A 57,477-nucleotide genomic window follows, 5' to 3' on the forward strand; every position below is an offset into this window, starting at 1 on the left:
CCGATGAACCCCTCCGGTGTCCAGTTGGCGAGGGCGATCAGACCACCCGGCTTGGTCACCCGCCAGAGTTCCGCGGCAGCGACGGCGGGTCGAGGAGTGAACATCACCCCGAACATGCTCACGGTGAGATCGAACGAATTGTCCGGATAGGGCAGTGCTTCGGCATCCCCTTCCTGGAAGTCGATGTTCAATCCCGCAGCGCGAGCACGATCGCGGGCCTGCTCCAGGAGGTTGGCCGCAATGTCAATGCCGCTAACCACGCAGCCGGACTGGGCGGCGAGCACCGCCAGATTCCCCGTGCCGCACGCGACGTCCAGCACGCGCATGCCGGGGCACAACGGTTGACGGGACATAAAGTGCTCGGCGAAGTTCTCGATGCTCCTGGCTACCTTGCCGAAGTCTCCGGCCTCCCAGGTGGACTTCTGCTTGGCCTTGATTTCCTTCAGTTGCGGAATCTCCGGCGTGGTTGACTGGGTGCCAGTCGTCGGGTGCTGCAGGCTCTTTTCGGTTGGATTCAGGATCGTGGTTTGCATGGGTGTATGGCGGTGTTTATCACCACGATCAGCTTACCCAATTCCCACGCGCGCTGCTTTGCTGCGCGGTCCAGCCTTTTGACTGTGCGGTTCAAGACTCGGCCACATCTGCCATCACCGGCCCATCCGCGCGATATGCGATGGGAGAAACTCCGAAGCGATCCTTGAACACTCGGCTGAAGTGCGAGACGTGCTCGAAGCCGCTCTCGAAGGCCACCTCGGTGACATTGAGAGTCGAGTTTCGCAGCAGCGTGGCTGCCAGATCCAGGCGCTTCATCAGCAACCACTTCCCCGGGGATTCCTGGAAAGCAGCCTGGAACTCCCGCTTGAAGGAAGACAAGCTGCGGTGACAGAGCTTCGCATACTCCTCCAGGGAGAGATTGTAGCGAAAGTTGATCTCCATGATCTCCGTCACCGACGGTGCCTCAGTAGCCCCCACCCGGCGGAAATACGCTGCCAGCGCCGTGTTGCTCCCGCTGGTGAGCACACTCATCACCAGCTCCTTGAGCTTTAGCCGCACCAGCGGCTCCGGGGGCTTCTCCACCCCCACCAAGTAGGTGCGCATGGACTGGAACAAGGCATCCAGCCCCACATCGTGCTGCACTCGGAGAGCGGTGGCAGGAGGGGGGCTGACTGCGCCCACCAGGCTCAGCGCCTCGATCACCTCCCGCACGGTGCTGCGCATGAGAGCGTCCGGAATGAAAACCATGAGCAGACAGACCTCTGAATCGAAAAACTGCTCCACCACGGTGGCCCCTTTCTTAATGAAGAGAGTCTCCCCGGGACTGGCCTTCCACTCCCCGTCACAGGTGTGCCACGTCTTGGTGCCCGTCACCACATGGACAAAGTAATCCTTCTCCGTCCAGTTGGGGAGCATCTTGATGTTCGCCCCGCAGGTGTACTCCGCGAACAGGAACTCCCCAATCTCGAGCTTGCTGTAGCTCGGATTGTTGCGAACGGCGTCGTAGAGATTGAGCATAGGCGCACCGGGTGGCCCCGTCACAGCGCATCATCCGCCAGAACTTTGCATGCAACAAGGCAGAAACGTCGCCCTCATCTGCGCGCTTGCAGGTACTTGGACTGAAATTCCGCAGCAACATCTTTGCCTGCAGCGATCCAGGCAACTTCATCATTCTTCACACCTTTATTGAGGTTCTCTCCTTTCAGCAGTGCACTGTCCAGCACCTTTTTCAGGTCCTTCTCCTCTCGTAAGTGGGATGCGCTGACCGCCCTGTACATCAGCGATTTCAGACGGACCTTCTCGTCGGCGTCGGTCACTTTTTCTAAAGCATGCAAATAGCACAATCCAGAAAGCTGGGAGGCATTTGCATCCATCTTGCCGTAGGACAGCAGATCCCCGAGGGCTTCCAGGAGGATCGGATTATCAAAGTCAGCAAAGTACATCATCCCCGTCACCCCGTTGATGGCGGCGTCCCGCTGCACTTCCGTAAATTTAATGAACTCGGGATCCTTCGACAGGGCACCCATCTCCTGTCGAGCAACAAATGCAGCAAAGCCGGTGGGCAATTCCCCACGGTCGTACCGATCCGCCTCTCTTCTCTCTTCCTCCTCGGTCTTCACAGTGCTGCGCCTTTCCCGCAACCACATGACCAGCCATCGCTGATACTTCTCGCGGCCAAAGTGAGCGTTCGGATTGATGGCCAATGCCTTCTCGATCCATTTTTGAGCAACACTCAATTCACCCGCATAGATGTAAAACGTGCCGAGATTCGAATAAGTCTCATACAAGCCCGGCAGCTTCTTCTCCTTGGTCTCCATGGTGGCGATCGCCGCCTTGTGATCGCCGAGCTTGTGCTGAGAAACCGCCAGATCGTCATAGTCAGATGCGACAGCTTTGCCAGACTCCACCAGAGGCTGCTTCTGCTGGATCCGCCAGGTGTGATACTCCTTCGAATGCCTTGGGAAAATGCCGGTCATGATCCCAGCCACATTGGGGAAACGGGCGCTTTCAGTGGCCAGGGTATCACTGTCCCAAAGACAGGCCTGGGTGATGCCGGGCACGGTGGCGCAGAAGATGAGGGCGGCTTTTTGGAGCGAGGTCACGCAGGAACTGTGAGGGAAATCCGGGGAATATTGCAACCCTATTTTTCGATACACCCTTCAGCCTCCCCTCCCTTGCAGGCCCGGAGGATCACTCCACCAGCGTGGCAACCAGCTTCAGCAACCGGCGGGCGCGCACTTGGGGCGTCGTGGCTCTCAGCACAGGCAAGACCAGGCTGTACCGGGCACTCTTGGAGAGCGCCTCGAAAGCCTTCGCTGCCGACGGGTTGCCAGCCAGTGCCGCAGCCACGTCGTCCGGGAGCGAAGCCTCCTTCTGCGACTCATACGCGACGGCCCAGCGCCCGTCAGCTTTCGCCAGTTCGATTTCCTTAAACCCACCCGCCTTCATCCTCCTCGCAGCGATCAAGGCCTCGGCCCGCTGCACATTCAGCTTCGACCACGGACTCTGCGATCGTCTTGGAGAATAGCGCTGTAGATAGTGAGTATCATCATACCCCTTGCGCTGACTGTCGATCCAGCCATGGCAAAGGGCCACGTCCAAGGCATCGCTAATGGCCAGGCCGGGGACACGGCACCCCTTCTTGACAATCAAGAGCCACACTCCTGCGGTTCCACCGTGATGCTTCCCGAGCCACCTCTCCCATTCGGAAGCGTCGGTGAAGTAATGAACATCGTCGGAGCTCTGAGACCTGGGTTTCATGGGGTGACAGGATCCTGCCGGAAATGCCAATCTGGGACAATCACAATCGCTCCTCCCCGATCGTGGGCTCCGACCTCCCGTCAGCAAGCCAGCCCTCGGGTGAATTCCGCATTGATCCCACAGATTTTTCTCGACTAAGGCCTACGTCAGACGTTCCCATTATTGTACCCCCGCAGGTTGTGTCTACATTGCGACTATGAAGGACGAGGAGCTGGATACCCATCACAAGGCCCTGAAGATCAATCTCGACCGCCGATGGTATGGCACGCTGGCAGAGATCGGCGCTGGCCAAGAGGTGGTGCGCTGGTTTTTCCGCGTGGGCGGAGCAGCAGGCACCGTGGCCAAAAGCATTTCCGCCTATGACATGGTGGTGAGCGATGCCATCTATGGCGATACAGAGCGTTACGTCTCGCGTTCCCGGCTGCAGTCCATGCTGGACCACGAGTTTGAGTTGAACGTGGAACGCCTCAGCGACAAGCGGGGTGACACTACGGCGTTCTTTGCCTTTGCCGACACGGTTGTGGCGCGAAGCTACAAGAGCGGCAACGAGTGCCATGGCTGGATGGGGGTGAAGTTCCAGTCGCGACCACGGGACGAGCCCAGCCAGATCCTCTTGCATGTGCGCATGCTGGACTCTGAGGCCGCTCTTCAACAAGAGGCCCTGGGAGTGGTGGGGGTGAACCTGCTCTACGGTGCCTTTTTCCTGCATCACGATCCCGACAAGCTTGTGGAGAGCCTGCTGGACAAGCTGACCACGGGCCGGATTGAGATCGATGCGATTGAATTCAAGGGCATCGAGTTCCGCGCCGTGGACAACCGGCTCATCAGTCTGAAACTGGTGCAACTGGGCCTGAGCGGTGCCGCCATGTTTGGACCGCGGGGCGAGGTTCTCCAGCCCTCTGATGTTCTTTACAAGAAGGCGGTCATGGTGGAACGCGGCAGCTTCCGCCCCCCCACGCATGTGAACCTAAACATGCTGGAGTCCGCCCTTGAGAAATTCCGGCAGGATCCCGCCGTCCGAGGCAAGGACGTGCTCCCTATCTTTGAGCTCACCATGCGGAACCTCATGGCGGGCGGCACTGAGGTGGATCGGCGTGACTTCCTGGCCCGGGCCGATGTACTGTCTGCCTGCGGTGTCACGGTACTCATCTCCGACTACTTCGAGTACTACCGCCTCGCCGCCTACCTTTCCTGGCGCACGAAGGAGCGCGTAGGCATTGTCATGGGCATACCGAGCCTGCTGGAGATCTTCGACGAGCGTTACTACACCCAGCTTCCAGGAGGCATCCTGGAGTCATTTGGCCGTCTCTTTAAGAACGATCTCAAGCTTTACGTGTATCCACTCCAGACGACCTCCCCCGCCGGGCTCACCACCGTGCACACCCTAGAAGTCGCTCCAGAACTGAAAAAGCTCTACGGCTATCTGGCGGACCGTGGCAGTTTCGTGGAGCTGGACAACTACAACCCAGCCTACCTCCCCTTCTTCTCACGCGATGCTCTGGCCAAGATCGCCGCTGGCGACGAATCCTGGAGGGAAATGGTGCCCCAGGCGGTGGCCGATGTCATCACTGAAAGACAGTTCTTTGGCTACAAGGGGTGAGGGTCGGCCTCGCGTGCCACCGGTCAACAGGTGGAGAAATCTGCCGACAGACCGCTTGCGAGAAGACGGGAGACACGGGAGTTTCCGAGTCTCCCGTCTGGCTCCCCTTCTTTCATGATTACCTGCGGCTGGTGCAACACTCACTACCAAACCTGGCGCTCCAAGTGTGATGCCTGCGGTGGCCCCATGCCGCCGCCCCCAGGTCAGGAACTCGGCCCACCACCACCGGAGGTGCCACGCGATTTGCCCTCTGGCTACGCCTTCCGCACGCGGTTCCTCAATTTGCCAGTGTTGCTGGGGATGGCTTTCACCGGTTTCTTTGGACTGTTCCTCGTTCAGGTCCTGAAAAATGGACAGTGGCTACTGGCCCTGTTGCCCGGCTTCTTCCTCCTCGGCGGGCTCTCGTGTCTCCGCTACGGGTGGACGAAAGCCAGCGGAATCCTTCGAGCCTTCCGCCGTGGGATCGCGATTCCAGGCAAGGTGGCGTCGGTGAGTCTGGACACCACCCAGTCACTCAATCAGAAACACCCCTGGAAGCTGACCTATCATTTCACGCTGGACGGGCGCCTCTACGAGGGCGTGATCACCTCGTTCGACAGTACGTTGGCCAAGCGGGCGGCAGGTCAGCCACTCTGGGTGCTCTATGTGGAGAAGGACCCCACGCAAAACACCCTTTACCCACCGCTCAAGTACTTTTGAGAGTGCGGCTTGTGGGCCTTTAGTACTGAATGGATCTATGGAAACTACGCAGTTTCCTAGATTTCCTCTACCAATTCCCCGCAAAACTGGCGGAGGAGAACCATTGTTGCGCCGCAAAAAATTGTCCGGACGAACATCCGCGTCGGCCTCTACTCCTATTTTCACCTCAGACTACCCGGTCGGCTAGTTGCCCGGTCTGAAAACTGCATCTATGAAACAATCTTATTTCATGGTGCCATGGCGATGATTCTCGCTCGCGGACTGTCTTCCGCAGCATGGGGATTTCACCTCATCGGACTGTGAAGTCAGCCCCCAGACCAGCCTGAACCCCCTTCTCATGACCCCGTCCCAGCTGCATCCCGACCACCTTCCGACGCCGCGATTCCTCTCTGCCGCACTTCGTCGGCTGGCGCTCATCACCGCACCTCTCGCCGTCGCAACCGCCACCTCCCTTCAGGCTGGGCCACTCGAAAAAAATCCGGTCAAGAACCCGAGCCTTGATCCGGTGCAGCAGGAGGCTCCCCCCTTGTACCTGGGCACCATCACCGGCGGAGTGAAGACCAGTGACGCGTACACCGAGGGCAACTTCTCCATCGTCGCTCCGGTTTACAGCACCCTGGGTGCAGACACCACCCTCTCAGGCGACGTTCTCTACCTCGAACCCTACACCTCCTGGGGCGAGGGCGGCGAGGTCGCTGCTTCCCTGGGCCTGGGCTGGCGTCACCTCTTTGGCTCCCAGCCCGTCTCGGCACTGACGCGCAAAGACACCCCTCAGGCTGGTTTCCTTGATGAAGGTTTCTTCGTCGGGGCGAACCTCTTCATCGACATGCTCGATACCGAGGCCAATAACCAGTTCTGGCAACTGGGCGTGGGTGTGGAGTTTGGCACCCGGTACCTTGAGGTACGCGGCAACTACTACATTCCCCTCTCTGACAAGCAGCTCGCAGAGCAGACCCGCACCCGCGAGGTCCTGCGCAACTCTTCCAGCCGCGATGCCACGTCCATCACGGGAGTGGATGATCCCTACGCCACGGGTCACAGCGTTTTGCAGGACGTCTCATACCGCACCCTGCGTACGACTACCACGACCACCACCACGATTGAACGACTCTTCAGCCGGTACGAGGAAGGTATGGAGGGCTGGGATGCCGAAGTCGCCCTGCTGGTCCCCGGCCTGGACAACTACTTCGACCTCCGCCTCATCGGTGGCTACTACAGCTTCGACAACCAGCCCTTTGGTCCCCAGACTGGCGGTACTGGCAATGTGGAGGGCTGGAAGGCCGGCGTAGAAGTCCGCCCGGTGCCCGCTGTGATCCTCACCGGCACCTGGTATGAGGACGCCCGCCTCACCGGCAGCGACTGGACCGCAGGAGTGCAGCTGCAACTTCCCTTTGAAGCCGGCGACCTGGGCGATGGCAAGGGCTTCTGGGGCCGTATCGGCGATGCCTTCAAACCCCGCCGTCGCCACCTGGCCGAGCGTCTGGCCGAGCCCGTGCGCCGTCAGAACGCCGCCATCAAGGTGGCCAACACCGTGGACGTAGACACCAAGGCCTCCACCAGCGTGAAGAAGGTGACCAAGGTGGTTTCCCAGGGCCCGGGCAAGGTGGTGCTGGCCGATGACATTGTGTTCGTCAACAATGGTGAAGCGGTGGGTAACGGCATTCAGGAGGGCAGCAGCTCCCAAGAAGGTGCCGATGGCACGGCCGAGAAGCCCTTCAACAACATCTCCGATGGGGCCACCCTTGCAGGTGACAAAAGCTCCTCCACCTCCAGTCTCTGGAGCGTGTACACTCAGGGCGGAACCGGCGCTTCCTACAGTGACCAAGTGTACGTCGGAGTGGGCAGCACCCGGTTTATCAGCTCATTCACCCCGATTCAAGGCCTGGCAGGCAAGCAGTTCGGCGGTGATACCGCGCGCCCCATCATGGAGGGCGGGATCAATGCCGCTAACGTCAACACGCTCGTGGTCACGGGTTACGAGATCCGTGACGGCTACGATCTTGGTGATGGCTATCATACAGGGGTCAATACCGAAGGCGTTCAGAACGTGACGATTACAGACAACGTATTTGCCGACATCTCAACATGGGGAGTCAGCGTCATGACTTTCCAAGAATTCAATAACGTTGTGATACAGGACAACCGCTTCACCGCCTCCGGTGGTGGGCTCTCCCTCGTCGCCTATGAGGGACAGACCGATGCCTTGCTCCTGAACAACCAAGTGGATCTGGATGACTCCGAGGCAACGGGCTTCCAGATTCGCGCCAACCATGAGGCGTTCACCAATGCCAGCACTCTGCTTAATGTTGAGATCGCTGGAAACACCTTCGAAGGCACCATGTACGATGGCATCTCCATTACCGCGTACAACCTTGGGACCTTGAATGCTGAAGTCAAAGGCAACACGCTGAGTGGCACCTTCGAGACAGGCATCCATGTCGAAGCCTTTAATTCGGAATCCGAGGGCCTCACCTCGATCAATGCTGACATCATTGGGAATACTTTCAGCGGCACATTCGGCCAAGGGGAACAAGAACACTACTCCAATGCCCTGCATCTGAATGCCCTGTACAACTCCCGCATCGACGCGGATATCGCTGGCAACCTCTTCAGCGGAAACTCATATTCAGGCATTGGCATGGCGGCAGCTGCGGGGGCCAGCATCTATGCAAATGTCACTGACAACACCTTCTCCGGTGACTTCACAGAGTCCGTCATCCACGTTACCAGCTACGACGAAGATGCCCTCATCGATACTAACATCACCGGCAACACGCTGCTCGGGAATGTCACCGACTACGACTTCCTGTGGCTGTTGGCCTACAGCACCAGCAACATCCGTGCGACCGTAGCGAGCAACACCATTGGAGCAGAAGCTTCACTGGGAGACGGCTTCGCCTACCTCTACGCACAGGACTCGGGCAACATCACCGTCGAAGGGTTTGACAACAACGCCCTCCTCGGCACCGCGGACTACTACCTGTGGCTGGACAACTCCGGCACCGGCTCCGTCCAGGTAGATGGCACGCTGAGCGCCCCGTTCAGCAATGCCGCTCCTGCCCTGAACACGTCGGACATCAACGTCTTCGGAACCGCCAGCGGCAAGATCTTCTTCAACGGGGCCGAGTTCGACTTCGCAAATCCATAAGTCGAACAGACCGCAATAGACCAATCACAGGCAAGGGCAGCGCTGAGAAACTCTCTCGCTGCCCTTGTTGCGTCTTTGGACATCAAAAACGCGTCTCACGACTCTGCTACGGACCCAATCTGTTAGCCGTGGTCCGGAATCTCGGGGTCCACCAGCTTCGCCAGCTGTTCCAGAGATTCCTGCCAGCCCATGTAGCAGGCTTCGGCCGGAATGACACTGGGGATCCCCTCCTGCACCGCCGTGATCTCTGTGCCGCAGAATACCTTCTTGAGGGTCACGGTCGTGATCATCTCTCCGGGAAGATTCGGATCATCAAACACATCGGTGTACCTGAGCAGCTCATTGGGCTTGAGCTCGAGATACTTGCCACCAAAGGAGTGGCTGGAGCCCGTGGAGAAGTTAGTGAAAGACATCTTGTATGACCCGCCCACCGTGGCATCCATGTGGTGAACCTTGCCAGTGAATCCGTAGGGAGGCAGCCATTTCACCATCGCATCCGGATCGATGAAGGCGCGATAGACACGCTCCGGCGTGGCGCGCAGCACACGGTGAAGACGGACGGTGTTGGTGGCAGGGGTGGTAGTATCGGTGGACATAGACAGTGTGGTTAAGGGTGCAGGATGACTGGTGTGATGAGAGCGGACGGTTTCATGCGCTCATCGTCATGACGAAGCACGAGGGCGGATCAGGACAAGAATCTTGTCTTTTTGGCAAATCCACCGGATCAACGAAATTGGAACATTCGGCGGCCGGGAAAAACCTACCCGACACACACTCGGGTGGTTCTCGCCTGCGACAGTCAGGGGCAGCTGGCATCTTCTTTCTCCGCCATGGCTAGTTGCCACGCTTGCGAAGCTGTGGTGAACCGCAGACTCCCCTCTTTGACCCGCCTCGCCAGCGAAAGCATGTTCTCAACAAAGCACGGCCAGTAGCCGGTGTCCGCGATGTTGGACCTCACGGCAAAGGCGAGATGGCTGGGCGCGGGCTTCTGCTGAATGATGAATTCGAGGGCCTCATCCACCCGGTGATTGGGAGCCCACAAGCATAGGCTCCCTCCCTGAAAAGGCGTTAGCGGAAGGATGCCCAGCCCATCGCTTTGACCAGGAGCTGGCACGCGAAAGTCCTCTACGCAGGGACGGTAGGCGTAGGCAGGTGCCCCACTGCAATCCGGCAGGCTTCCCGTGCCATGCTCAACCTCCACGAGCCGCTGCATGGTAGGCAGCAGTTCCAACGTCATATCCAGGGGAATGCCCTCCTCTCGCAGTACGCGCAGCACCGTGTCATCCAGATAATGGTCCCCACCCCGGTACACTGGCGGAGTCTTGCCGAAATGGGCACGGTACTCCCCGATGGCTGAGCGCAGGCAATGCTCCATCCATGCAGAGTCCCCGTGATCCTGGGACCATTGTCCAGTCTCCTCCTGCCAACGCCAGCCGTGCATATGTAGGCCGATCTCATCGCCAGCCGCTTGGGCAGCCTCCCAATGTTGGGTGTACCGCTGAAGCGCGAAGCCGGCCGAACCGTTGCTTTTCTCAATTTGTGGATCTGCACGGGGAAACCAAGTGAGCGGTACAGATGCCGCCCCCGATTTCTCTACCAGGGTGGCCATCAGGGCTGGCCACTTCTCCAGGAACACATCCGTTCCACGCCAAGAAGGGTCGGCGAGATCCACCTCCCTGGCGTCAGGCTCCACGTCCACACAGAGCACCACCGGTATGGGGGTGGTCGGTTTCTGGAACTGCCCCGCACGAGCCGCAGCCACGCGATCCAGGAGGGTAAATTGCAAAGGATCGGCATCAGCCTCGCGCTGGCGGAGCTCCGCCACCTCTGCTTTCAGCGATTCACACAGCTTGCTGAGGGCCCGGGTATGGTCCAATTCTCTACCCCGCGTCTCGGTCAAAACCTTCAGTTTTTCCGCAAGCTCAGCCTGCCGCAGCTTCGCCTTGGCGAGCCTCTCCTCCCACTCTGCCAATGCCGCAAGGTGCCGGGCTCTCCGAATGTAGGGCAGTTTCATGGGTCAATCGATGGTGCATCGCCAGAACAGGAAAGCCAAACGAATTCCCCGGTTTGATGCACCTCACGCCTCCGCGTTCGCCAGCGTTACGGACTCACTTCAAACTCAATCTCACCAGTCCGCTGATACTCGCTTCGCAACTGGCGCTTGATTTTGATCTTTTCAGATTTCGGCAGCGCGGCATTCAGCAGATAGACGCTCACGCCGGCTAGATGCTGGTTTTCAAGGCTCAACTTGTGAACCCCAGCAGCCAGGGGTTCGATAGGTGTGGAGTAGTCCAGCTCAATGCTGGCCGTCCCACTTCGCAGTCCAGGCGGTGCCGGGAACTTTGAATGCGTCAATTTCAACTCTAAATTCTGGCCATCCAGACGTGCCACGAGGTTCTGCAGTAGCGCTTCCGCGTAGTTTGCAGCCTCCTTTTCGGAGATTGCACCATTGCCATCCCGATCAATTTGCGCCAGCACATCGTTCGCCACTTCCACCCCAGGAGTCAGAGTGAGCTGCAGGCGGACCGCACTGGGTTCAATGACCACCAGGGTCGCTTGCAGATACTCATCGAGCCGGTGTGCGGATGCGGAGGCCGCCGCCAGCCAGACAACGAGGAGCAACAGACGACCGGACATGGCGTTCAAGGTTCCTTCGTCCACTTCACCCCATACTCGTTCGTGGGATCACGATAGATCGTGTGAATGTGTTTCTTTGTATCCCCTCCCAGGCGCTGGGGAGCATATTCAATCAGCACTGTGGGCCCCTGGATCCGGAAGTAGGCGGAACTGCCCTTCTCCGTGGGACCACTCCAGGCAAACCAGGTCTCCGCCAGGTGCTTCTTCATCTCCTCCAGCTTGGCCTTGGCTACGGCGTCATGCATGATGCCGGTCCACTCCGCTGCAAGTTCGAGGAGCAACTCACCCTGTTTTACAGTCAGTTCAGAGCCCTTCAGCCCTTCTGGCTGGATGATCTGGCCATCCCTGCCTGGTCCCAGCACCAGATCCCTCATTTCAAACCCCAGGACGGCCTGTTTTCTCTGCGACTCATCCAGAGAAGCCATCAACTCATGGGCCTTGTCCGTCTCCCCGCCCAGTGGTCGGATGGTTTTCCCCTCCAGTTCATAGATGGCCGGCTGCGCAGCCGTGTGGCTGGGGGCCAGCGTGGCGTTCTGCCCCGCCAGGGTGATGTTCAGCGCGAGATGATGCCCACCGAACTGGATCATCCAGGGCGCGGTGGCGGAAGGGGTGCCCAGGAAGGAAATGTAGTACTCGTCCCGGCCGAACATCTTCCTTTGCGATCCTTGGTTCAGCACCTCGTCTGCCTCCACGATCTGCACCACTTTCTCATATCCCTTCGGACTCAATGCCGTCGCCAGCAGGGCCATGGCCGCCTCCCGCTGCGCCGGGGTCAGATCACCCATGCGCAGCCCCCCGCGTTTCACGAACGAGGTGGGCAGATTGGACCAACGCTTGCGCTGCTCTTCGTCATTGAACGCATACACAGCCCCCTTGCGCCCGACCTCATCCAGAGTGCTGAGAAACTTGTCCGCCGCCCGCGCTATCCGGCTGGTGGCTTCTGCAATCGCCGGGCTTGTCGCTGCGATCGGCTCTGCCGCACGAGATGACAACGGCGGTGCACTGCCCACCAGCAGGGCGAAACAGAGGCCGGTACAGGATGTCTGGAAGATACCTTGCATAGCTAAAAGATTGGATGAAAGCCTCCGCCGCCCAGCTGAGCAGCAACACGAGTCTAACCCGCGGCGATGCAAACAGTCTCCAAAAACTTTTGCTTCGGTTTGCCAGTGAGCAGAAGAGCACCCACCTCCCCAACTTAGGCTCCCAGCTCCGCAAACACCACGCAAGACGGATTGCCGACAGGGACATATTGCCCCGTAAACTTCAGCAAGCCTGTCGCCTTGTCCACCCGGAAGACGGTGACGTTGTCTGCACGCTGGTTGCAGCAGTAGAGGTACTGTCCGCTGGGATCAAAGTTGAAGCTGCGAGGGTAGTTACCGCGAGTCCATTCCTCGGTCACGTAGGTGAGCGTGCCATCCTTGGCCACCGCGAAGATGCTGATGCTGTCGTGCAACCGGTTGCCGGCATAGATGTATCGCCCATCAGGGGAGACATGAATGCCAGAACAGAAATTGCTGCCCGCATACCCCGGCGGCAGACTGGAAAGGGTCTGCCGCGGCGTGAGTGTCCCTGACCCGCCGTCGTAGTCAAACAACACGACGGTGGAGCCCTCTTCCTGCAGGGAGTAGAGCCAACGCCCATCTGGGTGAAAGGCAAAATGGCGGGGTCCATCCCCCGGCGGAAGGGTAACATGCGGCGGATCGTTGGGCGTCAGAACGCCAGTGCTGGCATCGAACTTCCAGACATGAATCTGATCGAGCCCCAGATCCACATGGAGCACATACCTGCCCGAGGGATCGGCCGCGATCATGTGGCAATGCGTCTGATCATGTCCGCTGAACGCGAAGCTGCCTGCTGGCGCATTCGTAGCCTGACGCGGGCCGATGGTGCCCTCATCCTTCTTCACATCCGTGGCCTCACCCAAACGGCCATCTGGCAGCACCGGCAGCACTGCCACGGTGCCGCCAAAGTAGTTGGCCACAAAGAGGTGTCTGCCAGAGGGATGCAGACTGACATAGGTGGGCCCCTTGCCTCCCGAGTTCACAGAATTGAGCAGGGTCAGGCGACCGTCCTCAGGACTCACAGTGAAGCTGCTGACCGTGCCTGCTTCATTGTCCCCCACCCGGTCCGTTTCGTTCGCAGAGTACAAGTGGGTCCCCGCCCGGTTCAGAACCAGGCAGGATGGACTGGTGCCCATCTCATGAATCCCCGCCGCAGTGAAGGCTCCAGTGGAGCGATCCACTTGGAACAGGTGAATGCCTTTGCCATTCCCCGGCGGCAGGTCCACTTGAGTCGCCTTCATGTTCTGCAACGGCGAGCTGAACGTGCCTACATAGGCGATAAGCTTCCGCCCAGCAGAGCCACTTCCATCAACCGCTGGCAACTGGATCGGCAACAGGGCACCCGCCGCCGCAGTGGCGGTGGATTTCAGGAACAAACGACGGGAAGATGGCGCGGGCGTCATAGATGAAGAGATGGCTTCCATGGCTACGCCGCCACCCGCCGTGGTATTGCAGAGGGAGTCCCGCGACGCACCTCAGTCTTCAGCACCTGCCCCATGCAAGGCCCTGCGCGGGATGCGCATGGGTTCCGACGTCCGCTCTTCCCGGGAGGTGCTGCTGCCGGAAAGCACCGGCCAGATGTGAAAGCCGCCTGACCAGCTACCCGGAATTTTCCAAGTACCCCAGATGCCGGGCACCGGGCCTTCTCGGAAGCCCCGATACTGCACGAGGTGCCCGCTTGGATAGCTCTTCAGCCAATCGGCTTCGCGGCTGGCCTCGTTATAGCTCCCCTCGATCCGAAACACCCCCAGCTCATCCACGCCAGTGCCGGACATCCGCCCATCCTCAAAGGTGAGCACCAGATCCTGGGTTCCGCGCTGGCCCGTCCGATACTGGTAATAGCCCGTCCAGGGCCCGCTGGGGAATTCGTTGGTCATAAATGGAAGTTTCCAGCAGGGTAACGATGCAAAACCGGGCGACCTGTCAGCTTGCTTATTTCGCCAGTAACTCTCCGCCGCCCCCGACGCCGTGGCGGATCGCTTGGCTCTTGTGACCTGCCAATCCCTCTGCATCATGCGGCGCGCATGACTGACACCAAGCCCTCCTCCCCGGCTGCAAAGCTGCTGCCCGCCCTGCTGCTGGGATTGGGAGTGTTGATCTATCTCTTCTTTCCCCGAGACAGCTATCAGGCCCTGAAGGGGCTGCATGGCCCTTCAGAGGCCACGCCACCCCTCACATCTCCAGCCGAGTCAGTGTCGTCGTGGCGTCGCTTCAGCACAGGAGAGACCAGTCGCCTGGCAGTGCTCCTGACGGATCCGAACTCCGCCTGGATGGGTGTGCAGCAGGCGCTGGAGACCATGGGCATTCCCTACATCTTCACGGATGACGTCGCCCAGGCCACGCAGCATCGGGTGGTATTGGTTTACCCCATTATTTCGGGAAAGTTCCTGAAGCGCGACCAGCAAGAAGGGCTGAGGCAACACGTCAGCAAGGGAGGTTGTCTCCTCGCCACCCAGGTGCTCGGCGCCGACATGAAGGATCTCTTTGGCTTCGCTGAAGTGGAGGAGAGCCGGGAGCATTTTGAGATCAACTTCAACACTGAAAATGCCACCCTTCCCACCTGGCTCACGCACGAGCGGGAACGCACGGTACGCCTGGGCAACCCTCAGCGGCCCCACACCTGGATCGGCACCCAGCACTACCAGGGCCCTGAGCAGGTTCTAGCCACTTATCAGGACGGCAAAGCTGCCTGGATTGCCAAAGAACATCCCGGCGGCGGGAAGGCCATGGCTCTGGGCTTTGATCTGGGCTTCTTCATCCTCAAATGCCAGGCCGACCGTGATGACGAGGCGTCCCGCAGTTACGTCAATGACTACGAACCTTCCGTGGATGTCTGGCTGCGCCTGCTGCGTGATTTGTATCAAAAGCATGAGCCATTGGCTATCACCGTCGATACCGTGCCCGACGGACGGCGACTCGCTGCCGTGATGACATTCGACATCGACTACGTCAAGTCCATGCCCAACATGGTAGCTTATCGCGATCTTTTGAAGACCAATCAGGTGCCGGCCACCTTCTTCATCCAGGCCAAATACTACCGAGACTACAACGACAGTGGGTTCTTCAATGACGAGTCCGTCAGCCTGCTCCGCAGCATGCAGGAGAGTGGCATCGAGATCGCCAGCCATTCCGTGGCCCACAGCGATATGTTTGCCCGCCTGCCAGCTGGCACCGGCGCCGAGGTGTACCCCGACTATCAGCCCCGGGTTTACAACAAAGGTGATACCCGGAACGCGACCGTCATGGGTGAGCTGAGGGTGAGCAAGTACCTTCTGGACACCGTGGTGGGCACATCGGTGCGCTCCTTCCGGCCGGGCTATCTCGCCTGCCCTCCCACCCTGCCCCAGGCACTGGAGGCTGCCGGCTACCGCTACTCTTCCTCCGTCACTGGAGCCAGTGTGATGACCTATCTTCCCTATCGGAAGCTGTTCAATCGCGAGTACTCCGGCTCCACCGGAGTGTATGAGTTCCCTGTCACAGTGGAGGATGAACACAGGCCTCTCATGGACGAACGGGTGGATAGCGCGCTACGGCTCGCGGAAAAACTCGCCGAATACGGCGGCACCTTCAACGTGCTGAGTCACCCGAACGTGCTGGACTACAAGTACCGGTTCTTCGAACAGATCCTACCACGACTGAAGAACCTGGCTTGGATGGGCACGATCGGGCAACTGGGTGACTGGTGGAGCGCGCGCGAGCAACTGGAGATCGATGTCGCCCGTCGCGACCAGCGCATTCTCGTCGCCATCTCGGCCCCTCAACCGGTCAAAGGAATAACATTGCATCTGCCCGCATCATGGAAGCCGGCGGCCGCACTTCCGGAGGGCTCCAAGCTGGAGACCGGCCGCCTGTACCTTCCTCAGATCGAGAACTCCATTCTGCTCACCTTCTCAGAGAGGTGACCACGCATCACTTCACCTCGAATTCCGTGAGCACCGCAGCGTGGTCCCCAGGCCACAACACCTCCGCGTTTGTGTGTTCACCAATCGTCCTCGATCGTAAAGCCCGCACCCCATCACCCTTGTAGTAGATGAAGTCGATGCGGAAGTCACGGCACCACTTGTAGATGGCAGCCCAGGTGCCTCCCGGATGAGTCACCTCGTTTGGATTCACCTCACGATAGCTGTCCTTGAATCCCGCTGCGAGCATCTCCTTTGCGGTTGGAAAATCCACCACCCATCCACTATGCAACCCCGCTGCGGCGGCACGTTGGGTGAAGTCCAGGTGTGAGCAACTGTTGAAGTCACCGGCCACAATGAGCGGCATCTTGCCGTCATGCGTCGCCTTGATGTCTTTCTCCAGAATCTCACAAATGTCTGCAACCGGATACTTGCTGTCCCCCGCCAACCACTCTTCAACCGTCTCATAGTTACGAAGGTGCTGGGTGAGGACGTAGTTCCCGGGCCAGTACCTCAGCCATACACACCACACCAGCGCCTCCTTCCCATCCTCAAGTTTCACCTTGATCCCCGTGCTTTGAAAACTGCTCTTCTTTGACTTGTATGTCTCCACGATGGGATGCCGCGACAGGATCGAAAGGTTCGATCCTGGTCCTGTCTCGTGAAAATTAAATCCCAGTTGTTCAGCAATCCAGGGCCCGGATCCGTAGGTCTCAACCATCGTCACCACATCCGCGTCGCTCGCCTTGATGATCTCCACAATCTGCCTCGGGCCGACGTCCCGCCCTTTCTCGATTCCACCATGCCATATGTTCCAGTTCAGAACCTTAAGCTTCCCGGGATCCTTTTTGACTGGCAGCAATGTCCTGCCATCGTCACTGCCCACGTGCACTGGCTTCACCACCTGCCCGGAGAGTGACAGTGAGTCACACTCCACATGCAGTATCTGGCCAGGTTCTGCGGTTGCCTTGAGATCCGCAGTGACAGCCACGTAGTTGATCCCCGGGCGTAGAACCTCCGCGTTTTCATCTTTTAGCGTGATCTTCGTGGTTGGGACTATGTTACCGCTACTGTAGGGCTGCTTTATGTCGAGTTCGGCATTCGGCCCCAGCAGGTACACATGCAGATTCTCAATGCCCTCAAGACCACTGCACCTGGAAAGACTGAGGTTGAGGGCACTCAAGCGCAGCGGTTTCTCGTGGCCCTCGACATTGACCTTTATCTTGAGCAACTCGACTTCCTTGTCGCCGGGGCGCGCCCCCAGAGTCGTGCGCGCGGCACTACTGGAGACGAGACGCATCGGGCTGGCCCCGGAGACAAAATCCTGGTTGTCGTTCCGCACATAGGAAGGTCCGTTACCATCGCTCTTGCTCTTGTAGTGAATCTTGCGGTCCGCCTTGTTGTCTCCGCTGTAGTCCGTGGCATCTGTCGCCAGGTCGTCAAAGCGGTAGTAAGCGACGAGGTGGGAGCGAAGGGAGTGCGTAAGATCGACCGGTCGGTTCATCCAATGTTGAATCAGCGAATCTGGCAGAGCCTTGTCCCAGATCTGCACTTCATCCAGGAGCCCATTGTAAAACTCCTTGCCGTTGTCGGATCCCAGAAAGGCTGGACAAATCGGTCCGCCACCCTGCTTTTGCATGATGACCTTGCCATCAAGAAATAAGGTGGTGGTTTCCCCATCCCACCGGGAGGCCACATGATGCCATCCTGGCCCAGGAGTCTCCCTGGCAAATAAACCGGTGCGATACACGCCGAGACGCCCGTTGCTCACACAGAGCGGATAGTCCTCCCATCCTTTATTGGTGATCCAGCCGCTGCCAACAAGGACTTCATCTCCCACCCAGGGCCCTTCCTTTTTGATCCAGGCCGAGACCGTCCATTGCTTTGTCAGCGGTGCCATGAACAAATCCACCTGATCGTCACGACCATTGAAGGCGAGGGCATAGTTTTCCGGTGCCGCCGAATCGGCCCCGGACACCACCGCCCCCATGAACACGATGATCAATGGCAGTACCCGGAGAGACTTTGCCCGGAAAAGGCGGTGGGGGACGCCCATCCACCTTTCCCACACGGCCCCCACCCTGCTCGCCACACCACCGATGAAACGTGAAAACACTTCTGAGGCAAATCCGTTCATATGGTGACAACAACGCAGCTCACCCCAGGATTGCTTTAGAATCCCACTTCTCGAAATGCGCCACCAAGTTCGCAAAAGGCGCATACCTCACTTGGACCGCATCCGGTGCCGACGCGACGTTTCACGCAATGGCGATCACCGCGGTCTGCGCCGTGGGCAGCAAGGGATGAAGCTCCGCCCCATGAAAGCCGGCATCTGCCAGCATCTTCTGAAAGTCCCCAAAAGTGTAAGCATCCCCTTCTGGGGTAGTTCCCAGCATCACCAGGCTAAAGGATGCTGCAGGTGGCGGGGAGACGCGATCTTCGTTGGGCACAAACTCCACGATCACCACCCGTCCTCCGGGACGCAGCGCAGCCTTCACGCGCTGCAGAAACCGGGTGCAGTCTGCCGTGTTGAAATGGTGCAGGAAATTCGGGACTAAGACCACGTCGTAGTCCGTCCCCAATTCGACGGTAAAAGCGTTGCCTACAATTTTGCTAAACCGATCTCCCAATCCTGCAGAGATCGCATTTACCTCTGTGACAGCCAGCACGGCCTCCCAGTCCAAAGCGACGAGATGGACGCCCTCATGCTGCCGCGCAAATGCGATGCCAAACGCACCATGGCTGGCAGAGATGTCCAGCACCTTGGCCTGACGAGTACCATCCACCTGAACCGGCGGTACGACTGCTGCAACAGCGGCCGCAGGCCCCTGCATCATGGGTGCCATGGCCTTGGCAAACTCCACCCACACTGGATGGTCCGGTGCGGTGGTGCCGTCGTTGGAAGTGTGCACGCGACCGCTCCGCACCGTGGCTACCAGATCGCCAAAAGCCTCCGTGATGCTGGGAGCCAGCATAAACTGCAGGGTGCCCCCCAGATAGGCGGGAGAGTTCTGGTCCAGAAACAGCGCCGAGTCCTGGGTCAGCAAGTACCTGCCGTCCACCTTGTTTAGAAAGCCAAAGATGGCCAGCGAGTCACAGAGGATGCGAATGCCCCGCACGGGGCACTGACAGCTTTCTGCCACCCTCTCTGCGGTTGCCACGCCCGCCGCCAGGACGGTGAATACTCCAAGCTCCACCCCCGCCTTCAGCGCAGCTGTTCTTTGATACGCGTTGATCGTCTCAAAAAAGAGATTCGGCGAGGGAGCAGACGTTTCGGCGGAGGACATGCCCCAACGCAACCCACGAATAGAACCGAAGCAATTAATTATTTTTTCGGAACAGTCCCGTGGACAATGGCCTGGCGCTGGCTCACCATCGGTCCGTCTCGCGCAACGAATTCAGCAACAACCCCCTGGGGTTTTCCCGGCCTCGAATTTGTGAAACCAGTCTTTTTCTTCTTCCAGATAGCTACTGCAGCACTTGCGGGCTGTCTCGTCGCCCCAGTGCTCATGGCCAGTGAGCTGGATGCCAGCCGGATGCGGGCCATCACCCGTGCTTACGACGAACGAGAGTATCAACCCGGCCCGGACAACTCCACCGAAGCACACCGCAGCTGGGTTTCGTCGCCAAAAGCCAAGGAGGACATCGCCTACATGACGGCACACTACGAGGCCATCCCAAGCCTCACCCGCTCCAGCATGGTGACCGAGCTGGCGCGGACCGGCCTGCCTGAGATCGTTCCGTTCATCAACCGGGCCCTTGCAGATGATTCGGACGGAACGGACGCCTTGCCGGGCATTTTTTACGGATGTCACTTGGCCAATGCGACAGATTCATACAGGAAAGGATTGGCAGAAGGCGTCGCACGATGGTGCATCAAAGACAGTCACGAACAAGATGATGCCATCCGTCTCCTGCCGCATCTGGACAAGGAAGTCGCCAGACGCACCCTTCTCAGCGACAAGCTCCTTTCAGCAAGCAACCCGCACATCGTAGACATTCTGACGGGCTGCAACAGTGCCTGTCTGACCATCCCACTTGAGCAACTCGAGCCCCTGCTCGCAGCATGGCAGGCTACAGCCCACGATCCTAATTCCGCCTATCCCATCCGCCGCGGCTACACCGAGGCCGTACAGGCCCTGGCTGCCCATGCTCCCGCTCGCGCCATCGCGCTTGCAGAGGCAGGGGTCAAGGCAACGCCACAGGACAGCAGCAACTGGGCAGAAGTCCTTCTGGCAGCCGCGGGCCTGACCGGGCTCTACGACCGCCTGTGTGATTTTAATGAACCCACCTCTTTTGCCACGCTTCCTGAACCCGCCAAGATCTACTTTTCCATCAGCTATTTTGAGGGAGACAGCTCCAACGGTGGCGTTGGCCAGGCTCTGGGGAACCCCACAGGAGACTACCTGCCATGGGTGAAGAAAGGCTATGAAGCGATTGGGGACAAGCAGGCTGCGTCGTGGCTTGCAGCCATGTGCAAGCCTTTTGGTGAAGCAGGTCCCGCAGCTATGCAGGAAGAAAGACTGAAGCAGATGAAGGCCATGAAACCCAACTACTGGGAACAGGAAGACGCCTTGTTCGATGCATGGTCAAAATCACAACCGGACGATGGCCGTCCCGGCGTCGAGTGGATGCTGGCAGCTTATGTTGTTCGTCACGCGGATACGCTGCGCCCCCTGCTCCAGAAAAAGTGACCCACCTCACATCTCCCGGCGACGCTCTCTGCTGAGCCACCGTGGCCACAGGGTAGCCCCCATGTCTTTTTCTCGATGTCATCACACCTTGGATTTTCTTGACTCGATAGAATGAGCATCCGAGGTTCCCAACACGATCCTCGCAGACGACCTATGGGCTTTTTCAGCAACCTGTTCAAATCCTCCTCCCCGGCATCCAACACGGCTGCCAAGATCACGATCACACCTGAACAAGAATTTGATGAGGCGTGGGAGAGAAACAAAATCTATTTTGACGCCGTCATCGATACCGGACCTCTAACGATCCCCCTCAATCACCCAGAGACCCACGCGGTCATGAAAGCGCATCAAGGCCTTAACGGTACCTTTGAAGATTGGACTAAGGCAAAGTCGCCGTGGGAAAAGAGAGACATCATACTGGAATGCATCTTCGATTTATTGCAAGGCACGCTGAGTGGATGGCAAGTCGCCAACTATCTCACCGCAACCCGCCGACCGTCACAAGCATTGGACGTATTGGAGCGCACCTCCTGCAACGAGGATTGCGCCGAAGAAAAGGCGCGATATGCGGCGGCAGTAGCATGGGCGTATCTTGCGGAAGGCTACGAGGGTGGGCACTCACAGCACTATGCGCGCATCGCCGTGGAAAAGAGTCCGAACAATCACCGGTACCTGACACTTCTCGCGGACTGTCTCCACATTGAACCCACTGGGGACCGGGAGGAAAGTCACAAGATCTATGGCAAGCTCATGTCCCAGGTGGGAACCTCAAAAGAAGACGGCATTGAGGAGATGTTCACCAAGATCTATTCACGAGTGACGGGAGGCATGCCGTCCCCCGTCATGGCCATTCTGATTGCAAACTCTCTGGGTGACCCAGCTCAATCGAAACGATTCTGGCAATTGATCGAAACGGAATACTACGACAGCCCCTATTTTCGCGAACAACACGCCATCTTCCTTGCAGGCAACGGGGAGCTGGTCCGCGCCTATGCAAAATTGAGGTCGCTTGTGCAAGCAAATCCTCATTTCGAGTCTGCAAGCCTGCGCTTGCTTCGCGTGCTTGAGCACATTGACCCAGACGGCACCAAGTTTGAAATCGAGTATCGCAACCAACTCGTCGCTACGATTCAGAAGAACGGCTGGAAGTAACTCTGTAGTGATTCCGCCGCAGGTGTTCGACATTTCCCCTCTCACGCATTCCACAATGACATCCTCCCAAGTCCGAACCGGCACGTCCGGCTTCCAATACCCTGAATGGAAAGGCAAATTCTATCCTGCGGACTTGTCATTGGCCAAAATGCTGACCTACTACTCGTCCCAGTTCGGCTCCACGGAAATCAACTACACCTTCCGAAGCACCCCTTCCACCAAGACGATCCAGCGCTGGCACGATGAAACTCCCGATGCCTTTCGTTTTGCCCTGAAGGCTCCACAGAAGGTGACCCATTTTGCAAAGCTGAAGGACTGCTCGGACGTCATGGAGTCCTTCTTCGAGTCCGTGCAAGGACTTGGACCCAAGACCGGACCCGTATTGCTCCAGCTGCCGCCCACCTTCAAGACGGATCCCGCCCGCCTGCAATCCTTCTTGAAATCTCTGAACCCACCTAAAAAGTCCTCCAAAGCACAAGATGCCTCCAGTCCGCGAAGACTCGCGTTTGAGTTTCGCCACGAGTCCTGGTTTACCGACGACGTGTATGGCATCTTGTCAGAACACGGCGCGGCCCTCTGCCTCGCCGAGTCAGAGGACCTGGAAACACCCTGCGTGACCACCGCAGATTTTGGGTATCTGCGTCTCCGTCGGGAGGACTACAAGCCTGCCAACCTCAAACGGTGGGCGAAGTTTGTACATGATAAGAGAGACGCTTCAACGTGGTCTGAAGCCTTCATCTACTTCAAGCACGAGGAAACCGGCGTCGGCCCGGAATTTGCCAAAAGCTTCATGAAACTCCTTGGCTCGCCACTCTCCTGAGGAAAGCACGCCAAACGCTTGTTGGGCGCTCGCCCTGAGAGGAGCGAGCGGATTTGCCTCAACTGGCTTGGGAAACCTAGGCTTCAGCGCCTGGAGCGGGCTTTGAGCCTTCCGCGACTGCCTCGGATCTTTCCGTCTCAGTCGCCTCCACCTTCTTCTTCACCTTGGCCGCGGGTTTCGAGGTCGGATTGGGTGCCGGGATAAAGCCACCACCTTGACCACCGTTCCAGTGCCCCGACCCATTTCCTGGCTTAAAGGACCTTGGGGAGCGGTTTCTCTGTTTCTGACTTTTCATGAAGAGGGGGACGGTGGAGTGAAGCGAACTTGGCATTCTAACTCTGGAAAGTGCACCTATCAATGCCGCATCGCTCGATCGCGAGCCAGAAATCGCCGGAGAGAGCCATCCCCAAAAAGAGGTACGGAAAGCAATTCTCCAGCCCCCCTCCCAGTTCCCCGCTTGCCTGACGCAGCGTTTTTTGATACGCCATTGCAAATGCATCTCCCGACTTTTTCCACTGGTGCCTTTGCTTTCCTTGCTGTGGCCTGCCTGACGGCGATGGCACTGCCGACCCGGGCACAGACGCCGGGCGCATTCACGAGCAAAACGTACCCTGAGGTGGACGCCTTTGCCTCCAGCATCAAAGGTACCATCTGGGAACTCCGCGGGACGAACACCCTCAAGAGACTCCAGTTCACTGGAGAGAACATGGTCTCACTGAGTCCCAGCGGACGTGCCAGCGCTCCCTACGATAGCGCCTTTGTGGACGTGGGGGTGGTCAGGCTCAATTTTTCCGGCCCCAACACCGCCTGGTACTTCTTCAGTGATGACCTCAAATACGTCACGCCTACCACCGTGGTGGGTGAACTGGCTTACAAGCTGGCCAAGACCGGCACGCCCAAGCGCATCAAGAACTTCCCGGCCGACATCCAGAATCAGGTGTGGGACTTCGAAGACGATGGTCGCAATCTCAACCCCACCCGCGTCCGCTGGAACGGCACCCAACTGGAAGTCGGGGTGCTCCGGAATAATGCGTGGGATGTGAAGAAGCACGACGTGGTGGTGGCAGAACGGCGCGTCCTGGAAACCAAGTCAGAACCGGCCCGCATCCCCTCGTGGTACGTCTTCTCGTCAGATGGCACGGAAGCCTGGATGCTCCAGGTTCAGGATGTCTTCGGTGGGCAGCCCTCCAACGCCCCGGTCAAATCCAGCCGCACAGCTAGCGAAACAGGGCTCAAACTCCAGCACAATGATTTGGCCAACTATGGCGAAGACCTGACTGCAACCTCCGAACACGTCCGTCTGGACACCATCAGGCGCTACTTCCAACGATCACTGGCCAAGCAGCCCGACGTAGCCAAGTCCACCCATGTACGCCTGGGCGGGAAATGAGGCCTTCTGGGTGGAGCAAGCCTGACTCCCCCACTCACTGACCCTTCATCTCGAATCCCTCGCAGCCGCATGTCCTCCGTTGTACCCACCCGGGCAGGCGTCATTTACTTCTCGGTCATCGTGGCAGTAGCCGTAGGCCTCTACGCATGGAAGGGCGAGCGCACAGTATTGAGTTGTGAGAGGAAAGAGGGTCAGGTTCAAGCCCGGCTTCAGTCAACGCGTCTCTTTGGCACTCACACGATTGATCTGGCCCCTGGCTCCATTCTCAATGCAGATCTCGAGGAGAGTCAGCGGTATGAAGATGGGCAGATGATCACCCGAACCAAAGCCGTCCTGAAAACCAGTTCTGGCACGATCCCCCTCACCCGCTCCCCAGATGGATTCAACGTGAAGACTCCGAGGGAAGCAGTAAATGCCATCAATGCCTTTCTCAGCGATGCCGCCGCGTCAACACTGACAGTCGAGCAGGACATGAGGGGCCAGTGGGCCCTTTGGGCGGGGCTCATGATCCTACCGGGCCTCTGGCTCTTGTTTAAAGGCGGTCACTAGCGGTAAGGAGGCCAGCGTCTCGCAGAGCCCACCTCGGCCCTCTGGTCCGGCATTCGATGAAACATCGGCGGCAGTCTGACGTTCCAGAGCGCCTCCAGGCCTTCTGGAAGACTTCTCAGCCCCCTGCCCATGAATCGATCACGCCCCTTTCGCCCTTCGCTCCTTGTCCCCCTGCTGGCCTTGCTGGCCTTGCTGGCCCTATGGGCGCTCCAGCCACGAGCGTACGCGGCAGAGCCGCAGAAGCTCAATTTGCTCATCATCACGGCCGATGACATGAACGCCGACTCCCCGGGCTGGATGGGGAACACTGTCATCAAGACTCCGAATCTGGACGCCTTTGCGGCAACGGGACATCGCTTTATCAACCACCATGTCACCGCGCCCATCTGCCAGCCTTCGCGGTCAGCGCTCATGACCGGTCGCGTGCCTCACCGCAACGGTGCCCTGGGTTTCAATCCCGTTCGGGAGGATGTCCCCACCCTCGTGGAGATTCTTCAACAACAGGGCTACTTTGCCGCCTGCATCAACAAGGTCGTGCACATGGCACCGCGGACCAAGTTCCCATGGAACAGTGTGGCGGACGGTTCAGGAAAGAATCCCGACCAGATTGGCAAAGACCTGGCCACAGCCCTTCAGGAAGCCAGCAAGACCGGCAAACCCTTTTTCATCAACGCCAACATCACTGATCCCCACCGCCCTTTCTACGGCACCACCAAGGCTGGCGGAGGCAAGAAGCGTCAGGCAGCAAAGAATCCCAAAACTGCTGGCACCGATGCGGAGGGAGATACCGACAAGGATGAAGCCATCATCACTCCGATTCAGCCCGAGGCGGCACAGGTTCCCTCATTCCTGGAGGATGTTCCCGATGTGCGCAAAGAAGTGGCGCAGTATGACAGCAGCGTCCTCAGGCTGGACCAGAGCTTCAGCAGGATCCTCGCTGCACTGAAGGACTCAGGACAGGAGGACAGGACAGTGGTCGTCTTTCTTTCTGACCACGGCATGTCCTTCCCTTTCTCGAAGGCCACCGTTTACCGCAATGGCACCTGGTCCCCCGTCATTTTAAGGCTTCCATCGAATCACCCGCTCACCAAGCCAGCTGTCCACGAGGAGTTCGTCAGCAGCGTAGATCTTCTGCCCACCTTGCTGGAGCTTCTCTCAGTACCTCTTCCAGAAGGGCTCGATGGCCGTACTTGGACTCCTCTCTTGCGCGGTGAAAGCCAGCCCAACCGGGAGGCAGTCGTCACCCACGTCAACACCGTCTCCAGCGGCCAGAGCTTTCCCCAGCGGTGCATACGTACCAAAAGCCGTTCCCTGATCTTCTCGGCCTGGTCCGGAGGCCCGCGAGACTTCAAAGTCGAAGCCATGTCAGGCTTGAGCTTTCGCGCCCTGGCGGAAGCGGCCAAATCCGACCCCAAGATCGAAGCCAGGGTCACCCAGTTGTTGAAGGGCATCCCCCTGGCCCTGTACGACCTTGATAAGGATCCTAACGAACGCGTCAACGTCATTGCCGATCCGGCTTATCGCAATGATGCTGTCAAGCTTGTGGAACAACTGAAAGAACACATGACCAGGAGCACTGATCCACAGTTGGATGGATTCCTACACGCAGCTCAGCCCCTGCAGATCGCAGACAAATGATCATCTACCGCTGCGTTGGTTTGACGGAGGAGGATGGACGACCCTTTTCTCGGTCGAACTCCCTGGTGTATCCCAGCGCATCTATCTTCTGCTGCAGCATCTTCACAACCTCATCTGCAGGATAAGCATTGGGCGCATAGCTGAAGAGATAGACCCACGGGTAGCTCAGCCCTGCATCCACCTTATCACCATCCGCCGCCCACACCCTGACATAGGCCGTGCGGCCAGCTCCTTTGTGCAGTTTGGGCGTCACGTCATAGTCCACCATCACCGCTCTTACACGATCCGCGACCAGTTCACCTCGCTTCAATCCATCGCGCCACTGGAGCACTCCACCCCGGGCCGGGATGTTGACCTCCTGCCATTCCTCCCACAGGAGCGGAGCCATCATCAAGCTGGGAAACCCCATCACAAAGGCCGCAAAGAAGCTCCCCCACTCCATCGGAATCAAACAGCCCAATCCCAACAGGGAAAACCCCACAAACCCCACAGACATCAGAAGACTGGGACGATGCTTCAGCCGAAGGAAACTTCCCTTCGACTCTTCAAGTTGAAAGCCCTTTGAGAAAAGCCACACGATCTTAGACCACTGGCATGATCGCCCAAAATCCCCCAGAGGCAAGTCGCAGCGCCGGATCACGCCGCAACGGTACTATCCTCCAACATTTTCCACCGGGAGGATGCCTCACGATCGCCCTCGCCGGGCTGGCGGGATAACTCCGGACGTCCGGACGGTTTGCATCTTTCAGCGAGTTCACGCCCCCATGCGATACTCAGGGACCTATCACGGGAAGGCAGATATACGATATCAATAGGCATTTGGTCTCACATATCATCAGGAAAAAATTCAAATATGTCCATTGCGCATACCTTTAATTTGCCCATCATTGTCCGCTACTGGCGGACGGGTTCCGTCCTCCGGTGGAAACAACCAAACTGGAAACAACAACACCCAACGAAACATGAAAATCGTTCGCAACAGCCTCCTCGCCCTGGCCAGCCTGACCCTCGCGGCGTCCAGCTTCGCTGGTACTCCCGTCTCCCCTCCTCCCGCACCGCTCGAGCCCGCTCCCGCTGGCGGCCTGTACTTCTCGCTTAACGGCGGTGCCGTCTGGCTTGACGATGTCGGCGCATACGGAGCCAACCTCGAATTCGACACTGGATTCTCCATCCTCGGAGCAGTCGGCTACTCTTTCGGCAACGGCCTCGCCGTTGAGTTGGAATCCGGCTACATCGGCGTGGACGGTGCAGAAGGCTCCTACCGCGGCCTGCACGCAGACGTGGACGGTGAATTCCGTCAGGTTCCGATCTTCGCAAACGTGGTGTACACCATTGATCTCACCGACCGCCTCGGCGTCTACATCGGTGGGGGCGCTGGCCTCGTGTGGAGCGAAGCCGAGATCGACTCCGTGGGCGGTTTTAACACCGACTTCACCTCCAGCGACGAATGGAACTTCGCCGCTCAGGCCAAGGCCGGTCTGACCTTCAAGGTCACCGAAGCCGCCAGCCTGAACGTGGGTTACCGCTACTACTACGGCCAGGACGCCGTGGGCGGCCTTGATGACGCCCAGGGCTCCGTCCTGGAAGGTGGCATCACCATCCGCTTCTAGTCCATTCAGGCGTCGGCCTGCCGACGCTCTTTTGTGTCATTGCTAGTTCATTGTGTTTGGTGGGAGCGGCCTTCGGGCCGCTCCCTTTTTTGTGAAGCGAGTCCACTCAGCATAGTCCGCGAAATGCCTGTGCAAAGCTCGCCCTCTCCGCGTCGGTTACCGGATGAACACCCTCGGGGTCACTCGCAAGAGTGGCCGCAGATGACGGATGTGGAGTCTCCGCCCCCATCCATACCGCAAACTAAAGTTTGCCTAGTCCTGCCATCCCCCACCGAACAGCAAAGCATCTTAGCCAGGAAACGCGCCCTTGAGTGTCTCGTGCGCGCCCTTGGCCTGGGATGCCACTCCCGCCCTCTCACAAATCAAAAAGGCCTGTCACGGTGCTCCGTGACAGGCCTTTGATCAAAGCCGGGCTCGGCAGACTTACTTGAGTTCGTCGCCAGTCTTCGCGTTGGCGATCAGGAACTGCTCGCGGGTGTAGTTGGGATCCGTGCGGAAGGTCATGCGGGCCTGATACTTGCGCTCCAGTTCAACCAGGATTTGGTCGTCAGAGGTGCGCAGACGCTGCATCACATCCGGGTGGATGACCACGAGCACATCACGATCATGCTCAGGAAGACGGGACATCACAGAGGACAACCGGCGCTGAAGCTCCACGCTCATCGTAAGCGGCGTCTTGATCTGGCCGTGTCCTTTGCAGTGCGCGCACTCTTCGTACATGGCGTCGCTCAGGCTCTCGTGGAGACGCTGGCGGGTCATCTCCATAAGGCCAAACTGGGAGATCGGCAGGATCTGGGTCTTTGCCTTGTCCCGTTGGGTATGGTCGATCATCGCCTTGTACACCGCCTGCTGCTCCTTGCGGCCCTTCATGTCGATGAAGTCCACCACCACCAGACCGCCCATGTTGCGCAGCCGCAGCTGGCGCGCCACTTCAGCGGCCGCCTCCATGTTGGTGTCCAGGATGACCTTGTCCACGTTGTTTCCGGCACCCTTGTTGCGGCCCGTGTTCACGTCGATCGAGATGAGCGCCTCGGTCTGGTCGATGACAATGTAACCACCACACTTGAGCCAGACCTGACGGTAGAAAGCGGAGTCGATCTGACGCTGGATGTGGTACTTCTCAAACAAGGAACCCGGTCCTGGGAAATAATTGATCCGGCGCTGGGCACGGCGTGAGATCGGAGCCACCAGCTCCTTCATCCGCTGCACCACCGCCTGGTCGTCACACACGATCTCATCCAGGTCTTCTGTAAGGAAGTCGCGCACCGTACGCTCAAACACGTCCGGCTCCTCGAAACAACACACGGGGGCCTTCTGGGTATCCCGGCGCTCAGCAATGTCCTTCCACTGCTCCACGAGAATGCTCAAGTCCCGGATGATATGGCGGGCCCGCTTGCCGGAGGCTTCCGTGCGCAGGATGACGCCCATGCCTTCGGGAAGGCTCAGCTTTTCAATGATGCGGCGCAGGCGCAGGCGCTCTTTGGGATCATCAATCTTGCGGGAGATACCGCAGGAGTCGTTCAATGGCATGAGCACCAGAAGACGTCCCGCCAGAGAGATGTTCGTGGTCACTCGCGGCCCCTTGTTCCCGACCGGCCCCTTGGTCACCTGCACCAGGATCTCAGAGCCCACAGGATAGAGATCAGGGATGTCCTTGGCCGTGATGGCCTTCTTTTTCTTTCCGTTGCCGCCCCGGTTGATCTCCTCCATGCCGGCATCAAGGGCCGCCGGGATGGCATCCCAAAAGTGAAGGAAAGCATTTTTCTCGAGGCCGATGTCAATGAACATGGCCTTCAAGCCCTGCTCAATGTTCTTGATGCGCCCCTTGTAGATGCTGCCCACGAGGTGAGTCGTGCCCACCCGCTCCACGGAGTACTCCTCGAGCACTCCGCTCTCAAGCAGAGCCACCCGGTTCTCGAGCTTTTCACAGTTGATGACGATTCGCGTTCCGCTGTTCACATCCTTGTGTCCGGTGAAAAACTCCTTAATTCTTTGCACAAATCCCAAAGCCATAAAATTGATCGTAAATTGCTAAAGTTAAGCCCACAAGGCTAACCATCCCTCCCGAACAATCTCTTCAGGAAGTTGGCCCGGCGCGGTGGGGGCGCTTGATTCTTGTTTTGTTTCGTACCTTCGGCGTCGGCTTCGTCGCGAATGGTGGGACGCGCCTTCGGTGCATCCTCACGCTTCGCACTACGACGCGGTTCATCATCGTTGTCCACCACGGCCTCCTCTTCCTCCGTCCCTGGCTGGAACGCAGTGGGGAGCCCGTCATATGAGACAGTGTCCACAGGGTTGAAGTTACCTTGCACCTCATTCACCTTGGCGAGCTCGACCTCGTATCCCTTGTCGAGTGCCAGAGCCTGTTCCAAAATACGTTTGGCCACGGGAGCAGCTGTCACCCCGCCACCTTTGCCACCCTGCACGAGGATGCAGGCGGCAAACTTGGGGTTCTCGTACGGGGCGAAGGTGATGAAGAGCGTGTGGTTATCCTTCACGAACTCCTTGCCATTCTTGCGCCAGTTTTGGGCAGTGCCCGTTTTCCCGGCCACCTCTGTTCCTGCGATCTTGGCCGCCTTGGCCGTGCCGCCCTGGTCGTTGACCACACGCCACATCCCACGGCGCACCAGCTCCAGCTTCTGTGGCGTCAACCCGAAGTCCTTGAAGTTCGCACGCACATCCGGCATCTGCTCGCGAATGAGCTCTGTGCCGTCCATCACCTTGTTGAGCAGGTGCGGACGGTAAGCGATACCGCCGTTCCCCACCGCTGCGGCCACTCCGGCCATTTGCAGAGGGCTGGCCTCCACGGCTCCCTGGCCGATCGCCATGTTCGCGATGCTGGCCTCAGAGAAGCGCTCGGCCGCGGTCTTGTTCACGCGCCACCAGCGCTCCACAGGCAGGATACCCGGAGCCTCTTCTTCCAGCTCAATACCAGTGCGCTGGCCCAGGCCAAACATGTCACCCGCCTTGGTCATGGCCGCATTGCCAGCGTGGTTGGCGTAGCGGTAGAAGTAGCAGTTGCACGAACGCATGATCGCCTCACTCAGGCCCAATGTGCCGTGGGCGCCGCCCTTCTGGCCGATCCAGCACTTCATGAACTTGCCACCAAACTGAATGCCCCCCGGGCAGTTGACCATGTCCCCTTCCACACCCGCCAGGATCCCGGCAAAGGATGTCATGATCTTGTAGGTGGAGCCGGGCACGAAACCTCGCACCGAGCGATTCAGCAAGGGCACGCAAGGATTCTCCAGATAGCCGGCAAAATCATCTTTGCTAATCGAGGGAATGAACTTGTTCGGGTTATAGGAAGGAACCGACGCCATGGCCAGCACTTGGCCAGTGGACGGATCCAGCACCACCACCGCACCTCGGCCGATCGCCGGCGTCCCCTCGCGCAAGGCCTTCTCCGCGATCATCTGGATGCGAGCATCAATCGCAAGGTACACATCATGCCCCTTGCGCGGCTCCTGATAGTCCACCTCTTTGACCAGGCGGCCTTTTTCGTTCTGCAGCCAGATGCGCATCCCGGCCTTGCCCCGTAGATCCTGGTCGAAGGTCTTCTCCACGCCATAGACCCCGTAGTCGTCCGGCACGAAGAAATCCCATTCATTGATCTCCTCTTTCGAAGCTTGCTGCACATCGGGCTGGTTCACATAGCCCAGAACGTGGCAGGCAAATGAGTCAAAAAGATACTGGCGGACCGGCCGCACCTCCACCGAGATACCCGGCAGCCCCAGACGATGCTCCGCGAAGCGGCTGAACTCCTCAAAGGTCAGGTCACTGCGATACACCCACGGCACCACCCCACGATTCGTACGGTAGTGGATGCGCAGCTTCTTCGCATTGAAGTCCGCCGCGAGCCCTAGCTTGTTGAGCGGCTCAATGATGCCTTCATTGACGATGGTGACAATGTCCGTCTCATCCTTGCTTCGGGGGATGCCTCCTTCGGTGTACTTGTAGGTGTAGAGAGGAACGTCCCGCTTTTCCGCCCTCGCCTGCTTGGTGTACTCCTCCACCAGCGTCTTCAGGTTCACGCGAACCTCGAACGAAGGCTTGTTGGATACCAGCACCACCCCGTTCCGGTCACGGATCTCCCCGCGCGAGCCCGGAATACGAGCCCGCAGGTTTTTGGTTCCCGGAACCTTGTTCTTCAGTTCTTCGTGGTGGTCGATGCTGAGATTCCACAGGCGCTGGGACAGCGCACCGAATCCAATCAGGATCACCACGGTAAAGAGGTACAGTCGGAAGCGATACTTAACCACCATAGAATCGGTAAACTAGCCCTTCTGTCCGCACCTCATAGTGGACGAGTCGCGCAAGCGTATGAAGCATGAACAGAAGTAGCGGTGAGACCAACATGGCCAGCAGTGCATCCGTCACCAGCTTCGTCCACAGGCCGGGATGGAATTCAAAACTGCCCCTCAGGAATGACATCATTAAAAACTCTATCAGAAGACACAGGAGCGTGGCAATGCCAACCATGATGACCGGCAACTCCCAGCGCCCACGTTTGAAAAGCGGCCGAATGCCCTGCATCAGCGTCCCTGTGACGCCAAAGAGGAACATGGAGTAACCCACCGGGAGCGAGGTCCCTGTGGGAGGCTGCTTCTCCACGGGCAGCTCCCGCGCCAGATCCGCGGACTCCACCGCAACGGGTTTCTCCGGCTTGTACGGCAGGTGGCGGGCGTCCCACACCAGACCCGTGAAAAGCGCGAGAAACAGCATCATCGGGAATGACACCGTCAGCGAAGCAGAGAAAAACAGCACGGGCGGCAGAAGCACCCGGGCATGATTGGCAAACTCAATGGCTGGCAAAAACTCCTGCGCTCCAAAGCTCAGGGCCACCAGCAGCACGACGATGATGTTGTACAAGAAACTCATGGGGAGACCAACGAATCCATGTGGACAACAAAGACGTCTTCGATGAGGCCGAAATTCACTGCGGGATCGACCACGGCCTCGCCAGAAATGTCTTTGAATTCAAATGCCTTTACCTTGCCCAGCGCCAGACCTGCGGGGAAAACGCCGCCGTCGCCTGAGGAATAGATATTGGCTCCCGGCTCAAGCTTGAGCGTGCGATCCAGAAAACGCAGACGCAAATCCGGGCGCGTCTCAAACCCGCCGCGCTCACCACTAAGAATCCCTTTGGCCTGCGTCCCTTCGATCCGGGCCGCCACGCGGCACTCTTCGTCCGTGAGGAGGATCACCTCGGCCGTGTGAGCCGCCACTTTGCTCGTCTTGCCCACCAAGCCGGACTCGGTGATGACCGGACTGTCCGTGCCCACGCCATCCATGAAGCCTTTGTCGATGATGACCGTCGTCCACCAGTTGGAGGCGGAACGGCGCAGCACATGGGCGGCGGTCAGCTTGAAAGCAGACTGCTGCCGATACCCAAGCATCGCACGGAACTTGTTGTTTTCCTCGAGCGTCATGTGGTACTTCTGCTCGAAGATCATCAGCCGGTTCATTTCCCGGCGCAGGCTTTCATTCTCCTGCTGAAGCCGGGCAGCGTCCACGGGATTGCTCACCACCTCATGCACCTGATTTTGTGCATGAGCTCCCATCCGGATGAAGGGCGAGAGCACATTCATCACGGAGGTCTGGATCGCCCGCGTCTGCGGAGTCTTGAGCGTGAACACTGCAACCAGTGCCACGAAAAAGAGCAGCAGGGCGATGACGTTAATCTTCTTCATGCTTGCAGCACTCCCCTGTATAGCCGCCAGCCCGGGAACGCCGAATTTTCAGCGTTCACGGGATCTGGCCGTTGGTGTCCATGACCGACTAGTCGTTGGTGCTGACTTTGCGGAGAAACTCAATCTCGCTCAGCACCCGGCCTGCACCTTCCGCCACTGCGCTGAGCGGGTCATCGGCCACATGGACCGGGAGAGCCGTCTCTTCCTGCAGCAGTTTGTCGAGGCCGCGCAGCAACGCGCCACCACCCGCCAGCATGATGCCGCGGTCCACCAAGTCGGCGGAGAGTTCAGGGGGGCAGCGCTCCAGCGTCGTGCGCACCGCGTCAATGATCGTGTTCAGAGGCTCCAGCATGGCCTCGCGAACTTCCTGGCTCGTGATGGTGATCGTCTTCGGCAGACCTGCCACCATGTCACGGCCCTTCACTTCCATCGTCGTCTCCTTACCCAGCGGGTAAGCGGAGCCGATACGAAGTTTAATTTCTTCCGCCGTGCGCTCACCAATCATGAGGTTGTACGCACGCTTCATGTAGTTGATCACGGCTTCATCCAGCTCGTCACCCGCCACACGGACGCTGCGGCTGTACACGATGCCGCTCAGTGAGATGATCGCCACCTCGGTGGTGCCCCCACCGATGTCCACGATCATGTTACCGGCAGCTTCCTGCACAGGCAGGCCCACGCCGATCGCTGCCGCCATCGGTTCTTCGATCAAATAAACTTCACGGGCACCAGCCTGCTCAGCGCTCTCCTTGACGGCACGCTTCTCCACTTCGGTGATGCCGGAGGGCACCGCGACCACCACGCGTGGCCGGACGAAGCTGCGACGGTTGTGAACTTTGAGGATAAAGTGACGCAGCATGGCCTCCGTCACCTTGAAATCTGCAATGACCCCATCCTTGAGCGGACGAATGGCCACAATGTTTCCGGGAGTGCGTCCCAGCATGCGCTTGGCATCATCCCCTACGGCCACCACTTCGTTGGTGCCCGCTTTCACTGCCACCACGGAGGGCTCACGAAGCACAATGCCGTGATCCTTCACATACACGAGGGTGTTGGCGGTGCCGAGGTCGATGCCAATATCACTGGATGCAAATCCGAACAAGCTTCTGAAAAACGACATGTGGTTGTTGAAATTGAAAGGGTGGAAAGAGCGAAAAAAGGGCAGTCAGGCGTGAGCTTGAGAGAAGGATATCAAAGAAAAGCGAAAAATCAGGAAATGAAAACCACGCCCAATTCCAAACCGTTGACCTTCAAGTAAAAACCCCTGCTAATTTTCTTCAAGGGAAAGATTCCCAGGGCGGATACCTCTACAGGCAACGGGATTGCGCGACGAATTTTCCCCCCGCCTATCGTTCTCCCTCTTTGGTTTGCAAGCGGAATCCACGGTCTTGTAAAAGAAGGGCCTTTTTTGCCGACGCAGCCAAAAATCATATTTCACCCGGGTCAAATGCCGCGCTCATTCAGGCACCCGTGCTCGACCTCGTACACCACCCCACCGACTCCGGTCTCACTGGCCCAATCCGTGAACGTAGTGGTGATGACTTTCTGCCCATGCGCAGGTAGATAGGCCAGAAGCGCCTGCCGCCGCGTTTTGTCCAGCTCTCCAAAGATGTCGTCAATCAGCAGGAGCGGCGGCTCCCCCTGCGCCTCCTCCAGCACCCGGGCCTGGGCCAGCTTGAGAGCCAGGCAGAGTGTCCGTTGCTGCCCCTCGGAGGCAAAGGCTCCCGCTGGCCTCCCGTGGATCGTCAGGGCCAGATCGTCCCGGTGCACCCCCACTTGGGTAGTCCGAAGCCGAGCTTCGCTGTCCCGCACTTCCAAGAGAGCCGCCTCCAGATCCTCCCCTGAGTACCCAGGGACATAAGCAACAGCCCCTGGCTCTGCGCCAGCGCTCAACCCCGAGTGCGCAGTCGTTACTGGCTCTTGCACCCTCTGGATCAGGTCTGCCCGGCATCGGCGGATCACGGCGCCATGCTCAGCCAGGATGCGACCATAAGCGTCCACCTGTCGCCAAGAGATGGCCGCATCACGCTTCAAGAGGAAATTCCGGCTCCGCAACGCCCGCTCGTAGCTCTTGAGGGCGTTTAAGTACTCTGGGAAGAGCTGGGCGGCAGCGAAGTCCAGGTACCGGCGACGGTGTTCCGCCCCGCCCCGGGCGAGGTTCATGTCAGAGTGGTCCATCCACACCACCCGGGCAGACTGCATCAGATAATCCCCCGCCCTTGGGCAGACGGAGTCATTCACAGCGACCCTGCGAGCGGTCGGGCTCTGCGCTACCCTCAGCTTTCGCCCTCCTACTGCCCCCTCTGTCACACAGGTCTGGGCACCAAATCGGATCAGATCCGAGCGCGTGGAGGTACGAGGCGACTGCAACCGCATCAGCACACACGCCGCCTCCAGCAGAGAGGTCTTGCCCTGGCCGTTTTTTCCAACCAGCAGGGTAGTCTCTGGATGCAGCTGGAGACGCGCCTCCGTAAAGCAACGAAAATCCCGCACCTGCATCCATTCCAGCAACATGTGCAGCGATGATGCGAGGGGTAATGCCCTTGTCCAGCGCTCTCTTCACCCCTCCTCCTGTCAATTCGGCATGGAATATGCTAAAAATACGATCATCGCGGCCGTCTGGCCCGAATTCAGCCCCGGTGAGTGACAATTTGTTCGATTGGGGTTCCCTCACCTCAGGGCTATCCCCTGAACCCAAAATATCTTACCTACCAAATGAGCACCCAAGTTTACCTCAGCCGCAACTTCACCGAATTCGGAGCCTTCACCGTCGCAGAGATCCTCGACTTCAAAAAACGCGGCATCGTCTTGGACGGAGACTTCATCCGAGAAGAAGGCAGCAGCGCCTGGGTGCCCTCCCTTGATTTTCTTTCCTCGCTTCCGGAGGCCGCGCCCAAGGCAGCCCCCAAACCAAAGGCCGTCAAAGAAGCCAAGCCAGCCAAGGAGACCAAGCCCGCTGCCAAAGCCCCGGCAAAGAAAGCTGCCAAAAAGGCCAGCACCCCCGCCGAGTAGCGCCCTTGGCGACGCCCTGCTGGGTCCCGCTCGCTCGAAAGCGGCCAATCCATTTGCGTGAACCCCTGCTCTGCTGCATCAGTAGGGTTCCATGTCTGGCTTCAAGACCGTCAAAGGCTTCCGCGATTTCTTCCCTGAAGAGTGCGCTCTGCGCAACTCCATCTTCAAACGCTGGCGCAGTGTCGCCTCGCGTCATGGGTTCGTGGAATATGAAGGCCCCTCGCTGGAGAGCACGGATCTGCTCAAGAAGAAGAGCGGGGACGAGATCACCCAGCAGCTTTTTTGCTTCACGACCAAGGGCGACGAGGAAGTCTCCATGCGCCCTGAGGTGACACCGACTCTGGCGCGCATGGCCGCAGCCCGTCAGCGTGATTTCCCCAAGCCCCTGAAATGGTTTCAGATCGGTCCCTGCTATCGCTATGAGCGCCAGCAGCGTGGCCGTCTGCGGGAGTTCTACCAGTTCAATGTGGACATCCTGGGTGAGGCATCTCCTGCAGCGGATGCGGAACTGGTCGCCCTCGCGATCGAGAGCCTCCGGTCTTTTGCCCTGGAGCCAGGTGATTTCATCATCCGCCTCAGCGACCGCCGCCTGTGGACCGAGTTTCAGGCTTCCTATCAGCTCAATGAAACCCAGAGCGGCGAATTCCTCCAGATCATCGACAAGATGGAGCGCACGCCCGCTGAGGTCACCAACACCAAGCTTGAGGCCTTGGGCATGAGCCTTGAGAAGGTTCATGCCTTTATCAGCAGCATCAGCGCTGACCATCCCATTTTTGCGGAGCTTCGGGAGAATCTCGAAGCGCGTGACCTCTGGCAGTACGTGAAGATTGATCCCGGCATTGTGCGCGGCCTCGCGTACTACACGGGAACGGTCTTCGAAGCTTTCGACATCAAGCATGGCCTCCGGGCCATCGCCGGCGGCGGCCGCTATGACAACCTCGTGGGCCACCTCAGCGACGGTGCCGTGCAGATGCCTGCCTGCGGCTTCGCCATGGGCGACGTCGTCCTGGGCGAACTCATCAAGGCCACCCCTGCCGCGCAGGAGCAGATGAAGCGCGACATGGACCAGTCCGTGGCCGTGGACGTCTACGTTCTGCTGGCGGATGAATCACGTCGCCGCGAGTGCCTCCAGACCGTCACCCAGCTCCGCAGCGCGGGCTGGCGTGTGGACTACAGCCTCACCCCGCAGAAGGTGAACAAGCAGTTCCAGGCCGCAGAGAATTCCAAGGCCCGCTTCGCCGCCATCATCGGCGGCGAGTATCCCACCGTGGTACTGAAGAATCTCGCCACCCGCGACCAGATGGAGGTTCCAGCCGCCAACCTCGCGGAGAAGATCGCTGAGCAGATGAGCAACCCGGTGTACAAGCATCTCCTCGCCTAGAGGACGAGAGAATAGCATCGACATGCAATAAAAGGTGGCTACCAGCCGTAAGGTTGGACCCATCTTTTTGCAATGCGTTGTTTCTTAATACCCCGACTCCTTCCTGCCGCCGCGACCCTGGCGGCCACAGTGCTGCTGGCCACACCGCTGCCCAGTCGGGCGTCCACGCTGATCTATTTTCAGTTCAACGGCACTGATGGAGCGTCGGCTTCCGCCATTGCGGATTCGTCCACCTATGGTCTGAACGGAACCGCCAGCGCCTCGGGCTCCGGTCAAGCGCCCAAGTACAGCTCCCAAACGGTCGGCTCAGTCATCACCAACGGTATCGGGGGCGAGATCGTCAACGCCAACAACACCTCGTCCCTGAAGTTTGACAACACGGGCACTGTGACCAGTGGCGATGGCGGACGCATCACTGTTCAAGATCCAGTGGGCAACGATTCTCTCCTAGAACCCAGCAGCTTCACTGTCGAGGCGTTCATCAAGGTTCAAGATTCCATTCAATACCCCACCCTCGTCTCCAAGAGCCGGGTGGACGGCGGAGGTTCCAGCTGGCTCGTGGACACGAACAGCAACAACACCCTGCGCGTACGCACCGACCATCAGGCGATTGGAGTCGCGACCAGTCCCGCCCCTCCCGGGTTCAACCAGTCCATTAGCAGCACGCCAAACATTGCCGATGGCAACTGGCATCATTTCGCCGTCACCTATGACGCCACCGGAAAGCGATTCACGATCTACCTGGACTACGTCTCGATCGGCACCGGCACGCTCAGCGGTGGCGAACTGAATCTTGTCTATGATGACAACCCTTTGCTCATCGGACAAGGCGGTGGCGGTCGCGCATTTGACGGTTGGATGGACGAGTTCCGGTTCACGGATTCGGTTCTCACCAGCGACCAGTTTCTGAGGGCGGTTCCAGAGCCAGGCCGCGCGCTGCTTCTGACGCTTGCTGGGGCGATGATGCTGACGCGCCGCCGTCGTCCGCGTCACTAGATTCTCAGGGGACCTGATAACGAAGGCACTCGCCGCTCAAGGTTGATCCAACTCCCTAGGAAAGAGCGCAACGCTCGGGGAGCGTTTCATCGTGTCCACAGGCCATGGCAGAGATTCCTCCTGCCAATGCCCGATTTCCTGTCTGCACGGCACATCTTCTGCATTCGCAGACTCCCGTAAAAACTTGCGGGAGCTTGGCCTGCCACCTGCTTGCACAAATAGCTCCGAGCTCTCCACCGTCGTCGTGCAGGCTCACAAGTGCACACGTTTTATAAAAAAGGTAACACACTCGAAACCGACCCTCTCATCATGAAGATCAAGATCCTCTCTCTTCTCGCTGCCCTGGGCTGCGCGCTCCAGCTCCAGGCCGAGCCGCTCAAGGTGGCCTACTCTGACTGGCCGGGCTGGACCGTGCTGGAGGTCGCCAAGCAAAAGGGCTGGTTCAAAGAGGCCGGGGTGGATGTGGAGCTGCTCTGGTTCGAGTACCTGCCTTCCTTGGATGCGTTTGCGGCGGGCAAGGTGGATGCCGTGCTGGCCGTGCACACGGACGCCCTTGTGACTGGTGCCAATGGAGCGAAGAGCAAGATCATCGCCGCTACGGACTACAGCAATGGCAACGACAAGATCATTGGCAAACCCGGCATCAAGTCCATCAAGGACCTCAAGGGTAAGAAGGTCGGCCTGGAGTTGACCCTCGTGGAACACCTCCTTCTGCTAAAGGCCCTTGAGATGAATGGCCTCAAGCAGGGTGATGTGGAGCTTGTCAACGCCGCCACCAACGACACGCCTCAGACACTGGCCTCTGGTCAGGTGGATGCCATCGGTGCCTGGTATCCCATCGCCGGGCAGGCGCTCACCCAGGTGGCGAATTCCACCCCGCTCTTCACCAGCGCAGATGCTCCTGGCCTCATCTATGATGTGGTCGCCGTCAATCCCGTCAGCTTGAATGATCGCAAGGACGACTGGGGCAAGTTTCTCAAGGTGTACTTCCGCTGCATCGACTACATCCTCGATCCCAAGACTGAGGAAGACGCCGTGAAAATCATGGCCGCCAAGGTGGGTGCTGACCCTGCCGAATATAAGAAGAACATTCCCGGCACGAAGTTCCTCACGCTCAAGGAGGCCAAGGCCGTCATGAAAAAGGGCGACGGCCTGGGTTCCCTCTACGGCTCCCTCACCATTGGCGACAAGTTCAATGTGGACAACAAGGTGTACAAGGAGTCGCAGAAGCCGGCTTCCTACGTCGCCCCCAGCCTCCTGCAGAGCCTGGAGTAAGGCTCCCTTCCACCGCCCGGACGTGCCCAGTTCCAATCCGGGACTGGCACGTCCTGTGCGGATGTCATTTCATTGATTTCCCGGCGCACTCATGGTTTCTCCCTCACCTCTCCCCAAGCGCGATTCGGACTTTCTCGGCCTCAAAAAGGAACTGCCGCCCCGGCGGAACTGGCTGCTCGGCGCAGCTTCGTTTCTTCTCCCTCTGGTGCTGTGGTCCATCGTCTCCTACGTCCCGTGGCTGTGGCATCCCCTGGTGCACATCACCGATGCGGGCGAGGTGGAGATGTTCTCTGAGGGGATGGACCTGCCCCGGGCCGACTTTGACCGCGCCAATGCCCAGGCTGTGAAAGAAGGGCTTGCTCCTGGTAATGGCGTCCGGGTGAATCCCGTTTACCTGCCCGCTCCTCACGAGGTGGCCCGCGCCTTCTACACCGCCTTCACCACCCCGCCCCGCCTGCCCGGGGAACCCTGGCTGCACCAGAGTCTCTGGCACAGCGTCAAGGTGATCGCGTCCGGTTTCCTTCTCTCCTCACTGATCGGTGTCCCACTGGGCATTCTGTGCGGATCCTTCCGCTTCTTCTCCCGTCTCCATGAGCCGTTCATCGAGTTCTTCCGTTATCTCCCCGCACCGGCATTTGGAGCCCTGTGTGTGGCCATGCTCGGCATTCATGATGCGCCCAAGGTGGCGATCATCTTTATCGGCACCTTCTTCCAGCAGGTCCTCGTCATCGCCAACACCGTCAGGAAGGTGGACCCAGGCCTGATTGAGGCGGCCCAGACGCTGGGCGCCTCCCGCCGGAGACTGGTCACCCGGGTGATCATTCCTTCCAGTATCCCAGAGATCTTCACAGACATGCGCATCCTGCTGGGCTGGGCGTGGACCTATCTCATCGTCGCAGAAATCATCGGGGCCACCTCCGGACTCACCTGGTTCATCAACCAGCAGGCCCGCTATCGAAACTTCGACAATGTGTACGCCGCCATCTGTTTGATCGGCTTCATCGGTCTGGGCACGGACATCCTCCTGGCCAAGCTTGGCACCTTGATCTTCCCCTGGCGTCGCCGCAATCGTGGCCCCTCCTTCTTGGGAAGCATGATTACCCGCCTCATCAAGCCGCTGAAGAAATCCATCAGTAACGCCGGTTCATCCGCTCCTTCGGCGACGCCTGACACCACCTCCCCGCCGACCCCGACCGCTGCTGACACCCCTCCTTCCGCATGAGCGCTTCCCCTCTGCCCACTTCTACCGACTATCGTACGCAGGAACCCGCGGTGGCAGATCGCTTCAAGCGGCTCTACCAGCGCCCCGTCATCCTGAGCGTGGACAACCTGCGCAAGGACTTCGGGTCCAACGGCAGCACGCGGACCGTCTTCGACAACCTTAGCTTCAACATCCACCGGAGAGAGTTCATCACGGTCATTGGGCCATCAGGATGCGGGAAGTCCACCTTCATCCGTATCGCCGCGGGTCTGGACGACGCGTCCGGCGGCCAGATCCTGCTTGATGGGCAACCTGTCTCCGGCCCAGGGCCAGATCGCGGCATGGTCTTCCAGGGGTACACCCTGTTCCCCTGGCTCACCGTGAAGCGGAATGTCATGTTCGGCCTGGAGATGCGGGGCAAGGACAAATCCACTGCAGAAAACGAGGCCGGGCTCTGGCTGGACATGGTGGGGCTCTCCAAATTTGAGAACTCTTACCCGCACGAACTCTCGGGCGGCATGAAGCAACGGGTGGCCATTGCCCGGGCCCTGGCCAATGAACCCCGGGTCCTCATCATGGATGAACCGTTCGGTGCCCTGGATGCCCAGACGCGCGCCCAGATGCAGAGCTACTTGCTCCAGATCTGGCGCAAGGTGGATGTCACCATCCTCTTTATTACCCACGATCTTGATGAGGCCTGCTACCTTTCCGACCGCATTCTCGTCCTCGGCACCAATCCCGGCCGCGTGGTGGAGTTCATTGAGAACCCCGTGCCCCGCCCGCGTAGCCCGGCGCAGTTCGCCTCGCCTGAATTTCAGGCGCTAAAGCAGCGGCTTGAGGAGCTCATCCATCCACCGGTCGAGATCGAGGAACAGCAGCTTCCGATGGTCCGGCTCACTGAAGCTGGCGATGATGTGGAATAGGAGGCGACGACCAGACGAGGCACCTTTGACGATTTTGATTCTGAAGAATTCGCCACCTGCTCATTTTCTGGACTTTTTGATCCTTTCCTGCTTGCCAAACCACGGCAAAATTGGCTAACTTTCACTTAATTCTTTCATGAAAAATCGTATCACCCTCATGCTTGTCGGTGCCCTCACCTTGGGCAGCCTCGCTTTCGCGGACATTCAGGCTCCTCCCGGGGCTAAGTGGAACTGGAGCCGCAAGCTCTCCCGCTCACTGGCGAACCTGGCTTACGGCGTGACGGAGTATCCCACGACCTGGAGCAAAGTTGAGCGTCAGGACGGCGTGAATGCAGCCGCCACGTCCATGGTTGTTGAAGGCACCTCCCGCACCTTGGTGCGCGTGGGCTATGGCCTCTTCGAACTGGTCACCTTCCCCTTCCCGGCCTACAAGGGCGGCTACAAGCCCCCGTACTACAAGGACGAGCGTTTCGACACCTGGTATGGCTATGAGGAATTCCCCCCTCAGCTCGGCTTCACTTCCCAGGCCCGCTACAGCCGTACGCAGAGCAACTAAGCTGACGGTCTGAGTTTGATTTCATGAAAAAGGCGAACCGCAAGGTTCGCCTTTTTTTGTTGGAAGTTAAAGAGGGGCGAATGGATTACGAGAAACTCCTCCTGCTACACGACGGGTCCCAAGGAGCGGCGGTTTGTGCTTCAAGCACAACCGCCGATGGTGACCAGAGGGATCCGGTGCACAACCGATGAATAACGGTCGAGCCCCCTGTTTTTGGAGGCATAGGGCGGACTGAACGATTGCCCGCTTCGCTTCCCATCGGCGGTTGTGCAAGCACAATCCGCCGCTCCTTGTTCTAGAACACGGGAGAAACAGCCCGCCACTCCTCAATCCTTCTTGTCCGGCGACTTCGCCAGGATCGTCACCGGCGTGCCGATCGTCGTGTTGGCAAAGAACTTCTGCGCCATGTAGCGGGGCACGCGGATGCAGCCGTGGGAGGCGGTCGCACCGGGGCGCGGAATTGGTCCCACGTGGAGACCCACGCCATCATTGGTCAGGCGCTGGAACATGGGCATGCGAGCTGGCGAAAATTGATGCCCTTCCGGCACCTCTTCCTTGCTCAAGTTGAAATCGCTATCCACCACCTTGCCGTCCACATCCAGGAGCTTGCCGTACAAGTTGGAGATCTTGTCCGGGGTCTTTTCGATGATCCGGAAATTGCCAGCAGGTGTGGGATGGGAAGGTTTCCCGGTGGCCACGTAGGTCCAGCCCACCAGCTTCTTGCCGCGGTAGAACTCTGCCTTCTGGGTATCCAGATAGATCACGATGGACGCGTCCCCTTGCACACCGTCCCCCTCCCAGTGGTACATCACAAACTTGGCAGGCTCTGCCGCAGGTTTCTGGTGCCGCTTGCCTGTCGCACAAGAGGACAATCCCAAAGCGACCGCCAATGCCAGCAGCGCACCGGTTTTCAGTGTCCAAGATGCAGCAATGGAGCGGAAAGACAGATTCAGTTTTCTCATGGGAGTTCGCCGCATCTATAAGCGAAGGCACCGGGCCTGACAAGCCCCATGTGCCCTCCGATAGGGCCCTTCCGCCCGCCTGCTCCGACCGTCAGGGATTCACCCGCAGGTGGGCCGCCTTCAGCTCTTCCACCAGCTTTTTAGAGTCATCCGAGAGCGGGTTGCCGCCCAGGTAAAGATTCAGATAGGGAGCGAAGCGCCGGGGACCATCAAGGTCCTTTTTCAGCATGCGATGCAACGGCGCCAGATCCATCACCTTGTTGCCATCCAGAAAAATCCAGCGCAACTCCGTGAGGGGTTCCAGAGGGGACGCATCCACGATCTGGTTGTTCTTCAGCGACAGCATGCCCAGCCACTTCAAGGCGCCGATGCCGGCGATGCTGGTCAGCTTGTTATCATCCAGATAGAGGGACGAGGCCTTCGGCAGTTTGAACAGAGGACTCGCATCAACAATCTGGTTGCCGGACAGGTAGATGGAGGTGAGCGCGGGAATGCCTCCCAACGGCGTCACGTCCTTCACTTTATTGCCGGTGAGTTCGAGGTATTGCAGTCCTTTCAGAGTACCCAGCGCGGTGATGTCCTCCACCTGGTTCCCCGCCAGATCCACAAACTGCAGACGCTCCAGGCCCTTGAGCGGCGACACATCCTTCACCTCGTTGTTGGCCAGTTCCAGCTGCGCCAGAGCCTTGCACTGCTCCAGACCGGAGAGATCCGTGATCTTCAGGCCCTTGCCTTGGACAAAGGAGATGTTCTCCACGTCGGCGGCATAGAGAGGCTCATTGTTGTCCCGCTTGGCGAACACCTGCTTGCGCACTGCTGTCTCCAGATTCTTGTCCTTGAAGACCGGCACCTGCGGAGGAGCAGCGGGCTTCTCATCCTTTTTCTTTTCCTCAGGCTTGGCTTCGGCGGCTTTGGGAGCGTCCGGCTTCTTCTCTTCTTTCTTGGGCTCTGCGGGCTTGGCCTCCGCTGGTTTCTTTTCTTCCGGCTTCTTGGCTGGCTCCGCAGGCTTGTTCTCCGCAGCCGCGGTGGCTGGAGCTGGAGCGGGAGTCGCTGAGGGTGCTTGAGCCGGAGCAGGCACGGGTGCGGGGGCAGCAGGCGCGGCCGCAGGCGGGTTGTCTGCACCACGCGACAATCCTACGATGGACAAAACGGTGATTCCTGTGAGGAGACGGAAGTTCATGTCGAAGACAATGGGAGGTTCCTTATTCGTGGCTTGCCAATACGTGATCACGCGTGGCAAACTTTCGCCACCCAACACAGGAAAGTCACCCGTGAGGCAACGCCCGGCTCCCGCCATGAAAAGACTTTTTCCCGTCCTCGTCACGCTGTTTTCGTCTTCCCTCCTGCTCTCCGCCCAGTCTCCCGCCAAGACTGAGAGCCCGCCGCCCAGAAAACGCGAGCCGCTCATCGTCCCGGACGTCCCGCGAAACGAACTCATCTGCTTCGCCCTCTACACCACCAGCCGGGGCGTCCTCAAGATGTCGACCTTCCTCTACCCGCTGAAGGACGGTGAGGAGCGCAAGCTGACCCTCGAGGTGATGAGGGACGAAAAGTGGCAACCTCTCTCGGAAGCGCCCGTGGAGGAACTGGGGTGGATGGCCCAGTTCCGCGTCTCCCCCTGGGACGATGCCAAGGAGCACCGCTACCGCATCACCCATGCGGGCGGCTCCATTTACGAAGGCGTCATCCGGCGCAATCCGGTGGACAAGGACGAGATCGTCGTGGCGAACTTTTCCTGCAACGGCAACAACGACCGCGGTCCCCGGGAGGACATCATCCGCAACATCAAGGCCCAGAATCCTGACCTCCTTTTCTTCGCGGGAGACCAGAGCTACGATCACAAGGAACACTATGCCGCCTGGCTGCTCTTTGGCCGGCAGTTCGGGGAAATATGCCGGGACCGCCCGGTAGTGACCATTCCGGACGACCACGATGTGGGGCACCCGAACCTCTGGGGTGAAGGCGGTGAAATCTCCCGGGTCCCCACCGGCAACGATGGCGGTTATTTCATGCCAGTGCCCTATGTGAACATGGTGCAGCGGGCTCAGTGTGGGCACCTGCCAGATCCCGCGGATCCTACTCCGGTGAAAAATGGCATCACCGTGTACTACACCTCACTCCAGCTCGGCGGCATTGACTTTGCCATCCTCGAAGATCGCAAGTGGAAGACCGGCCCCGCAGGATTGGTGCCCCAGATGGGCCCCCGCCCGGATCACATCAACGACCCGAACTATGACCGCCAGAGCATCGACGTGCCGGAGGCGCAGCTTCTCGGAGACCGCCAGCTCAAGTTCCTGGAAACTTGGGCCAACTCCTGGAATGGCGTGGAGATGAAGTGTGTTCTTTCCCAAACCCCGTTCGTGGGCACGGCACACCTGCATGGTGGCAAAGCGGACCGGCTCCTCGCTGATCTTGATTGCAATGGCTGGCCGCAAAGCGGGCGCAACGCCGCCCTGCGGGTGATTCGCCGAGGCTTCGCCGTGCACCTCTGCGGAGACCAGCATCTCTCCACCGTGTGCCAGTACGGCATCAATGCCTGGGGAGATGCGCCTTGGGCCTTCGCCTCCCCGGCCATTGCCAACATCTATCCACGCTCTTGGGATCCGCTTGAGAAGCCGAAGAGACACGATGCTGCGTCTACCCTCCCTGCCACCGGCGACTACTACGACGGCTTCGGTAACAAGCTCACCATGCGCGCCTATTTCAATGCGGTGCCGGAGAACAACATGGGTATTGGCTACGGCATCGCCCGCTTCCGCAAGAGTACACGTGAAATCACCTTTGAACTCTGGAAGCGCGGTGCAGACGTCACCAAGGACAAACCCGTCACTGGGTGGCCGGTCACGATCCGCCAGCAGGACAACTACGGTCGCGCGCCCCTCGGCTGGCTCCCCACTTTGAGAATCTCAGGTGCCAAAGATCCGGTCGTCCGCATCGTCGAAGAATCCTCAGGCGAGACCGTCTATGCTCTGCGGATTCAGGGAAACCAGTTTCGGCCCAAGATCTTCAACGCCGGAAGTTACACCGTTGTCGTAGGTGAAGGTGACCATCAAGTCACGCTTCCCAATGTCAGCTCCCTGTCACTGGATGCGCCGGAACAGAATCTCGAAATCATCATACCCTGACCTCCATGGGCGGCTTTTCCTGGGCAGTTGTCATCATGTACTACATCCTCGGTGCGGGTACCGGGGTGTTTTTGGCGCTTTGGAAATGCCCGTATGTCTTCGCCAACCCGGATCGCCTGATCGTCTATTCGGTGTTGTTCGGGTTGATCACGCTGGGTGGCGGTCTCGGCGGACTGGTCCAAAGTATTCCGGGGACCACGCCGGATACTTACCTGATTCCGCCTGACGAGCCGGTAAACACCCGCGCCAGCCTCTTGGTGATGTCCTGCTCCATGGCCATCGGCGCGGCCTTGTTGGGATTCGCGCTTTACCGCCATCTGGCCCCCGGCTAAAGAACGCCTGCACATCTGCCCGAGAGGCAGCCTGCGTTTCCATCCCACCCACTTCCCTATGATCTCCCTTATTGTCACCGTTGAAGTCCACCCTGAGCGCGTGGACGAGTTCATCCAGTACATCACGGAAGAAGCCGCTGACGCCCGCACCAAGGAGCCCGGTTGCCGTCGCTTTGAGATCAGCCAGAGCGTGGACAAGCCCAACCTCTTTACCCTCACCGAGGGCTACGATGATCTGGCCGCCCTGGAGGCCCACCGCCTCACCCCGCACTTCCTGCTGTTCCGTCAGCGTGCCGATTCCGGGCTGATTCTCAGCAAGCAGTCCGTTTGCGGCAACATCATCGACGCCTGATCTCAGGCCGGAGGTTGTCCGGCCATCACTCCGTTTTCCATGGGTCTGCCCACGTTGGATCACCGCCTGGGGGTGCGCGCACGACCGCCGCACCCCCATGTCATGTACCAGACGTGGAGTCACCTGCTCTTCCTCCACTGGGAGTGGGATGCTGCGGCCATCCAGCGCACCCTGCCCCCAGGGCTGCATGTGGATACTTTCGGCGGAAACGCCTGGGTGGGCCTGGTCCCTTTCTTCATGCGGAACATCCGCCCTAGGTACCTTCCTGCCGTGCCCTGGGTGAGCTATTTCCTCGAGCTCAATGTCCGCACTTATGTGCACGATGACGAGGGTCGCCCGGGGGTCTGGTTCTACTCGCTGGACTGCAACCAGCCTCTCGCCGTGTGGACGGCACAAACTTTTTTCCACCTGCCCTACCAGCATGCCCGGATGTCAGCAGAATTTGGCGTCGGGCAGGAGATTAACTACCGCTGCCACCGGGCCGGCGCCCCAGAGGGCTCTGAATTCCGCTATCAGTTGGGAGCCACTCCTACCCTGGCCGAGCTGGGGACGCTGGAGTTCTTCCTGGCGGAGCGCTACCTCCTCTTTTCCCGCACCCCTCGCGGGATCCTTCGCGGTCAGGTGCATCATGAGCCCTACCCGCTTGTCCCTGCGAAAGTAAGCGCTTGGGATGACCGCATCCTCCAGATGCAGGGCTTTGCCAGCCCCGGTCGCCCGCCCGATCACGTGGTGGGCTCTCCGGGCGTGGATGTCCGGGTCTATCCCTTGCAGCGGTGACGCAGGGAGCCGTCGGCGATTTTTCTTGCTAACCTTCGCGGAACTCCCGGAATGGAGATTGGGTCATGTCAGATCCTGCACCAGTCCCCGGCTCCGCAGAGCACCAGCAAGCGCTGGTGCAGCGGCTGTTCGTGCAGCACATTGTCCCACTCCGCGGCTTCCTGCTCGGCCTGACCACGGACTTCCACCGGGTGGATGATCTGGTGCAGGAGACCTTTCTCACGGCCCTGAAAAAGGCGGCCGATTTTCAGGAGGGAACCAACTTCCGCGCCTGGCTCTACAGCATCGCCCGCTACAAGCTCCTGGCCACCTTCCGCGATGCCAGCCGGGAGCCTGCGTCGTCCCTGAGTCCAGATGTGATCGAGGCCCTCTGCGCGGTGGAGCCCGACTTCTCCAGCAACGACGAACGCCTCCGCCACCTGCCCGACTGCCTGCAAAAACTGGCCCCGCAGGCACGCCACGCCATGGAGCTGTGCTACCAGCAGACCAAACGCCCGGCAGAGATCGCGGCCTGCATGGGCTGGACCCCCGGAGCCGTGAAGGTGACCCTCTCCCGGGCCAGGTCCGTGGTGCGCGAGTGCATTGAACGAAAACTCGCCGGAGGTCTCGCATGAACGGCGCCCGGTTGCAGCACCTGCTGGAGCTTCACTTTGACGGCGGGATGGCGGAAGCAGAACGCCAGGAGATGGAAGGCCTGCTCCGCGAACATCCCGAGGCCCGCACAGCCTACTGGAAGGCGGCGGAATGGCACGCCCTCTTCCGGCAATGGGGTGAGGAAACTACGGGAAGACAGGCGGCGGAAAAGATGCTGCAGGAAGTGACCGTACCGGCTCCACCGGTAGCCCGTCGTTCCCGCAAGCTGACCCTGCTCGCCCTGGCCACTCTGGGGGCCGTTGTGGCAGCCTGCCTCCTGCTCGGCCCGTTGTGGTTCGCTCCGCCCGTCGCAACCGTTGTTCAGGAGTCCGATGCCGTCTGGAGCCCGGCGGGACTGGTGCCTGAGCCCGGCAGCGCCATGAAGCGCGGCACGCTGATCCTGGAGAAAGGCTCGGCTGTTGTTTCCTTATCCCAAGGGGCCAGCCTGGTGTTGGAAGGTCCTGCCAGAATCCGGATCGACCGGGCCAATCGCATCGAGCTTCAGGAGGGGCGGCTCCGCGCCCGGGTCCCCACCCAGGCACACGGCTTCACCGTCATCACCCCGCACTTCACCGTGGTCGATCTGGGCACGGAGTTCGGCTGCCAGGTCCTGCCGGATGGCTCGGGCGAGGTGCACGTCATGGAAGGCAGCGTGGAAGTGCGTCCCCGCGATGCCCAGTTCACTCCTAAAACCCTGAACGTGCATCAGGCCCTCCGCATTCGACCAGAAGGAGCCACGGCCATTGCCAGCGAGCCAGCCAGATTCCTCGGCCAGGAACAGTTCGCGCTGGAGCGGCGTACCCGGCAGGAGGCCCAGTTTGCCGCGTGGCGTACTGCGAGCCGTGAGCTGGCGGCAAACGCATCCACCCTGCTCCACCTCGATTTCGAAACCGGCAGCGACACCCGACTGATGAACCGGGCCAATCCCGTGCATGCCGGTGCTGAGGCCATCATCCAGGGCTGTCGGTGGACCCAAGGGCGCTGGACGGGCAAAGGGGGGCTGGAGTTCAGCTCCCCGGAGGACCGGCTCCGCATCACGGTGAATGGCACCTACCCGGCCATGACGCTGATCACGTGGATCAAGTCAGCCGACTTGGCCTCCCGCCAGCATTTGCTGGCCCCCTCCGGGGACTACCGCCCGGGCGAGATGGATTGGATCATCAACTCCGACGGGACCTGGGGCATCGGCGTGCACCTGAGCACCGCCGGCGATCCCGCACGCAACTGGCGCGTCACGCTCGCCCCGGCCGGCCTGACCCCAGGCCGGTGGCACATGCTCTCAGCGGTACTGGACACCCCGGCGCGGAAGGCCTCGCTCTATCTCGACGGCGTCCTGGTGACCGAGGGATTCCTTGAGGGCCGCACGCCGCTAAGCCTGGGCAGCCTGGTAATCGGGAACTCAGACCGGCATCGTACCCTGCGCCCCAACTTCCGCGGCCGCATGGACGAGCTGAGTGCCCACAGCATCGCGCTGCCTGCGGCTGAGATCCGCCTTCTCTACGAGGCGGGCCACCCGTAGGCTCGCGACGATCCGAAAAGATAATCTGCTAACGGGCAGGCAGCTTTCGGAATGAGAAGGGTGACGCAGAGCTTCGTCCATCACGTGGACACCAGCTCGGCCCTCGCCCTTCAGCAACTGGAGTCGCACGCTCCATCACCCCTGATCCTCCCATGGACTACTTCCTCAATGGCAGCCCCAAAGGGACCACCCTGGCCATCCCCCGCAAACGAAGCATCCCGGCCCCGGAGGAAGAGGACCTGCCCAACCCACCCCGGGCCTTCCAGGCCAGTTTCTTCCGCCGCATGGGCAGCCTGCAGCAGTTCCGGGAGCTGTTCGACTTCCTGCCGGACGTGGAATACTTCGCCAAGGACACGGAGAGCCGATTCGTGGCGATCAGCGCCGGCATGCTGCGGCGCATTGGTGCCGCCAGCGAGGAAGAATACCTCGGCGTCTCAGACGCTGTCATTCACCCGCCTTCTATTGCCCGCGAAATCCGCCGGGACGATCTGGAGGTCATGCGCTCGCGCAAACCCATCATCGACCGCGTGGAGGCTCTGTTCGCCCGCACCCGGGCCCGCGACTGGTTCCTCACCACCAAGCTGCCCCTCTATGACACCGCCGGGGAGGTGATCGGCGTCATGGGCTTTGTCCGCCCTTACCGTGCGGGCACCAGCAGCGGCGTGCAGGACATCCAGCTTCAGCGGGTGGTCGCCCATATCCAGGAGCATTATCGGGATCGCATCCCCATGGCCCAGCTCGCTCAACTGGCCCACCTCTCCGAGCGGCAGCTCAACCGGAGGTTTCAGGAAACCTTTCGCATGAGCGCCCAGGAGTTCATCATGCGGACCCGCATCCAGGCCGCCAGCGATGATCTGCTCTCCACGGAGAAGTCAGTGGCGGACATCGCGCTGGAGCACGGGTTTTATGATCAGAGCTCCTTCACCAAGCACTTTCGTGTTCACACGGGAGAGACCCCACTGGCATTTCGCCAGTTCCGACGCATCGCGCGGAAGCACGGTGTATCCCGCGCGGTGGAGCAACTCCCCGCAGAGGCCTGAAAATCAATACAGCGGTGCCACTCCCACTCGCACCCGACAGCTCCAGGACCAAGGCCGGACGTTGTTTCCCAGCATCGTCCGGCAGGCCTCGCGTAGATCGGTGAGCCCGATCTCGTCCTCTCCAATGCCGAGCTTCAGCAGTGTCTGTACATGCCCCTGGCTGGTGGAGAGACCAAAGAGGCGATCCCCCGTGCCATCGTCCACGTGATGCACCAGCACCTCCCGCACGTAGGCAAAGTTCCCGGAGTCTTTCATGCGCCCCAGATGCCCCTCCTTCTCCCACTGCCGGAGTTGCGCCGTCACGCCGTGACGGCGCTCCAGATCGCGCGCGGTCTTCATGCATTGCTCATAAGCCTGGTCCACCTGCCAGACTCCCGTGGCCGGAGGCCAGTCGTAGTCAAAGGCGGCGAACACCCCGCCGGGGCGCAGCAGCCGGGCCGCTTCCTTAAAGGTCCCTTCCGGCTCCATCCAATGGAGCGACTGCGCACACGTCACCAAGTCCGCGATGCCTCCCGGCAACCCCGTCTCATGGGAGAAGCCCCGGCGATAGCTCACGCCTGGCAGAGACGTCTGCACGGCCTGCTGCCGCATACTGTCGGACGGCTCCACCCCGACCACCGCATCTGCCTTGCCCGACCAGTAGCGAGTGGACAGCCCGGTGCCTGAACCCAGATCGACCACAAGCCGGGGCCGCTCCACTGCGGCCATGCGACATAGCAAGGGGGCCAGCGCCGGCGGAGGCGAGGGCCGTACCTCATCATAGTGGGCGGAGAATCCCGTAAACCGGGCAATGTTTCCCTCGAATCCCATGTCACCTTTACTGCCGTCAGGATCGTGCGTCGCCTGCATCAGGGAACGTCCAACACCTGCGCGTCCTTCTCAAGGCGCAGTTTGAGCTTCTGATAGTCCAGTTGCTGCACCGGCACCCCGCTGTCCATGGCCAGCACGGCGGCCGTGGCCACGGACTGTCCCATCACCATGAAGGTCCACTCCAGGCGGATGGCTCCGTACGCCACATAACTGGAGGAGGGGCAGGTGGGGGTGAGCAGGTTCACGCATTCTGCGGCTTTGGGCACCACGGAGCGATAGCTCACGCCGAACGGAGCCCACTTGTCCCCGCCAAAGACGGTGCCCTCATTCCAGGCCGCTCCGTCCTTCACGATTCTGCGGGCGTTATGCAGATCAAACGGCCACCAGACCAGCGCGACAGAGTCATCCACCGCCACCTGGTTCTCCTTCCGTCCATGCGCTTCTGTAAGCACGAAGTCGCTGATCATACGTCGGCCGTTGCGCACGTAGAACATGCGCGGCCAGCCGCCGTGATCCTGAAACTCGTCTTTGCATACGCCCCACTGCGACCAGGCCTGACGCACATCTTCCGGCACGCTTGGGTCGTTGGCGGAGAACCAGCAGAGCCCCTGGATGAAGGTCAGGCTGTGCTTGAACAACTCCTGCCGACGCGCGTGGGTTGCCGTGGGCCAGTCGTGATTCCAGCCGATCATGTTGCCAGAGAGATCATGCCAGGAGCCCAGATCCGTTTTGCCATTGGGGAGGGCCGGGCCGGGCTTCCAGAGTTTCCCACCCGCCTTTAAGTAGCGGCGGTAAATCTCGTATTCATCGGGATTGTAGCCATCCGGCTTGGCAAAGGGAATGCGATTGGCAGGATCCTTCGTGAAGCAGAGACGGAAGCAGTAGGCCTGGATGCTCTTATCCCCAGCGCCATGCTCTCCCACCACCCCGTCTTGAATGCAGGCAATCAGGCCGCTGGATGGATCCCCGGGCGTCTTGTAAGGATCCAACTTTACGCTGAACTGGTTGTAGGTCGTGTTGGCACGAATGCCGTTTAGTGTCTCCCCATACTTGGCGTTGCCCTCCCGACCCACGGTGGTGCTCACACCGGCCGCCGCCAGGAGATCCCCTTCATAGGTGGCATCAATAAACATCCGCCCGCGAAACTCCTGCCCCCCTTCCGCCTTGAGCGCCACGAGACGCGGCCCCTCCTTCACCGCGCCGCCTGCGTCCGCTAGCCGGGTTCCCGGAAACAGACGAATCTTGGGAAACTCCTTCATCCAGGTGGAGAACACCTCCTCCGCCACATGCGACTCAAAACGCCACAGCGCCGGTTTCTTCTCCCGCGTTTTCAGCATTTCATCGAACTCGGCCAGTTTCCCGTATCGGCGCGCCGCCTTGCGGTAGAACTGGAGCGTGAGCCCGCCCACGGCCGGACTGTTCTGAAAGGGCTTGTGGTTGTCGATGTCAGATCCCCCCAGCCCTTCCACGCTCATGCCGCCGAAGTGCTGGCTCGGCTCGATCAAGGCCACGCTGCGCCCCATCTTGGCTGCCTGCACAGCCGCCACCACCCCGGCGCTGGTGCCGCCATAGATGACGAGATCCGTCTGGACCGCCTCCTGCCCGGCCAGGGGCAGCGCAGACAGCAGGGTCAGGGCAAGGGAAGCGAGAGGAAGTTTCATGCGTTGAAGAAGTCGGAAATGCCGGATTTTGGACGGAAGAACCTGGTCCGAGATGAACTCATTTTCACCTGGGGAGGCGAACGCTGATCCTCCGAGATTGCCCCGATAGAGCAACCCGCCACCCCGGCGTATAGCATCCTCCATGAATTCACGCACCCTTCATTTCAGCAAGCCTCTCCTGGCCCTCCCTTTCCTCCTGGCGGGACTCACCTCCGCCCCGGCGGCAGACGCGCCCAAGCTGCCCAAGATCCCCTCCAAGTCGATCGCCGTGAAGAAGGAGCTCTTGTTCTCCGATGACTTCCAAGGGGCGACACCGGCCGCTGTCTGGCACAAGGTGGTCCCCACCTTCGCGGTGGAGAATGGCACGCTGAAGGGTACCCAGACTCGCGACCAGAACATTCCTGCCGCCGATGGCAAACCTGCCGTCACCGCCCACGCCGCCGTGCACGGCCTGGAGATCCCCACCAAGGACAGCGTGGTGGAAGTGAAGATCAAGTTCGAAGGCGCATCCATGATCGACGTCGAGTTTGACGACCGCAAGTACACCGGCGCCCACTACGGCCACCTGTGCCGGGCCCAAGTTCGTCTCAATGGCGTCACCATCATCGATGAGCGCGACGGCGGCATGAAGAATGAGATCCGCGAGATGCGCAACAGCACCGACCCTGCCAAGAAGGCGGAGGCCAACAAGCTGCTGGTGGGTCGTCAGGTCACCTACCCGGCCAAGCTGGAGACGGGCAAATGGTACAATCTGGTGGTGGAGACAGTCGGCGACGAAATTCGCGTCACCATCGATGGCGAGCCAGCCGGCTACCTGAAATCCTCCGGCATCGCGCATGCGACCAAGTCCAAGATCGAACTTGGCGTGGCTGGCAAGGACGGCTTCTACGACGACATCAAGGTGTGGAATGCCGCACCCGCCAAGTAAGGCGAACCGGACGCAGCTTCACAAAAACCCCTTCCCCATTCTGCTCATGAGCCACTCCCGATTTGCCCCACGTCATTGGATTGCCGCCGGTTCTCTGGTCGCCGGAGTGGCCATCATGTCCCTTGCACAGGAGCCAGCCCCTGGAGTCGCTGCGTCGCCCCCAGTCGCCGCACCGCCGATGAGTTCCCAGGTCTTTGACTGGGAAAAGATGACCGCCAAGAACACTGCCAAGGGGCAGGTACGAAAAGTCTGCCAGGCCCCCACCGCCACTCTGGATGAACTGGAGTGCCACATCACTACCTTGAACCCCGGTGAGGAAGCCCACCCGCCCCATCAGCACCCCGACGAGGAGCTCATTGTGGTAAAGGAGGGCACGGTAGAATCTCTCGTGAACGGGCAACTGGTTCGCATCGGCCCAGGATCCGTCATCTTCCAGGCAGCCAACCAGATGCACAGCATCCGCAATGTGGGAGACACCCCGGCCACGTATCATGTGATCAAGTGGAACTCTCCCGGCATGCTGAAGGGGCGTCTCCAGAAGAGGTGAGCTGCCCCTGCTACAGATGCCGTTTCACAAACTGACGGACAATGGTACTTATGTACCCGCTGGCTCTCCGTGGCATGCGTCGTGCATGATCCAGCGCCATCATGCGATGGCCCTGCCTGCGTTCCTTCTTGATCCCGGCCCTGATGGTTGTTTCCACAACCCTCCAGGCTGCCACGGTCCTTTCCTCCCACCAGGGAGCCACTGATCCCACGACGGAAGGCTGGGCCAAAAGCGCGAGCGGGGCCACCACCATCGTCACCTCTGACTACACGGACACGGCGGACAGCAACAGGGAGTCCTGGCGGATCTACGACCCGGGGGCCACCTCTGGTGGCACAGGGTTGTACTACCAGACCACCCTCACCGCACCGAAGGTCACAGACATCCTGAGCACGGGTTGGGAGTACATTGCCACCATCAAGGTCCCCACGCTCGACCCCAACGAGAACACGGCCTGGACCACCGGCAGCAACACTTGGGTGGGCTTCCTGGCTGCCAACGACGGATCAGGCAACCGGCGCGCCTGGGCGCTGATGTTTGGCCGGAATGCCACGGGAGGCACCATCGTCTCCGTCTTTGGAGGCACCAACAAAACTCTGGCCCCAGGATACCATGACTACTCCATGGTCTATGACCCTACGACAAAACTCACCACGGTCTCCATCGATGGCACGGTCTGGCTCACCGACTATGCGGGCAGCAATCAAGGAGCAACCAGCGGCTCAAGCCTGCTCTACTGGGGTGACAACAACGCGCAGTCCGCCACTCAGACGGCCCGGGCTGCCTACTACGAATCGGTCGAATTCATCCAGTACTCCGCGGTTCCGGAGCCCGGGCGTATGCTGCTGCTGAGTTCCGCTTTGGTGGTCTGGGCCTTGCGCCGCCGCCGGGGATAGGCGTCTTGTGTCTTGAAGTCTTCTGTCTCTACCCCGTTTGCCGACACGTATCCCTAGGACACCATGCAAATCGGGATCGACAGCTTCGTGGCCACGTCCACCAATACCACCTCCGGCAACGCCATCTCTCCAGCCGAGAGGATGGGCAACCTGCTCGAGGAAATCACCCTCGCGGACGAGTCCGGTCTGGATGCCTTTGGCATTGGCGAGCACCATCGCAGTGAGTTCCTTGATTCCGCACCCGCTGTCATCCTGGCGGCCGCTGCCGCACGCACCCAGCGCATTCGTCTGAACAGCGCTGTCACCGTGCTCAGCGCAGCCGATCCGGTCCGTGTGTTCCAGGAGTTTGCAACCCTTGACCTCATTTCCAAGGGGCGCGCGGAGCTGGTGGTGGGTCGGGGCTCCTTCACAGAGGCCTTTCCCCTCTTCGGCCTCAATGTGCGCGACTACGATTCGCTCTTTGCCGAGAAGCTTGACCTCCTGCTGAAACTGCGTGCCGAGACCCATGTCACCTGGTCCGGGCGGCATCGCGCCCCACTCACCGGGCAGGGCGTCTATCCTCGTCCCCTACAGGAGTCCATTCCCATCTGGCTCGGAGTCGGCGGCACTCCTGCCTCCTTTGTACGGGCTGGCACGCTGGGCCTCCCGCTCATGGTGGCCATCATCGGTGGTGATCCTCGACATTTCCGTCCCCTGATTGATCTCT

52 protein-coding genes (1 of these 52 only partly in view) are annotated in these 57,477 nt (G+C 59.7%); 29 read left to right on the forward strand and 23 right to left on the reverse strand.

Features of this window, described 5'->3' with window-relative positions; genetic code table 11:
• From BV106_RS24830 to BV106_RS24845, 4 genes are all read right to left on the reverse strand, one after another.
• Positions 1–533, reverse strand: a 533-nt coding sequence (locus tag BV106_RS24830) for a class I SAM-dependent methyltransferase (RefSeq protein ID WP_265596046.1), incomplete at its 3' end; no start/stop codon positions are given.
• A 91-nt stretch (positions 534–624) separates the two neighbouring features.
• On the reverse strand, positions 625–1,512 hold the full coding sequence (locus BV106_RS36215; RefSeq protein WP_051946297.1) for an AraC family transcriptional regulator: 888 nt from the start codon (positions 1,510–1,512) through the stop codon (positions 625–627).
• Between the two features lie 74 nt (positions 1,513–1,586).
• On the reverse strand, positions 1,587–2,597 hold the full coding sequence (locus BV106_RS24840) for a hypothetical protein (protein ID WP_051946298.1): 1,011 nt from the start codon (positions 2,595–2,597) through the stop codon (positions 1,587–1,589).
• A gap of 88 nt (positions 2,598–2,685) precedes the next feature.
• Positions 2,686–3,255, reverse strand: a complete 570-nt coding sequence (locus tag BV106_RS24845; protein ID WP_038169198.1) for a YdeI/OmpD-associated family protein — start codon at positions 3,253–3,255, stop codon at positions 2,686–2,688.
• Positions 3,256–3,451: 196 nt separating this feature from the next.
• Between BV106_RS24845 and BV106_RS24850 the strand changes: the two genes are divergently transcribed.
• From BV106_RS24850 to BV106_RS24860, 3 genes are all read left to right on the forward strand, one after another.
• Positions 3,452–4,855, forward strand: a complete 1,404-nt coding sequence (locus tag BV106_RS24850; RefSeq protein WP_038169199.1) for a nicotinate-nucleotide adenylyltransferase — start codon at positions 3,452–3,454, stop codon at positions 4,853–4,855.
• A 186-nt stretch (positions 4,856–5,041) separates the two neighbouring features.
• A complete protein-coding gene (locus BV106_RS24855; RefSeq protein ID WP_265596047.1) occupies positions 5,042–5,554 on the forward strand; it encodes a hypothetical protein in 513 nt (170 codons plus the stop codon).
• Between the two features lie 337 nt (positions 5,555–5,891).
• The gene (locus BV106_RS24860; RefSeq protein WP_038169201.1) at positions 5,892–8,702 is read left to right on the forward strand and encodes an inverse autotransporter beta-barrel domain-containing protein; all 2,811 of its coding nucleotides are present in this window, start codon (positions 5,892–5,894) and stop codon (positions 8,700–8,702) included.
• A gap of 122 nt (positions 8,703–8,824) precedes the next feature.
• Here the strand turns inward: BV106_RS24860 and BV106_RS24865 are convergent, their stop codons facing one another.
• The 6 genes from BV106_RS24865 to BV106_RS24890 all read right to left on the reverse strand — a co-directional run bounded on the left by BV106_RS24865 (position 8,825) and on the right by BV106_RS24890 (position 14,277).
• Complete coding sequence (locus BV106_RS24865) at positions 8,825–9,298, reverse strand: SRPBCC family protein (RefSeq protein ID WP_038169202.1); 474 nt, start codon at positions 9,296–9,298, stop codon at positions 8,825–8,827.
• Between the two features lie 203 nt (positions 9,299–9,501).
• Positions 9,502–10,716, reverse strand: coding sequence for a hypothetical protein (locus BV106_RS24870; protein ID WP_038169203.1), 1,215 nt, complete (start codon positions 10,714–10,716; stop codon positions 9,502–9,504).
• 86 nt (positions 10,717–10,802) lie between these two features.
• Complete coding sequence (locus tag BV106_RS24875) at positions 10,803–11,339, reverse strand: hypothetical protein (protein ID WP_051946299.1); 537 nt, start codon at positions 11,337–11,339, stop codon at positions 10,803–10,805.
• Positions 11,340–11,344: 5 nt separating this feature from the next.
• Complete coding sequence (locus tag BV106_RS24880; RefSeq protein WP_051946300.1) at positions 11,345–12,400, reverse strand: DUF3500 domain-containing protein; 1,056 nt, start codon at positions 12,398–12,400, stop codon at positions 11,345–11,347.
• Between the two features lie 134 nt (positions 12,401–12,534).
• Positions 12,535–13,803: a lactonase family protein gene (locus tag BV106_RS24885; protein WP_038169204.1), complete on the reverse strand. Its 1,269-nt coding sequence runs from the start codon at positions 13,801–13,803 to the stop codon at positions 12,535–12,537.
• Between the two features lie 72 nt (positions 13,804–13,875).
• Positions 13,876–14,277: a hypothetical protein gene (locus tag BV106_RS24890; protein WP_051946301.1), complete on the reverse strand. Its 402-nt coding sequence runs from the start codon at positions 14,275–14,277 to the stop codon at positions 13,876–13,878.
• 147 nt (positions 14,278–14,424) lie between these two features.
• Here BV106_RS24890 and BV106_RS24895 point away from each other — a divergent pair, with 147 nt between their 5' ends.
• Positions 14,425–16,302: a polysaccharide deacetylase family protein gene (locus tag BV106_RS24895; protein WP_038169205.1), complete on the forward strand. Its 1,878-nt coding sequence runs from the start codon at positions 14,425–14,427 to the stop codon at positions 16,300–16,302.
• Positions 16,303–16,309: 7 nt separating this feature from the next.
• Here BV106_RS24895 and BV106_RS36220 read toward each other — a convergent pair whose 3' ends face one another.
• Positions 16,310–18,436 carry an endonuclease/exonuclease/phosphatase family protein gene (locus tag BV106_RS36220; protein WP_265596048.1) on the reverse strand — a complete coding sequence of 709 codons (2,127 nt, stop codon included), beginning with the start codon at positions 18,434–18,436 and terminating at the stop codon, positions 16,310–16,312.
• Positions 18,437–18,557: 121 nt separating this feature from the next.
• Positions 18,558–19,586 carry a methyltransferase gene (locus tag BV106_RS24905; protein ID WP_038169206.1) on the reverse strand — a complete coding sequence of 343 codons (1,029 nt, stop codon included), beginning with the start codon at positions 19,584–19,586 and terminating at the stop codon, positions 18,558–18,560.
• 150 nt (positions 19,587–19,736) lie between these two features.
• Between BV106_RS24905 and BV106_RS24910 the strand changes: the two genes are divergently transcribed.
• The 6 genes from BV106_RS24910 (at position 19,737) to BV106_RS24940 (ending at position 26,542) form a co-directional block, all read left to right on the forward strand.
• The gene (locus BV106_RS24910) at positions 19,737–20,993 is read left to right on the forward strand and encodes a DUF4375 domain-containing protein (RefSeq protein ID WP_265596049.1); all 1,257 of its coding nucleotides are present in this window, start codon (positions 19,737–19,739) and stop codon (positions 20,991–20,993) included.
• Positions 20,994–21,146: 153 nt separating this feature from the next.
• Positions 21,147–22,145 carry a hypothetical protein gene (locus BV106_RS24915; protein ID WP_038169209.1) on the forward strand — a complete coding sequence of 333 codons (999 nt, stop codon included), beginning with the start codon at positions 21,147–21,149 and terminating at the stop codon, positions 22,143–22,145.
• A 55-nt stretch (positions 22,146–22,200) separates the two neighbouring features.
• Positions 22,201–22,965, forward strand: coding sequence for a DUF72 domain-containing protein (locus BV106_RS24920; protein ID WP_038169210.1), 765 nt, complete (start codon positions 22,201–22,203; stop codon positions 22,963–22,965).
• A 493-nt stretch (positions 22,966–23,458) separates the two neighbouring features.
• Positions 23,459–24,355, forward strand: coding sequence for a hypothetical protein (locus BV106_RS24930; RefSeq protein ID WP_038169214.1), 897 nt, complete (start codon positions 23,459–23,461; stop codon positions 24,353–24,355).
• Positions 24,356–24,424: 69 nt separating this feature from the next.
• Positions 24,425–24,904 (forward strand): hypothetical protein, encoded by a 480-nt coding sequence (locus BV106_RS24935; protein WP_038169216.1) that lies wholly within the window; start codon positions 24,425–24,427, stop codon positions 24,902–24,904.
• A gap of 129 nt (positions 24,905–25,033) precedes the next feature.
• A complete protein-coding gene (locus tag BV106_RS24940) occupies positions 25,034–26,542 on the forward strand; it encodes a sulfatase (protein WP_051946303.1) in 1,509 nt (502 codons plus the stop codon).
• Between the two features lie 4 nt (positions 26,543–26,546).
• Here the strand turns inward: BV106_RS24940 and BV106_RS24945 are convergent, their stop codons facing one another.
• Positions 26,547–27,038, reverse strand: coding sequence for a hypothetical protein (locus tag BV106_RS24945; protein ID WP_038169218.1), 492 nt, complete (start codon positions 27,036–27,038; stop codon positions 26,547–26,549).
• A gap of 466 nt (positions 27,039–27,504) precedes the next feature.
• Between BV106_RS24945 and BV106_RS24950 the strand changes: the two genes are divergently transcribed.
• Positions 27,505–28,152 (forward strand): outer membrane beta-barrel protein, encoded by a 648-nt coding sequence (locus BV106_RS24950; protein WP_050027938.1) that lies wholly within the window; start codon positions 27,505–27,507, stop codon positions 28,150–28,152.
• Positions 28,153–28,575: 423 nt separating this feature from the next.
• Here BV106_RS24950 and BV106_RS24955 read toward each other — a convergent pair whose 3' ends face one another.
• From BV106_RS24955 to recF, 6 genes are all read right to left on the reverse strand, one after another.
• A complete protein-coding gene (locus BV106_RS24955) occupies positions 28,576–30,165 on the reverse strand; it encodes an Rne/Rng family ribonuclease (protein WP_038169220.1) in 1,590 nt (529 codons plus the stop codon).
• A gap of 38 nt (positions 30,166–30,203) precedes the next feature.
• Positions 30,204–32,417, reverse strand: coding sequence for a penicillin-binding transpeptidase domain-containing protein (locus BV106_RS24960; RefSeq protein ID WP_038169221.1), 2,214 nt, complete (start codon positions 32,415–32,417; stop codon positions 30,204–30,206).
• Positions 32,407–33,033, reverse strand: a complete 627-nt coding sequence (locus BV106_RS24965; RefSeq protein ID WP_038169222.1) for a hypothetical protein — start codon at positions 33,031–33,033, stop codon at positions 32,407–32,409. The genes BV106_RS24960 and BV106_RS24965 overlap by 11 nt, the downstream gene beginning before the upstream one ends.
• Positions 33,030–33,845, reverse strand: a complete 816-nt coding sequence (mreC, locus tag BV106_RS24970; RefSeq protein WP_038169223.1) for a rod shape-determining protein MreC — start codon at positions 33,843–33,845, stop codon at positions 33,030–33,032. Before mreC ends, BV106_RS24965 begins: the two co-directional genes overlap by 4 nt.
• 88 nt (positions 33,846–33,933) lie before the next feature.
• Complete coding sequence (locus BV106_RS24975; protein WP_038169224.1) at positions 33,934–34,965, reverse strand: rod shape-determining protein; 1,032 nt, start codon at positions 34,963–34,965, stop codon at positions 33,934–33,936.
• Positions 34,966–35,288: 323 nt separating this feature from the next.
• Positions 35,289–36,359 carry a DNA replication and repair protein RecF gene (gene recF / locus BV106_RS24980; protein WP_038169225.1) on the reverse strand — a complete coding sequence of 357 codons (1,071 nt, stop codon included), beginning with the start codon at positions 36,357–36,359 and terminating at the stop codon, positions 35,289–35,291.
• 201 nt (positions 36,360–36,560) lie between these two features.
• On the opposite strand from recF, the gene BV106_RS24985 reads away from it, so the two are divergent.
• The 7 genes from BV106_RS24985 to BV106_RS25015 all read left to right on the forward strand — a co-directional run bounded on the left by BV106_RS24985 (position 36,561) and on the right by BV106_RS25015 (position 43,189).
• Positions 36,561–36,857, forward strand: coding sequence for a hypothetical protein (locus BV106_RS24985; RefSeq protein ID WP_038169226.1), 297 nt, complete (start codon positions 36,561–36,563; stop codon positions 36,855–36,857).
• 91 nt (positions 36,858–36,948) lie between these two features.
• On the forward strand, positions 36,949–38,238 hold the full coding sequence (gene hisS / locus BV106_RS24990; protein WP_051946304.1) for a histidine--tRNA ligase: 1,290 nt from the start codon (positions 36,949–36,951) through the stop codon (positions 38,236–38,238).
• A 72-nt stretch (positions 38,239–38,310) separates the two neighbouring features.
• Positions 38,311–39,234 (forward strand): LamG-like jellyroll fold domain-containing protein, encoded by a 924-nt coding sequence (locus tag BV106_RS24995; RefSeq protein WP_081892243.1) that lies wholly within the window; start codon positions 38,311–38,313, stop codon positions 39,232–39,234.
• A 309-nt stretch (positions 39,235–39,543) separates the two neighbouring features.
• Positions 39,544–40,509 (forward strand): ABC transporter substrate-binding protein, encoded by a 966-nt coding sequence (locus tag BV106_RS25000; protein ID WP_038169228.1) that lies wholly within the window; start codon positions 39,544–39,546, stop codon positions 40,507–40,509.
• A gap of 91 nt (positions 40,510–40,600) precedes the next feature.
• Entirely contained in the window at positions 40,601–41,731 is a 1,131-nt protein-coding gene (locus tag BV106_RS25005) for an ABC transporter permease (protein WP_051946305.1), read from the forward strand.
• On the forward strand, positions 41,728–42,633 hold the full coding sequence (locus BV106_RS25010; protein ID WP_038169229.1) for an ABC transporter ATP-binding protein: 906 nt from the start codon (positions 41,728–41,730) through the stop codon (positions 42,631–42,633). Before BV106_RS25005 ends, BV106_RS25010 begins: the two co-directional genes overlap by 4 nt.
• Positions 42,634–42,769: 136 nt before the next feature.
• Complete coding sequence (locus BV106_RS25015) at positions 42,770–43,189, forward strand: exosortase system-associated protein, TIGR04073 family (RefSeq protein WP_038169231.1); 420 nt, start codon at positions 42,770–42,772, stop codon at positions 43,187–43,189.
• A gap of 326 nt (positions 43,190–43,515) precedes the next feature.
• Here the strand turns inward: BV106_RS25015 and BV106_RS25020 are convergent, their stop codons facing one another.
• Together BV106_RS25020 and BV106_RS36225 are read right to left on the reverse strand one after the other, a co-directional pair.
• A complete protein-coding gene (locus tag BV106_RS25020) occupies positions 43,516–44,151 on the reverse strand; it encodes a L,D-transpeptidase family protein (protein ID WP_051946306.1) in 636 nt (211 codons plus the stop codon).
• Between the two features lie 91 nt (positions 44,152–44,242).
• On the reverse strand, positions 44,243–45,331 hold the full coding sequence (locus BV106_RS36225; RefSeq protein WP_265596050.1) for a leucine-rich repeat domain-containing protein: 1,089 nt from the start codon (positions 45,329–45,331) through the stop codon (positions 44,243–44,245).
• A gap of 115 nt (positions 45,332–45,446) precedes the next feature.
• Here BV106_RS36225 and BV106_RS25030 point away from each other — a divergent pair, with 115 nt between their 5' ends.
• The 7 genes from BV106_RS25030 to BV106_RS25060 all read left to right on the forward strand — a co-directional run bounded on the left by BV106_RS25030 (position 45,447) and on the right by BV106_RS25060 (position 51,929).
• Positions 45,447–47,276, forward strand: a complete 1,830-nt coding sequence (locus tag BV106_RS25030) for a metallophosphoesterase family protein (protein ID WP_038169232.1) — start codon at positions 45,447–45,449, stop codon at positions 47,274–47,276.
• Positions 47,277–47,281: 5 nt separating this feature from the next.
• On the forward strand, positions 47,282–47,608 hold the full coding sequence (locus BV106_RS25035; protein ID WP_038169234.1) for a hypothetical protein: 327 nt from the start codon (positions 47,282–47,284) through the stop codon (positions 47,606–47,608).
• A gap of 58 nt (positions 47,609–47,666) precedes the next feature.
• Entirely contained in the window at positions 47,667–47,960 is a 294-nt protein-coding gene (locus tag BV106_RS25040; RefSeq protein ID WP_051946308.1) for a putative quinol monooxygenase, read from the forward strand.
• 39 nt (positions 47,961–47,999) lie between these two features.
• Positions 48,000–48,737, forward strand: coding sequence for a DUF2071 domain-containing protein (locus BV106_RS25045; RefSeq protein ID WP_038169236.1), 738 nt, complete (start codon positions 48,000–48,002; stop codon positions 48,735–48,737).
• A 65-nt stretch (positions 48,738–48,802) separates the two neighbouring features.
• Entirely contained in the window at positions 48,803–49,351 is a 549-nt protein-coding gene (locus BV106_RS25050; protein ID WP_038169238.1) for a sigma-70 family RNA polymerase sigma factor, read from the forward strand.
• A complete protein-coding gene (locus BV106_RS25055) occupies positions 49,348–50,889 on the forward strand; it encodes a LamG-like jellyroll fold domain-containing protein (protein ID WP_038169239.1) in 1,542 nt (513 codons plus the stop codon). The genes BV106_RS25050 and BV106_RS25055 overlap by 4 nt, the downstream gene beginning before the upstream one ends.
• A gap of 152 nt (positions 50,890–51,041) precedes the next feature.
• Positions 51,042–51,929, forward strand: a complete 888-nt coding sequence (locus tag BV106_RS25060; RefSeq protein ID WP_051946309.1) for an AraC family transcriptional regulator — start codon at positions 51,042–51,044, stop codon at positions 51,927–51,929.
• 3 nt (positions 51,930–51,932) lie between these two features.
• On the opposite strand, the gene BV106_RS25065 is transcribed toward BV106_RS25060, so the two are convergent.
• Both BV106_RS25065 and BV106_RS25070 read right to left on the reverse strand, forming a co-directional pair.
• Complete coding sequence (locus BV106_RS25065; protein WP_081892247.1) at positions 51,933–52,778, reverse strand: class I SAM-dependent methyltransferase; 846 nt, start codon at positions 52,776–52,778, stop codon at positions 51,933–51,935.
• A complete protein-coding gene (locus tag BV106_RS25070; RefSeq protein ID WP_038169275.1) occupies positions 52,778–54,400 on the reverse strand; it encodes an FAD-dependent oxidoreductase in 1,623 nt (540 codons plus the stop codon). The genes BV106_RS25065 and BV106_RS25070 overlap by 1 nt, the downstream gene beginning before the upstream one ends.
• 142 nt (positions 54,401–54,542) lie before the next feature.
• On the opposite strand from BV106_RS25070, the gene BV106_RS25075 reads away from it, so the two are divergent.
• The 4 genes from BV106_RS25075 to BV106_RS25090 form a co-directional block, all read left to right on the forward strand.
• Positions 54,543–55,328 (forward strand): hypothetical protein, encoded by a 786-nt coding sequence (locus BV106_RS25075; RefSeq protein WP_038169241.1) that lies wholly within the window; start codon positions 54,543–54,545, stop codon positions 55,326–55,328.
• Between the two features lie 46 nt (positions 55,329–55,374).
• The gene (locus tag BV106_RS25080) at positions 55,375–55,875 is read left to right on the forward strand and encodes a cupin domain-containing protein (protein WP_265596051.1); all 501 of its coding nucleotides are present in this window, start codon (positions 55,375–55,377) and stop codon (positions 55,873–55,875) included.
• A gap of 101 nt (positions 55,876–55,976) precedes the next feature.
• Complete coding sequence (locus BV106_RS25085; protein WP_038169244.1) at positions 55,977–56,771, forward strand: PEP-CTERM sorting domain-containing protein; 795 nt, start codon at positions 55,977–55,979, stop codon at positions 56,769–56,771.
• A 63-nt stretch (positions 56,772–56,834) separates the two neighbouring features.
• A protein-coding gene (locus BV106_RS25090) for an LLM class flavin-dependent oxidoreductase (RefSeq protein ID WP_038169246.1) crosses the window boundary here: on the forward strand, positions 56,835–57,477 show its 5' portion. The gene runs 380 nt beyond the window's last position; only the first 643 of its 1,023 coding nucleotides appear in the window; it begins with the start codon at positions 56,835–56,837; the stop codon falls past the right edge of the window.

The sequence above is a fragment of the Verrucomicrobium sp. BvORR106 genome, assembly GCF_000739655.1.
Taxonomy (GTDB): domain Bacteria; phylum Verrucomicrobiota; class Verrucomicrobiia; order Verrucomicrobiales; family Verrucomicrobiaceae; genus Verrucomicrobium.

What these genes read in the sequence shown, in the direction of transcription:
- BV106_RS24860 (WP_038169201.1), top strand. Translation starts at nt 5,892, where the DNA reads ATGACCCCGTCCCAGCTGCATCCCGACCACCTTCCGACGCCGCGATTC.
- BV106_RS24930 (WP_038169214.1), top strand. Translation starts at nt 23,459, where the DNA reads ATGCATCTCCCGACTTTTTCCACTGGTGCCTTTGCTTTCCTTGCTGTG.
- BV106_RS24880 (WP_051946300.1), bottom strand. Translation starts at nt 12,400, where the DNA reads ATGCAAGGTATCTTCCAGACATCCTGTACCGGCCTCTGTTTCGCCCTG.
- BV106_RS24845 (WP_038169198.1), bottom strand. Translation starts at nt 3,255, where the DNA reads ATGAAACCCAGGTCTCAGAGCTCCGACGATGTTCATTACTTCACCGAC.
- BV106_RS25045 (WP_038169236.1), top strand. Translation starts at nt 48,000, where the DNA reads ATGGGTCTGCCCACGTTGGATCACCGCCTGGGGGTGCGCGCACGACCG.
- BV106_RS25075 (WP_038169241.1), top strand. Translation starts at nt 54,543, where the DNA reads ATGAATTCACGCACCCTTCATTTCAGCAAGCCTCTCCTGGCCCTCCCT.
- BV106_RS25015 (WP_038169231.1), top strand. Translation starts at nt 42,770, where the DNA reads ATGAAAAATCGTATCACCCTCATGCTTGTCGGTGCCCTCACCTTGGGC.
- BV106_RS24985 (WP_038169226.1), top strand. Translation starts at nt 36,561, where the DNA reads ATGAGCACCCAAGTTTACCTCAGCCGCAACTTCACCGAATTCGGAGCC.
- BV106_RS25050 (WP_038169238.1), top strand. Translation starts at nt 48,803, where the DNA reads ATGTCAGATCCTGCACCAGTCCCCGGCTCCGCAGAGCACCAGCAAGCG.
- BV106_RS24895 (WP_038169205.1), top strand. Translation starts at nt 14,425, where the DNA reads ATGACTGACACCAAGCCCTCCTCCCCGGCTGCAAAGCTGCTGCCCGCC.
- BV106_RS25040 (WP_051946308.1), top strand. Translation starts at nt 47,667, where the DNA reads ATGATCTCCCTTATTGTCACCGTTGAAGTCCACCCTGAGCGCGTGGAC.
- BV106_RS24905 (WP_038169206.1), bottom strand. Translation starts at nt 19,586, where the DNA reads ATGTCCTCCGCCGAAACGTCTGCTCCCTCGCCGAATCTCTTTTTTGAG.
- BV106_RS25005 (WP_051946305.1), top strand. Translation starts at nt 40,601, where the DNA reads ATGGTTTCTCCCTCACCTCTCCCCAAGCGCGATTCGGACTTTCTCGGC.
- BV106_RS25020 (WP_051946306.1), bottom strand. Translation starts at nt 44,151, where the DNA reads ATGAGAAAACTGAATCTGTCTTTCCGCTCCATTGCTGCATCTTGGACA.
- BV106_RS24945 (WP_038169218.1), bottom strand. Translation starts at nt 27,038, where the DNA reads ATGTCTGTGGGGTTTGTGGGGTTTTCCCTGTTGGGATTGGGCTGTTTG.
- BV106_RS25055 (WP_038169239.1), top strand. Translation starts at nt 49,348, where the DNA reads ATGAACGGCGCCCGGTTGCAGCACCTGCTGGAGCTTCACTTTGACGGC.
- BV106_RS24865 (WP_038169202.1), bottom strand. Translation starts at nt 9,298, where the DNA reads ATGTCCACCGATACTACCACCCCTGCCACCAACACCGTCCGTCTTCAC.
- BV106_RS25000 (WP_038169228.1), top strand. Translation starts at nt 39,544, where the DNA reads ATGAAGATCAAGATCCTCTCTCTTCTCGCTGCCCTGGGCTGCGCGCTC.
- BV106_RS24920 (WP_038169210.1), top strand. Translation starts at nt 22,201, where the DNA reads ATGACATCCTCCCAAGTCCGAACCGGCACGTCCGGCTTCCAATACCCT.
- mreC (WP_038169223.1), bottom strand. Translation starts at nt 33,845, where the DNA reads ATGAAGAAGATTAACGTCATCGCCCTGCTGCTCTTTTTCGTGGCACTG.
- BV106_RS36220 (WP_265596048.1), bottom strand. Translation starts at nt 18,436, where the DNA reads ATGAACGGATTTGCCTCAGAAGTGTTTTCACGTTTCATCGGTGGTGTG.
- BV106_RS25035 (WP_038169234.1), top strand. Translation starts at nt 47,282, where the DNA reads ATGGGCGGCTTTTCCTGGGCAGTTGTCATCATGTACTACATCCTCGGT.
- BV106_RS25070 (WP_038169275.1), bottom strand. Translation starts at nt 54,400, where the DNA reads ATGAAACTTCCTCTCGCTTCCCTTGCCCTGACCCTGCTGTCTGCGCTG.
- recF (WP_038169225.1), bottom strand. Translation starts at nt 36,359, where the DNA reads ATGTTGCTGGAATGGATGCAGGTGCGGGATTTTCGTTGCTTTACGGAG.
- BV106_RS24915 (WP_038169209.1), top strand. Translation starts at nt 21,147, where the DNA reads ATGGGCTTTTTCAGCAACCTGTTCAAATCCTCCTCCCCGGCATCCAAC.
- BV106_RS36225 (WP_265596050.1), bottom strand. Translation starts at nt 45,331, where the DNA reads ATGAACTTCCGTCTCCTCACAGGAATCACCGTTTTGTCCATCGTAGGA.
- BV106_RS24935 (WP_038169216.1), top strand. Translation starts at nt 24,425, where the DNA reads ATGTCCTCCGTTGTACCCACCCGGGCAGGCGTCATTTACTTCTCGGTC.
- BV106_RS24965 (WP_038169222.1), bottom strand. Translation starts at nt 33,033, where the DNA reads ATGAGTTTCTTGTACAACATCATCGTCGTGCTGCTGGTGGCCCTGAGC.
- BV106_RS24870 (WP_038169203.1), bottom strand. Translation starts at nt 10,716, where the DNA reads ATGAAACTGCCCTACATTCGGAGAGCCCGGCACCTTGCGGCATTGGCA.
- BV106_RS24875 (WP_051946299.1), bottom strand. Translation starts at nt 11,339, where the DNA reads ATGTCCGGTCGTCTGTTGCTCCTCGTTGTCTGGCTGGCGGCGGCCTCC.
- hisS (WP_051946304.1), top strand. Translation starts at nt 36,949, where the DNA reads ATGTCTGGCTTCAAGACCGTCAAAGGCTTCCGCGATTTCTTCCCTGAA.
- BV106_RS25060 (WP_051946309.1), top strand. Translation starts at nt 51,042, where the DNA reads ATGGACTACTTCCTCAATGGCAGCCCCAAAGGGACCACCCTGGCCATC.
- BV106_RS24960 (WP_038169221.1), bottom strand. Translation starts at nt 32,417, where the DNA reads ATGGTGGTTAAGTATCGCTTCCGACTGTACCTCTTTACCGTGGTGATC.
- BV106_RS24955 (WP_038169220.1), bottom strand. Translation starts at nt 30,165, where the DNA reads ATGGCTTTGGGATTTGTGCAAAGAATTAAGGAGTTTTTCACCGGACAC.
- BV106_RS25080 (WP_265596051.1), top strand. Translation starts at nt 55,375, where the DNA reads ATGAGCCACTCCCGATTTGCCCCACGTCATTGGATTGCCGCCGGTTCT.
- BV106_RS24890 (WP_051946301.1), bottom strand. Translation starts at nt 14,277, where the DNA reads ATGACCAACGAATTCCCCAGCGGGCCCTGGACGGGCTATTACCAGTAT.
- BV106_RS25010 (WP_038169229.1), top strand. Translation starts at nt 41,728, where the DNA reads ATGAGCGCTTCCCCTCTGCCCACTTCTACCGACTATCGTACGCAGGAA.
- BV106_RS24850 (WP_038169199.1), top strand. Translation starts at nt 3,452, where the DNA reads ATGAAGGACGAGGAGCTGGATACCCATCACAAGGCCCTGAAGATCAAT.
- BV106_RS24940 (WP_051946303.1), top strand. Translation starts at nt 25,034, where the DNA reads ATGAATCGATCACGCCCCTTTCGCCCTTCGCTCCTTGTCCCCCTGCTG.
- BV106_RS24885 (WP_038169204.1), bottom strand. Translation starts at nt 13,803, where the DNA reads ATGACGCCCGCGCCATCTTCCCGTCGTTTGTTCCTGAAATCCACCGCC.
- BV106_RS24975 (WP_038169224.1), bottom strand. Translation starts at nt 34,965, where the DNA reads ATGTCGTTTTTCAGAAGCTTGTTCGGATTTGCATCCAGTGATATTGGC.
- BV106_RS25065 (WP_081892247.1), bottom strand. Translation starts at nt 52,778, where the DNA reads ATGCAGGCGACGCACGATCCTGACGGCAGTAAAGGTGACATGGGATTC.
- BV106_RS25085 (WP_038169244.1), top strand. Translation starts at nt 55,977, where the DNA reads ATGCGATGGCCCTGCCTGCGTTCCTTCTTGATCCCGGCCCTGATGGTT.
- BV106_RS24995 (WP_081892243.1), top strand. Translation starts at nt 38,311, where the DNA reads ATGCGTTGTTTCTTAATACCCCGACTCCTTCCTGCCGCCGCGACCCTG.
- BV106_RS25030 (WP_038169232.1), top strand. Translation starts at nt 45,447, where the DNA reads ATGAAAAGACTTTTTCCCGTCCTCGTCACGCTGTTTTCGTCTTCCCTC.
- BV106_RS24855 (WP_265596047.1), top strand. Translation starts at nt 5,042, where the DNA reads ATGCCGCCGCCCCCAGGTCAGGAACTCGGCCCACCACCACCGGAGGTG.
- BV106_RS36215 (WP_051946297.1), bottom strand. Translation starts at nt 1,512, where the DNA reads ATGCTCAATCTCTACGACGCCGTTCGCAACAATCCGAGCTACAGCAAG.
- BV106_RS24950 (WP_050027938.1), top strand. Translation starts at nt 27,505, where the DNA reads ATGAAAATCGTTCGCAACAGCCTCCTCGCCCTGGCCAGCCTGACCCTC.